The sequence below is a fragment of the Capnocytophaga sp. oral taxon 863 str. F0517 genome, from assembly GCF_000466425.1.
Lineage (GTDB): Bacteria > Bacteroidota > Bacteroidia > Flavobacteriales > Flavobacteriaceae > Capnocytophaga.
This window is the reverse complement of the sequence record NZ_KE992094.1, coordinates 1-57,671: the sequence shown is the minus strand read 5'-3', so window position 1 is coordinate 57,671 and position 57,671 is coordinate 1. Positions and strand designations below refer to the sequence as shown.

54 protein-coding genes and 1 tRNA gene (1 of these 55 running past the window's edge) are annotated in these 57,671 nt (G+C 39.6%); 29 read left to right on the top strand and 26 right to left on the bottom strand.

Annotated features, from left to right (window positions below):
- From HMPREF1551_RS02670 to HMPREF1551_RS02655, 4 genes are all read left to right on the top strand, one after another.
- Window positions 1–671, top strand: partial view of an alpha/beta fold hydrolase gene (locus tag HMPREF1551_RS02670; protein ID WP_021627484.1) — the 3' portion only. The gene continues 94 nt to the left of window position 1, outside the view; 671 of the gene's 765 nt are visible here — the last part of the coding sequence; its start codon lies off the left edge, out of view; the stop codon is at window positions 669–671.
- Window positions 672–674: 3 nt separating this feature from the next.
- The gene (gene yihA, locus HMPREF1551_RS02665; protein ID WP_021627483.1) at window positions 675–1,274 is read left to right on the top strand and encodes a ribosome biogenesis GTP-binding protein YihA/YsxC; all 600 of its coding nucleotides are present in this window, start codon (window positions 675–677) and stop codon (window positions 1,272–1,274) included.
- A gap of 63 nt (window positions 1,275–1,337) precedes the next feature.
- Window positions 1,338–1,622 (top strand): hypothetical protein, encoded by a 285-nt coding sequence (locus tag HMPREF1551_RS02660; RefSeq protein ID WP_196800704.1) that lies wholly within the window; start codon window positions 1,338–1,340, stop codon window positions 1,620–1,622.
- Entirely contained in the window at window positions 1,609–1,995 is a 387-nt protein-coding gene (locus tag HMPREF1551_RS02655) for a type II toxin-antitoxin system VapC family toxin (RefSeq protein WP_021627481.1), read from the top strand. The genes HMPREF1551_RS02660 and HMPREF1551_RS02655 overlap by 14 nt, the downstream gene beginning before the upstream one ends.
- A gap of 118 nt (window positions 1,996–2,113) precedes the next feature.
- Here HMPREF1551_RS02655 and HMPREF1551_RS13095 read toward each other — a convergent pair whose 3' ends face one another.
- From HMPREF1551_RS13095 to prfB, 6 genes are all read right to left on the bottom strand, one after another.
- On the bottom strand, window positions 2,114–2,698 hold the full coding sequence (locus HMPREF1551_RS13095) for a PD-(D/E)XK nuclease family protein (protein WP_021627480.1): 585 nt from the start codon (window positions 2,696–2,698) through the stop codon (window positions 2,114–2,116).
- Between the two features lie 28 nt (window positions 2,699–2,726).
- The gene (locus HMPREF1551_RS02645; protein ID WP_021627479.1) at window positions 2,727–3,737 is read right to left on the bottom strand and encodes a hypothetical protein; all 1,011 of its coding nucleotides are present in this window, start codon (window positions 3,735–3,737) and stop codon (window positions 2,727–2,729) included.
- 31 nt (window positions 3,738–3,768) lie between these two features.
- Window positions 3,769–4,695: an RHS repeat domain-containing protein gene (locus HMPREF1551_RS02640; RefSeq protein ID WP_021627478.1), complete on the bottom strand. Its 927-nt coding sequence runs from the start codon at window positions 4,693–4,695 to the stop codon at window positions 3,769–3,771.
- 80 nt (window positions 4,696–4,775) lie between these two features.
- Window positions 4,776–5,102, bottom strand: a complete 327-nt coding sequence (locus HMPREF1551_RS02635) for a DUF805 domain-containing protein (RefSeq protein WP_021627477.1) — start codon at window positions 5,100–5,102, stop codon at window positions 4,776–4,778.
- Between the two features lie 391 nt (window positions 5,103–5,493).
- Entirely contained in the window at window positions 5,494–8,034 is a 2,541-nt protein-coding gene (topA, locus tag HMPREF1551_RS02630; RefSeq protein ID WP_021627476.1) for a type I DNA topoisomerase, read from the bottom strand.
- Window positions 8,035–8,206: 172 nt separating this feature from the next.
- A complete protein-coding gene (gene prfB / locus HMPREF1551_RS02625) occupies window positions 8,207–9,304 on the bottom strand; it encodes a peptide chain release factor 2 (protein ID WP_021627475.1) in 1,098 nt (365 codons plus the stop codon).
- 236 nt (window positions 9,305–9,540) lie between these two features.
- Between prfB and HMPREF1551_RS02620 the strand changes: the two genes are divergently transcribed.
- From HMPREF1551_RS02620 to dnaG, 4 genes are read left to right on the top strand one after another with little or no spacing between them, the layout of a single operon-like run.
- Window positions 9,541–10,164 (top strand): L-threonylcarbamoyladenylate synthase, encoded by a 624-nt coding sequence (locus HMPREF1551_RS02620; RefSeq protein WP_021627474.1) that lies wholly within the window; start codon window positions 9,541–9,543, stop codon window positions 10,162–10,164.
- 19 nt (window positions 10,165–10,183) lie between these two features.
- Window positions 10,184–10,912 carry a tRNA pseudouridine(38-40) synthase TruA gene (gene truA / locus HMPREF1551_RS02615; RefSeq protein WP_021627473.1) on the top strand — a complete coding sequence of 243 codons (729 nt, stop codon included), beginning with the start codon at window positions 10,184–10,186 and terminating at the stop codon, window positions 10,910–10,912.
- A gap of 46 nt (window positions 10,913–10,958) precedes the next feature.
- Window positions 10,959–11,345, top strand: coding sequence for a VOC family protein (locus HMPREF1551_RS02610; protein ID WP_021627472.1), 387 nt, complete (start codon window positions 10,959–10,961; stop codon window positions 11,343–11,345).
- Between the two features lie 12 nt (window positions 11,346–11,357).
- Window positions 11,358–13,322 carry a DNA primase gene (gene dnaG, locus HMPREF1551_RS02605; protein ID WP_021627471.1) on the top strand — a complete coding sequence of 655 codons (1,965 nt, stop codon included), beginning with the start codon at window positions 11,358–11,360 and terminating at the stop codon, window positions 13,320–13,322.
- On the opposite strand, the gene HMPREF1551_RS02600 is transcribed toward dnaG, so the two are convergent.
- The 4 genes from HMPREF1551_RS02600 to HMPREF1551_RS02585 all read right to left on the bottom strand — a co-directional run bounded on the left by HMPREF1551_RS02600 (window position 13,323) and on the right by HMPREF1551_RS02585 (window position 18,345).
- The gene (locus HMPREF1551_RS02600) at window positions 13,323–14,504 is read right to left on the bottom strand and encodes an aspartate aminotransferase family protein (RefSeq protein WP_021627470.1); all 1,182 of its coding nucleotides are present in this window, start codon (window positions 14,502–14,504) and stop codon (window positions 13,323–13,325) included.
- Window position 14,505: 1 nt separating this feature from the next.
- On the bottom strand, window positions 14,506–15,186 hold the full coding sequence (gene aat / locus HMPREF1551_RS02595) for a leucyl/phenylalanyl-tRNA--protein transferase (protein WP_021627469.1): 681 nt from the start codon (window positions 15,184–15,186) through the stop codon (window positions 14,506–14,508).
- 48 nt (window positions 15,187–15,234) lie between these two features.
- Entirely contained in the window at window positions 15,235–17,166 is a 1,932-nt protein-coding gene (locus HMPREF1551_RS02590; RefSeq protein ID WP_021627468.1) for a putative porin, read from the bottom strand.
- A 75-nt stretch (window positions 17,167–17,241) separates the two neighbouring features.
- Entirely contained in the window at window positions 17,242–18,345 is a 1,104-nt protein-coding gene (locus tag HMPREF1551_RS02585; protein ID WP_021627467.1) for a formimidoylglutamase, read from the bottom strand.
- A 256-nt stretch (window positions 18,346–18,601) separates the two neighbouring features.
- Between HMPREF1551_RS02585 and HMPREF1551_RS02575 the strand changes: the two genes are divergently transcribed.
- The 4 genes from HMPREF1551_RS02575 (at window position 18,602) to HMPREF1551_RS02560 (ending at window position 23,228) form a co-directional block, all read left to right on the top strand.
- Complete coding sequence (locus HMPREF1551_RS02575) at window positions 18,602–19,423, top strand: universal stress protein (protein ID WP_021627465.1); 822 nt, start codon at window positions 18,602–18,604, stop codon at window positions 19,421–19,423.
- A gap of 230 nt (window positions 19,424–19,653) precedes the next feature.
- Complete coding sequence (locus tag HMPREF1551_RS02570) at window positions 19,654–20,826, top strand: porin (protein WP_021627464.1); 1,173 nt, start codon at window positions 19,654–19,656, stop codon at window positions 20,824–20,826.
- A 36-nt stretch (window positions 20,827–20,862) separates the two neighbouring features.
- A complete protein-coding gene (locus HMPREF1551_RS02565; protein ID WP_021627463.1) occupies window positions 20,863–22,023 on the top strand; it encodes a porin in 1,161 nt (386 codons plus the stop codon).
- A 32-nt stretch (window positions 22,024–22,055) separates the two neighbouring features.
- Entirely contained in the window at window positions 22,056–23,228 is a 1,173-nt protein-coding gene (locus HMPREF1551_RS02560) for a class I SAM-dependent RNA methyltransferase (protein WP_021627462.1), read from the top strand.
- Window position 23,229: 1 nt separating this feature from the next.
- Here HMPREF1551_RS02560 and HMPREF1551_RS02555 read toward each other — a convergent pair whose 3' ends face one another.
- From HMPREF1551_RS02555 to HMPREF1551_RS02545, 3 genes are read right to left on the bottom strand one after another with little or no spacing between them, the layout of a single operon-like run.
- Window positions 23,230–23,940 (bottom strand): class I SAM-dependent methyltransferase, encoded by a 711-nt coding sequence (locus HMPREF1551_RS02555; protein ID WP_021627461.1) that lies wholly within the window; start codon window positions 23,938–23,940, stop codon window positions 23,230–23,232.
- A 19-nt stretch (window positions 23,941–23,959) separates the two neighbouring features.
- Window positions 23,960–25,390, bottom strand: a complete 1,431-nt coding sequence (locus HMPREF1551_RS02550; RefSeq protein WP_021627460.1) for an LptF/LptG family permease — start codon at window positions 25,388–25,390, stop codon at window positions 23,960–23,962.
- Window positions 25,391–25,415: 25 nt separating this feature from the next.
- Complete coding sequence (locus tag HMPREF1551_RS02545) at window positions 25,416–26,057, bottom strand: LolA family protein (protein ID WP_021627459.1); 642 nt, start codon at window positions 26,055–26,057, stop codon at window positions 25,416–25,418.
- A 168-nt stretch (window positions 26,058–26,225) separates the two neighbouring features.
- On the opposite strand from HMPREF1551_RS02545, the gene HMPREF1551_RS02540 reads away from it, so the two are divergent.
- From HMPREF1551_RS02540 to HMPREF1551_RS02515, 6 genes are all read left to right on the top strand, one after another.
- Entirely contained in the window at window positions 26,226–26,945 is a 720-nt protein-coding gene (locus HMPREF1551_RS02540; protein ID WP_021627457.1) for an ABC transporter permease subunit, read from the top strand.
- On the top strand, window positions 26,942–28,603 hold the full coding sequence (gene gldG, locus HMPREF1551_RS02535) for a gliding motility-associated ABC transporter substrate-binding protein GldG (RefSeq protein WP_021627456.1): 1,662 nt from the start codon (window positions 26,942–26,944) through the stop codon (window positions 28,601–28,603). Before HMPREF1551_RS02540 ends, gldG begins: the two co-directional genes overlap by 4 nt.
- Window positions 28,604–28,678: 75 nt before the next feature.
- A complete protein-coding gene (dnaN, locus tag HMPREF1551_RS02530) occupies window positions 28,679–29,809 on the top strand; it encodes a DNA polymerase III subunit beta (protein ID WP_021627455.1) in 1,131 nt (376 codons plus the stop codon).
- Between the two features lie 76 nt (window positions 29,810–29,885).
- Window positions 29,886–31,142 carry an aspartate kinase gene (locus HMPREF1551_RS02525; RefSeq protein ID WP_021627454.1) on the top strand — a complete coding sequence of 419 codons (1,257 nt, stop codon included), beginning with the start codon at window positions 29,886–29,888 and terminating at the stop codon, window positions 31,140–31,142.
- A 157-nt stretch (window positions 31,143–31,299) separates the two neighbouring features.
- The gene (gene gyrA, locus HMPREF1551_RS02520) at window positions 31,300–33,816 is read left to right on the top strand and encodes a DNA gyrase subunit A (protein WP_021627453.1); all 2,517 of its coding nucleotides are present in this window, start codon (window positions 31,300–31,302) and stop codon (window positions 33,814–33,816) included.
- A 34-nt stretch (window positions 33,817–33,850) separates the two neighbouring features.
- A complete protein-coding gene (locus HMPREF1551_RS02515) occupies window positions 33,851–35,110 on the top strand; it encodes a tetratricopeptide repeat protein (RefSeq protein ID WP_021627452.1) in 1,260 nt (419 codons plus the stop codon).
- 144 nt (window positions 35,111–35,254) lie between these two features.
- Here HMPREF1551_RS02515 and HMPREF1551_RS02510 read toward each other — a convergent pair.
- Window positions 35,255–35,339 (bottom strand) — tRNA-Ser (locus HMPREF1551_RS02510).
- Between the two features lie 224 nt (window positions 35,340–35,563).
- On the opposite strand from HMPREF1551_RS02510, the gene pncB reads away from it, so the two are divergent.
- The 6 genes from pncB (at window position 35,564) to HMPREF1551_RS02480 (ending at window position 41,132) form a co-directional block, all read left to right on the top strand.
- A complete protein-coding gene (gene pncB, locus HMPREF1551_RS02505) occupies window positions 35,564–36,751 on the top strand; it encodes a nicotinate phosphoribosyltransferase (RefSeq protein WP_021627451.1) in 1,188 nt (395 codons plus the stop codon).
- A 4-nt stretch (window positions 36,752–36,755) separates the two neighbouring features.
- Entirely contained in the window at window positions 36,756–36,947 is a 192-nt protein-coding gene (locus tag HMPREF1551_RS02500) for a hypothetical protein (RefSeq protein WP_021627450.1), read from the top strand.
- A gap of 36 nt (window positions 36,948–36,983) precedes the next feature.
- A complete protein-coding gene (gene gap, locus HMPREF1551_RS02495; RefSeq protein ID WP_021627449.1) occupies window positions 36,984–37,985 on the top strand; it encodes a type I glyceraldehyde-3-phosphate dehydrogenase in 1,002 nt (333 codons plus the stop codon).
- A gap of 84 nt (window positions 37,986–38,069) precedes the next feature.
- Window positions 38,070–38,930, top strand: coding sequence for a hypothetical protein (locus HMPREF1551_RS02490; RefSeq protein ID WP_021627448.1), 861 nt, complete (start codon window positions 38,070–38,072; stop codon window positions 38,928–38,930).
- 22 nt (window positions 38,931–38,952) lie between these two features.
- The gene (locus HMPREF1551_RS02485) at window positions 38,953–40,002 is read left to right on the top strand and encodes an NAD(P)/FAD-dependent oxidoreductase (protein WP_021627447.1); all 1,050 of its coding nucleotides are present in this window, start codon (window positions 38,953–38,955) and stop codon (window positions 40,000–40,002) included.
- Window positions 40,003–40,082: 80 nt separating this feature from the next.
- Window positions 40,083–41,132 carry a CapA family protein gene (locus HMPREF1551_RS02480; RefSeq protein ID WP_021627446.1) on the top strand — a complete coding sequence of 350 codons (1,050 nt, stop codon included), beginning with the start codon at window positions 40,083–40,085 and terminating at the stop codon, window positions 41,130–41,132.
- A 22-nt stretch (window positions 41,133–41,154) separates the two neighbouring features.
- On the opposite strand, the gene HMPREF1551_RS02475 is transcribed toward HMPREF1551_RS02480, so the two are convergent.
- From HMPREF1551_RS02475 to HMPREF1551_RS02465, 3 genes are read right to left on the bottom strand one after another with little or no spacing between them, the layout of a single operon-like run.
- Window positions 41,155–42,294, bottom strand: a complete 1,140-nt coding sequence (locus HMPREF1551_RS02475) for an aminotransferase class I/II-fold pyridoxal phosphate-dependent enzyme (RefSeq protein ID WP_021627445.1) — start codon at window positions 42,292–42,294, stop codon at window positions 41,155–41,157.
- Window positions 42,278–43,591: a branched-chain amino acid transport system II carrier protein gene (gene brnQ, locus HMPREF1551_RS02470; protein ID WP_021627444.1), complete on the bottom strand. Its 1,314-nt coding sequence runs from the start codon at window positions 43,589–43,591 to the stop codon at window positions 42,278–42,280. Before brnQ ends, HMPREF1551_RS02475 begins: the two co-directional genes overlap by 17 nt.
- Window positions 43,592–43,618: 27 nt before the next feature.
- Window positions 43,619–44,302 (bottom strand): DUF2461 domain-containing protein, encoded by a 684-nt coding sequence (locus HMPREF1551_RS02465; protein ID WP_021627443.1) that lies wholly within the window; start codon window positions 44,300–44,302, stop codon window positions 43,619–43,621.
- Window positions 44,303–44,421: 119 nt separating this feature from the next.
- Between HMPREF1551_RS02465 and rbfA the strand changes: the two genes are divergently transcribed.
- The 4 genes from rbfA (at window position 44,422) to menD (ending at window position 48,596) form a co-directional block, all read left to right on the top strand.
- Window positions 44,422–44,814, top strand: a complete 393-nt coding sequence (gene rbfA / locus HMPREF1551_RS02460; protein WP_021627442.1) for a 30S ribosome-binding factor RbfA — start codon at window positions 44,422–44,424, stop codon at window positions 44,812–44,814.
- A gap of 4 nt (window positions 44,815–44,818) precedes the next feature.
- Entirely contained in the window at window positions 44,819–46,030 is a 1,212-nt protein-coding gene (locus tag HMPREF1551_RS02455) for an ABC transporter permease (RefSeq protein ID WP_034544167.1), read from the top strand.
- An 80-nt stretch (window positions 46,031–46,110) separates the two neighbouring features.
- Entirely contained in the window at window positions 46,111–46,821 is a 711-nt protein-coding gene (locus tag HMPREF1551_RS02450) for a DUF4197 domain-containing protein (RefSeq protein WP_021627439.1), read from the top strand.
- Between the two features lie 110 nt (window positions 46,822–46,931).
- A complete protein-coding gene (gene menD, locus HMPREF1551_RS02445; RefSeq protein WP_021627438.1) occupies window positions 46,932–48,596 on the top strand; it encodes a 2-succinyl-5-enolpyruvyl-6-hydroxy-3-cyclohexene-1-carboxylic-acid synthase in 1,665 nt (554 codons plus the stop codon).
- Here the strand turns inward: menD and HMPREF1551_RS02440 are convergent.
- From HMPREF1551_RS02440 to HMPREF1551_RS02400, 8 genes are all read right to left on the bottom strand, one after another.
- Entirely contained in the window at window positions 48,575–49,333 is a 759-nt protein-coding gene (locus tag HMPREF1551_RS02440) for an NYN domain-containing protein (RefSeq protein WP_021627437.1), read from the bottom strand. The two genes, menD and HMPREF1551_RS02440, sit on opposite strands and share 22 nt — an antisense overlap.
- A gap of 15 nt (window positions 49,334–49,348) precedes the next feature.
- Window positions 49,349–49,873: a hypothetical protein gene (locus HMPREF1551_RS02435; protein WP_021627436.1), complete on the bottom strand. Its 525-nt coding sequence runs from the start codon at window positions 49,871–49,873 to the stop codon at window positions 49,349–49,351.
- A 2-nt stretch (window positions 49,874–49,875) separates the two neighbouring features.
- A complete protein-coding gene (locus HMPREF1551_RS02430) occupies window positions 49,876–50,259 on the bottom strand; it encodes a hypothetical protein (RefSeq protein WP_021627435.1) in 384 nt (127 codons plus the stop codon).
- On the bottom strand, window positions 50,256–50,627 hold the full coding sequence (locus HMPREF1551_RS02425; RefSeq protein WP_021627434.1) for a DUF6331 family protein: 372 nt from the start codon (window positions 50,625–50,627) through the stop codon (window positions 50,256–50,258). The genes HMPREF1551_RS02430 and HMPREF1551_RS02425 overlap by 4 nt, the downstream gene beginning before the upstream one ends.
- Before the next feature lie 8 nt (window positions 50,628–50,635).
- Window positions 50,636–51,799, bottom strand: a complete 1,164-nt coding sequence (locus HMPREF1551_RS13090) for an FRG domain-containing protein (protein ID WP_021627433.1) — start codon at window positions 51,797–51,799, stop codon at window positions 50,636–50,638.
- Between the two features lie 48 nt (window positions 51,800–51,847).
- Complete coding sequence (locus HMPREF1551_RS02410) at window positions 51,848–52,714, bottom strand: phospholipase D-like domain-containing protein (protein ID WP_021627432.1); 867 nt, start codon at window positions 52,712–52,714, stop codon at window positions 51,848–51,850.
- A gap of 31 nt (window positions 52,715–52,745) precedes the next feature.
- Window positions 52,746–54,542: a translation elongation factor 4 gene (gene lepA, locus HMPREF1551_RS02405; RefSeq protein ID WP_021627431.1), complete on the bottom strand. Its 1,797-nt coding sequence runs from the start codon at window positions 54,540–54,542 to the stop codon at window positions 52,746–52,748.
- A 166-nt stretch (window positions 54,543–54,708) separates the two neighbouring features.
- Window positions 54,709–55,152, bottom strand: a complete 444-nt coding sequence (locus tag HMPREF1551_RS02400) for a hypothetical protein (RefSeq protein ID WP_021627430.1) — start codon at window positions 55,150–55,152, stop codon at window positions 54,709–54,711.
- 105 nt (window positions 55,153–55,257) lie between these two features.
- On the opposite strand from HMPREF1551_RS02400, the gene HMPREF1551_RS02395 reads away from it, so the two are divergent.
- Window positions 55,258–55,620, top strand: a complete 363-nt coding sequence (locus tag HMPREF1551_RS02395; RefSeq protein ID WP_021627429.1) for a DUF488 domain-containing protein — start codon at window positions 55,258–55,260, stop codon at window positions 55,618–55,620.
- A gap of 68 nt (window positions 55,621–55,688) precedes the next feature.
- Here the strand turns inward: HMPREF1551_RS02395 and pckA are convergent, their stop codons facing one another.
- Window positions 55,689–57,263 carry a phosphoenolpyruvate carboxykinase (ATP) gene (gene pckA, locus HMPREF1551_RS02390; RefSeq protein WP_021627428.1) on the bottom strand — a complete coding sequence of 525 codons (1,575 nt, stop codon included), beginning with the start codon at window positions 57,261–57,263 and terminating at the stop codon, window positions 55,689–55,691.
- Window positions 57,264–57,671: the final 408 nt, after the last annotated feature.

The following is a 57,671-nucleotide window of genomic DNA, read 5'->3' as shown; positions in this document are numbered from 1 at the left end:
GGCTTAGTAACTTTGATAGTACTATTGAGTTCTTTTCAGAAAAATATAAAGTAATCGCCCCCGAATTACCTATCTATGACCTGCCCTTGCTCTCCAGTACAGTAAAAAGCCTTACCAATTGGCTTAGTCGCTTTATTACTTACAAAGAGTTAGAGCAAGTGATCCTATTGGGTAATTCCTTGGGTGGACATATTGCGCTGCTCTATACCAAGCTACACCCTAAAAAGGTCAAGGGACTCATCCTTACTGGAAGCTCTGGCCTTTATGAGAGTGCCATGGGAGATAGCTACCCCAAGCGTGGAAGCTATGAGTTTATCAAGAAGAAATGCGAGGACGTCTTCTACGATCCTAAAACAGCTACCAAGGAGCTGGTAGATGAGGTCTTTGCTATTGTCAATGACCGCACGAAGGTGATCAAAACACTTTCCATCGCCAAAAGTGCTATCCGCCACAATATGGCCAAGGATTTGCCCAATATGAAAACTCCTACTTGCCTTATTTGGGGAGCAAACGACCCTGTAACACCTCCCAAAGTAGCCGAAGAGTTCCTTGAGCTCCTACCCAATGCATCCCTCCATTGGATAGAGAAGTGTGGCCATGCCCCTATGATGGAACACCCTGATACCTTTAACGAATTGCTAAACAATTGGCTCATTGCCAATAAGTTATAACTTATGGAGATCAAGCAAGCCTCCTTTGTAATCAGTAATACTCAAGTAGCTAAGTGTCCCACACATAAGCTACCTGAATATGCTTTTATTGGGCGATCCAATGTAGGGAAATCCTCCCTAATCAATATGCTTACCAACCACAAAGGATTGGCTAAGACCTCTTCCAAACCGGGGAAAACACAGCTGATCAACCATTTTCTTATCAATAAACAGTGGTATTTGGTGGATTTGCCCGGATATGGCTATGCGCAGGTTTCCAAACAATCCAAGAAAACCTTCCAACAGTTCATTACCGACTACTTCAAGAAACGAAAAGAGCTGGTTAGTGCTTTTGTCTTGGTAGATATACGCCATGAACCTCAAAAAATAGACTTAGAATTCATGCAATGGCTGGGGGAAAATGCCATCCCCTTTGCCATTATCTTTACCAAGGCCGATAAACTCTCTCCGTCACAAATAGAACAACACGTAGCTACTTACCAACGTATCCTCTTAGAAACCTGGGAAGAGATGCCTCCTTACTTTATTACTTCTTCTGAAAGCAAATTAGGCAAAGAAGAAGTACTTAATTATATTGAACAAATCAATCAGTCTATCCAATAGATCAAGGAAGGTTACTTTATTCCTTACTATCTATATTTGTTTTTTGGTATAATTTTTGTGGCTTTGCAACTGAAAGAAACTATATTAGATAAACATATTATGCCAGTAGTATTAACCAAACCCAAGAAAAAAGCAGTCATAGAAAACATTCCTACAGAAGAGATTGAAGAAATAACCGCTAAAGTAATTATCCCACAAGAAAGTGACAATTACAGAATAGAAACTGAAAGAAAGAGAAAAGAGGAACTAGAAAAATTAGGAGCTGAATTACAGGAAATAACCGTAAAATTAATAGCTGAGGGAAAGCTAAAACCCTTTAATAGAAAAGATATTTATGGTAATTTGTGATAGCAATATAATAAGTGCTTATTTACAGAAAGATGAGGTAATAGTAGAAAATATTCTTTATCATATAGGAATAGATAAGGTGGCTATTACTCCTATTATTTTTATAGAATTGTATCGTTGGTTGAGCCTTTATAAGGGAATAGACAAAAATCAAAGATTGAAATACAAAAAATTTATCAATAGCCTAAATATCCTCTATCTCAATGAGGATATATCACGTTTGGCAATGGATGTTGTTATTCAACATGATAGCCTTGAGCCAGCAGATATACTTATAGGAACAACAGGTGTATATTATGATGTTCCTATCTATACAAGGAATCTAAAACACTTTAAACTTATAAAAGGTATTTCCTTGTTTCAAGAACAATAATGAGGCAAATCATAGTTAAATCTACTATTAACTCGTTTTTATAGTATAAAAGCACCCCTACAAAGGTTATAACAAAAATCGCCAATGCTTTGTAGGGGTTATGGTTATTTAGGATTTTTTATCCCCAAGTGCTAAGCCAAAACTCATCAAATAAGGCATTTCCTGTAAAATCCCAAGTTTGATTGCCCTGTGCTAAGTCAAGAACCTCATCCATAGTATAAGCTCTATAACCAGCAGTAGCACATTGTTCTTTTTCCCAATCACTTAGAGTATCCTTACAAGAGAAGTATACATATTCTAAGAAAGTATCTTCTCCCTCGTAATCTTGTTGAAAAAGCTGCTTATAGTTTTCCAATTGATTGTCGTGTATAGAAGTATATACCTTATTTTCCAAAAGGAGTGCATACTTTTCCTCCTTTTGAGTTTCTCTGTTGAGCAAGTAAAATTCCGCACAGAGGTCTACTCGCTTCCATTGGAGCCACGTTTTCACTTGTTGGACTTCATACTGATTAAGTTTCTCTACATCTCCAAAAAGTAATAGAGAGGTTATGCGCTTGCAATAAGCCTCCAACTTAGGATTGTGGTAATCCCTTTCCTTGTTGGTAATACAGCGAAGTGTCCAAGAGAGAAAGAAATCCACTAAACTTTCCTTTTTAGAGGTTCCATTCTCATCATACATAAAGAATGATTTTTTGATATCCATTTAATAAATGTTTAAGGATTTTAATTGATTAATAATATTCAATAATTCGTTCTACAATACCATCTCCTGTTTTTTGTTTTTTCCCAGAAGCCCAATTAAAAAAATATTCTTCTCTTCTTTCTACCCAATTTCCTTTCGCATCATATTTATAGTTTGCATAATTAATATAGGATACACTAGTAGGATCTCCTAAAAAATATTCCTTAACACAAGAATAACTAATATTATTTTCCTGATTATAACTATATTCTGCTATTCCCTCTATAAGTTTTGGTCCTGTTCCTCTTTGTTGATATTCTATTTTCTCTATAATATTACCATTTTTTTCATATTTATAAGTATAATAACTAGTAAGAGATAGATAATCACTTTGATTTTCTCTATCATATTGTTCTTCTTTTATAATATCTCCTTTATTATTATATTCATATTTACGACCTTGAAGAAAAATACCATCTTCAGCTCTATAATTATTTGCTGATATTAACAAATTTTTATTATTGTATTTTCTTTTTATCTTTGAGTTTTTATATTTATTTTCATAGAATCTATTTATCTCTATATTATTTTTTTTATCATCATATAAATAATTTTCTTTATATTTAGTATATTTTGCTTCTATAAGATTATTCATATCATCATATTGAAATGATGCGTATATATTATTATATCTATTTTCTAGAAATGCTTCAATAGATATATAATGATGATTAATATCAAGTGATATAGTATCTGCCTTTGTTATATATCCATTCTCATTAAAGAACAGATTATATCTATCTTGTATTTTTACTTTTTGAAGTTCCCCAAATCTATCCTCTAATATATAATTTATTAATTCTAAATGTTTTACTTTACCTTTCAAACCTAACTTTTCCAAATCATTTTTTTTATGAAAGACATATTCTTCTTCATTTTTCTTTTCAAAATTATTTAATTCTTTTTCTTTATTAGCAGATTCAGTCAACATACCTTCCTTAGCACTATTTGCATTTCTACACATTACAAGTGTTAATAATAATAAAAATATTTTTCTCATCGTTTTTGATATTTTAATTTTATTTATAATTTTAATAATATTCTATAGTTCTTAGAGTGATAGATATAGGATCTGTATCTTGAAATTTAATACTTTTTATCCAATTCCCTTTATCATCCGATTCATATCGTATGTATCCTGAATCTATCCATTTCATTTCTCTTTTTGTAGTAGTATATCGTTCTCCAATAAGATTTCCTTTGCTATCGTATTCATAATAAGATATATTTTCTCCTACTTTTACATCAGGAATGGGATCTCCACTATATTCATCACTTATAATAGGTCCTCTAAGTTCTATTAACTGATTCCTATCATTATATTTAAGATATACATTAGCTATATTTCTATACCCATCGTATCCTATAACTATAATATTACCTCCTGCATCATATTCATAATTTTCTTCCGAGAAAATAGCATCTTCTCCACCTATATTTTTTTCTATTCGAATTAATTGTCCCTTAGAATTGTATTTATAAATAATTTCATCTCTTATTTTCCCATTGGGTAAAACTATTTTTTTCTTAGTTTTATATCCTTTATCATCATATTCATAAATGAAAGATTTTCTTTTTACAGTTGATTCATCATTTGTATAATATTCCTCGTACTCTTCTTTTATAAGCTTTTTTCCATCATATATATAGATAGTTTTAGTGTTAAACTCTCTTCCAGGGAGTGGTTCAGAGGTAGCTATTTCTATCATATTTCTATTTTTGTCAAATAGAATTTTTCCTTTATAACTAAATTTTCTAGTAGCACAGAATTTTCCTTCATTAGCTACAATTTCTCCTGATTTATCTATGGCTTCATAGGTAGCATATTCAAGAGACTTTACATTCCCTTTTAGTTCATATTCTCGCAAATCTTCTGTTTGTTTTCCATTTCCTTGTTGAGAAGATTGTCCACAAGCTATTTGTAATAATAAGCTTGTAAGTAATATTATTTTTTTCATTTTTTTAATATTTTAAGTAAAGTGGAGTATATTAATTTATACTCCACATATATAAACTAATTTTCAATATCTCAATCTGATTAATCTAAGTATTCACCATATTTATTATCTGCTTTCTCACTAGGAATAAACAGAATAATAAAATTATTCAAAGGGAGAAGGATGAACCATCCTGAATTTCCTATATCGTGATTCCTTTTTGCTCCTTGTGTGAGAGCAAAATATATAGCAGGAATTAAGCTTAATGAAAGTACTAAGAAAATGGTTCCTACATCTTCAAAAGATTGAAAGAGATAATCAATTAAATAGTTCTTAATCAGTAGAAGATAGACAATATAGATTAAAACACTGATAAAATATTCTAACATACCTATACGTCCTTTAAATGAAAAAGGTGCTTTAAACATAATTAAATTTTTAATTTCCCCTACTCTATTACAGGCTTTTCGGGATTCGCCTTATATAAACTCAGCTCTTCGGATAGCTGTTTTTATTCCTGAGTGCAAAATTACAGTGCGTGTTAGACAAACTGTGACCATTTCGATTAATTTAACAAACAAAAAAAGCAAACCTACTCACGAAAAAATTCGTAAGCAGGCTTGCTTTTCTCAAATATTTTTATATGCGAATTGCTTAAGCTAAGACATAATAAGGGCTGGCGTTGCGTTGCGTTGCGTTGCGTTGGACTCTTAAAGTATTCATAATTCTTAGCCTTATTAGTATCTTATTGACTGGGCAAAGATAGTAATAATTATTGAAATAGAAATACTTTTGTATGTTAATTTTTAAAACTATTCTCTATTTCTTAGCAGTCTTTTTAGCTGCGGTTTTAGTAGCTGTTTTTGCTGGGGATTTTTTGGCGGTCGTTTTCTTGGTTGCGGCTGCCTTTTGGGGCTTTTCCTTGGGGGCTAAAAGCGCCTGGGCATCGGCTAAGGCAAAGGCTTCTATATCTGTGTCTTTGCTGAGCTCTACTTTGGTTTTCCCTTTGATAAGGTGATAGCGTCCCCAGCGGGCTTTCTCTATATGGATGCCTTCTTCTGGCCATTCCTTGACTACTTTCTCGGATTCTTTCTTGAGTTTTTCCTCTATAAGAGCGGCTATATCTTCCTGAGAAAGGCTGTCAAAGTTGTACTTTTTGGTAACACTGATAAAGATGTTGTTCCACTTGATAAAGGGGCCAAAACGACCTACTCCCTTAGTAACTTCCTTGCCTTCATATTCAGCTATTGGAGCATCGGCTTTTTGCTTCTGTGCTATGACGTCCTTAGCTTCTTCAAAGCTTACTGAAAAGACATCCAAGGACTTATCCAAGGAAATAAAACTGTCTCCAAAGCGGATATAAGGGCCAAAACGCCCTATGTTGGCTTCTACTTCCTTCCCTTGGAATACTCCCAACTTACGGGGTAGTTCAAAGAGCTTCATGGCTTCTTCAAAGGTAATCGTGTCTATGGACTGGTGAGGCAAAAGGCTGGCAAAGCGGGGTTTTTCCTCATCTTCTACGGTACCTATTTGTACCATAGCACCATAGCGACCCAAGCGCACACTTACAGGCTTACCTGTGGCAGGGTCGGTACCCAAAAGGCGTTCACCGGTCTCTCTATCGGCATTTTGTTCTACATCGGTTACGGTAGGATGGAAGGTATCATAAAAACGCCCTACCATCTTTGACCAATCTTCCTTGCCGGAGGCGATGTCGTCAAACTCTTCCTCTACTTTGGCTGTGAAGTTGTAATCCACAATATTGTCAAAGTGGTTGATAAGAAAGTCATTAACGATCATTCCTATGTCGGTGGGAATGAGTTTGCCCTTATCTGCTCCTACATTCTCAGAAAGTCTCTTTTCTTTGATCTCTCCCTTGACCAAGGAGAGTTGTAGATAAGGACGGGGCTCCCCTTCTATATTACTGCGCTCTACATAGCCACGGTTCTGTATGGTGGAGATAGTGGCTGCATAGGTAGAAGGGCGACCGATGCCCAGTTCCTCTAACTTCTTAACCAAAGAGGCTTCTGTATAGCGGAAAGGAGGACGAGTGAAGCGCTGAGTAGCTGTTATATGTTTGCTCGTAAGGGACTCCCCTACTTTCATTGCGGGTAGCATGCTTTCGTCTTCCTCTTCTTCGTCGTCCTTGCCTTCGAGATAGACCTTGAGGAAGCCATCAAAGGTAATTACCTCACCACTGGCCAAGAAGGGTTCTAAGTGGGTGTTGGCATTGATTTTCACTTGGGTTCGTTCCAAGAGGGCATCACTCATCTGGGAGGCTATGGTACGCTTCCAAATGAGTTCGTATAGGCGTACTTGGTCTGCTTCTGCCCTTACAGTATGGGCAGCCATATCGGTAGGGCGGATGGCCTCGTGGGCTTCTTGGGCTCCCTTGGAGTGGGAGGTATATTGTCGGGTCTTGCTATATTGAGCTCCGTAGGCATGGGTAATCTCCTGCTGAGCTGCGGCCAGTGCCTCTGGGGAGAGGTTCACACTATCGGTACGCATATAGGTGATAAGTCCTGATTCATAAAGGCGTTGTGCCAATTGCATCGTCTTGGATACGGAGAAGTGGAGCTTACGAGAGGCTTCCTGCTGAAGGGTGGAGGTGGTAAAGGGAGGAGCGGGGGATTTTTTAGTAGGTTTGGTTTCCAAGTTGCCTACGGTGAAGGTCGCTCCTATATGCTGCTTTAGGAAGGCATAAGCGGCCTCTTGAGTAGGGAAAGACTTGTTGGTATGTGCCTTGATGAGCTTGCCTTCTTGGGTGAGGAATTCGGCAGTAACCTTGTAGGAGACTTCTGTTTTGAAATCCTGTATCTCGCGTTCACGCTCTACGATCAGGCGTACCGATACGGACTGTACACGCCCCGCCGAGAGGCCTTTGCGTATCTTCTTCCACAGCACAGGGGAAAGCTCATACCCAACCAAGCGATCCAGTACACGGCGTGCCTGCTGGGCATTGACTAAGTTATAGTCTATCCCTCTTGGGTTTTTAATAGCATGATCTATGGCTGATTTAGTAATGGAGTTGAACACAATACGCTTAGTTTTCTCCTGTGGCAATTTGAGTTCTTCAGCTAAGTGCCAGGCTATGGCCTCCCCCTCACGGTCTTCATCGGAAGCCAACCATACCGTATCCACTTTCTTTACTTCTTCCTTCAGGCTTTTTACAAGAGTTCGCTTATCGGCAGAGACTATGTACTGTGGCTTAAAACCATGCTGTACATCCACCCCTAATTCCTTATCAGGGAGGTCAGCAATGTGCCCATAACTGGACATCACCTTATAATCACTGCCCAAAAACTTCTCAATTGTCTTTGCCTTGGCAGGAGACTCTACAATTACTAAATTTTTTGCCATCTCTATTAATTGTTAATTATCAATTATTAATTGTTAATTTTTCGAGTTACTTATGTTTTATATTATTGATATTCAGTATCTCTAGTTAATTGATTTTTTGTTTTTATAGCATGATGAAACTCTTTCTTCTAAAGAGCTCAAAAGACAAAGATTAACCATTAACAATTAACCATTAATCATTATGTTGTTGTCCCATAAGCATAAGGTATGCCTTTAGGAAATCATCTAATTCACCATTCATAACCGCATCTACATTGGTAGTTTCGTAACCTGAGCGGACGTCCTTGACCAGCTTATAGGGGTGCATCACATAGTTGCGGATTTGGCTACCCCATTCTATCTTCATCTTGTTGGCCTCTATCTCGTCGCGCTTGGCTTGGCGTTTTTTGAGTTCTATCTCATAGAGCTGTGATTTAAGCAATTGGAGCGCTTTGTTCTTGTTATCCAACTGGCTGCGTGTCTCGGAGTTCTCTATGATAATGCCTGTAGGATGGTGGCGAAGACGTACAGCCGTCTCTACTTTATTGACATTCTGTCCTCCTGCCCCACTGGAGCGCATGGTTTCAAAGGAAATATCCGCAGGGTTGATCTCTATCTCTATGGTATCGTCGGCCAATGGGTATACATAGACCGAGGCAAAGGAGGTGTGTCGCTTGGCATTGCTATCAAAAGGCGAGATACGCACCAAGCGGTGTACCCCATTTTCCCCTTTGAGGTAGCCAAAGGCAAATTCGCCATCTATCTCTAGGGTCACGGTCTTCACTCCTGCCACATCACCCTCTTGGTAGTTAAGTTCCTTGACTGAAAAGCCCTGCTTGTTTGCCCACATCATATACATACGCATGAGCATAGAAGCCCAATCACAGCTTTCGGTACCTCCTGCTCCAGCGGTAATTTGCAAGACAGCACTCAGGGCATCACCTTCGTCGGAGAGCATATTGCGAAACTCAATATTTTCTATATGATAGAGTGCTTGTGCATAGAAATCCTCCACTTCCTGGGCTGAAATAGCATCCTCCTTGTAGAACTCTAACATGATTTGGAGTTCTTCCACCATTTCTACCGCTTTTTCATAATCGGTAACCCACTTCTTTTGAGATTGGATCTTTTGGACTAATAGCTGCGCCTCCTTTGGATTGTCCCAAAAGTCAGGGGCTAAGGTTTTCTCTTCTTCATTGGCAATTTCTATCTTCTTTTTGTCAATCTGGAGATACCCTTCTAAGCGGTCTACCCGCTGGCTAAGTTCCTTAAGTTGGTCTATGGTTACCATTTCCGAAAATTTCGGCAAAAGTACAATTTTTTATTTATTATTCTGTGAGATAGTGCTCTTTTTTTTCCAAAATACATCTTAATAATTGAAAATATCAAATATAACAAATTGATTTTCAATTTTTTATAATAGAAAATTTTAACATTTTACACGAAATAGTTTTAATTATTTATTGTAATTTTGTCCTTTACAGATACAGGGGCGAATGACAATTCGCCTATAATATATTGAAAGATATGGCGAAATTCATCAAGATATATCCAGAGAATCCCAATGAGCGGGAGATACAGAAGGTGGTGGAGTGCCTTCGCGAAGGTGGGGTTATCATCTACCCTACCGATACGGTGTATGGATTGGGCTGCGACATCACTCACAGCAAGGCCTTGGAGCGCATCGCTCAGCTTAAGGGGGTGAAGTTGGACAAAGCTAACTTCTCCTTCGTATGTGCAGACCTTAGCCACCTTTCGGACTATGTAAAACAGATAGATACGGCTACCTTCAAGCTCCTCAAGCGTGCCTTACCGGGTGCTTATACCTTTATATTGCCTGGGAATAACAACCTGCCTAAGGAGTTCAAAAAGAAAAAAACAGTAGGGATTCGCGTACCTGATAATACCATTGCCCGTACTTTGGTAGAGAAATTGGGCAATCCAATTGTCTCTTCCTCTATCTATGACGAAGACGAAGTGGTGGAATACACCACCGATCCTGAACTCATTTTCGAGAAATGGCAGGACAAGGTAGATATTGTCATAGATGGCGGCTATGGGGACAATGTGGCCTCCACCATTATAGACCTTTCCTCTGGGGTACCCGAGCTTGTCCGAGAGGGAAAGGGTAGCATAGAAGGACTTTTTTAACCAGCTGAAAACAAGCATTGTGCGCTATTTTATACAACTCTCCTATAATGGAAAAGATTACCATGGTTGGCAGCGACAGCCCAAGGCTCCTTCTGTACAGGAGGAGATAGAGCGTGCCCTGTCCTTATTGCTCCGCACTGAAATTGCCATCGTGGGGGCGGGCCGTACCGATACAGGCGTACATGCCAGGGACTATTATGCTCACTTTGACTATGAGACTCCCCTACCTGAAAACTTGGTGAGCAAACTCAATTCTTTTCTCCCTAAGACCATTGCTATTAAGGCCATCTTCCCAGTCAAGGACGATGCCCATGCTCGCTTTGATGCCCGCTCTCGTACCTATCAGTATTTCATTTGTACAGAGAAAGATCCCTTTGGGTATGAACAACATTATTATATTCATTATCCCCTCGACCTTGACCTAATGAACAAGGCTTGTGAGGTACTTTTGAGACATACTGATTTTCAATGTTTTTCAAAAGTCAATACCGATGTCAAGACCTATATCTGTCATCTTACAGAGGCCTATTGGCGCAAGGAAGGAGGACTGCTTATTTTTAGAATCACTGCCGACCGCTTCTTGCGCAATATGGTACGTGCCATTGTGGGCACCCTCTTAGAGGTAGGCACAGGAAAGATGACCCTGGAGGGATTGGAGCAGGTTTTGCTAAGCAAAAACCGTTCTCAGGCGGGCTACTCCGTTCCTGGGCATGCATTGTTCTTGGAAAATGTACTTTATAGTGACTAATGACCAGTGACCAGTAATTAATGACAACTAACCACGCTAACTGAATATGGAAATAGAAAAAATACACCACATTGCCATTATTTGTAGCAATTACGAGCTGTCAAAGCATTTCTATACTGAGATCTTGCCTTTTACGATACAGGCGGAGCATTATAGGGCTGAAAGAAAATCCTTTAAGTTAGATTTGTGTCTCAATGGATCATATGTCTTGGAATTGTTTTCCTTTCCCTCTCCTGCTAAGCGACCAAGCCGGCCTGAGGCTTGTGGAGGTAGGCATTTGGCTTTGGCAGTGAAAGACTTAGAGGCTTCCATCTCTTACTTAGAAAGCCAAAAGGTAGCTTGTGAAGCCATACGCCAAGATGAATATACAGGAAAGCGATTCACCTTCTTGGAAGACCCCGACGGCTTCCCTATTGAATTATACGAAATATAACCCTTTGATAACGTGATTACTAAAGAAAGTATAGACAAGGTATATGATGCTATTCGGGTGGAGGAAGTCATAGGCGACTTTATCCAACTGAAGCGTTCTGGCGCTGGCTATAAGGGGCTGAGTCCCTTTACCAATGAGCGTACGCCGAGTTTTTCCGTATCTCCTTCCAAGCAAATATGGAAGGACTTCAGTAGTGGGAAAGGAGGCAATGCCATTGCTTTCCTTATGGAACACGAACATTTTACTTATATAGAGGCTATTCGCTATCTGGCTAAAAAATATAACATAGAGCTGGAGGAAACCCAGCAGAATGAACAAGAAAAAGAAAAAGCCAATGAGCGAGAAGGGTTATACTTAGTCAGCGAGTTTGCCCGTGATTATTTTCAACAAGTCCTTTCAAACTCCGAAGAGGGCAAGGCCTTAGGACTTACTTATTTCAAGGAACGCGGCTTTACAGACGAGACGATCAAGACCTTCCAATTGGGGTACTCTCTTGACAGTTGGAGTGCCCTGACCGACGAGGCTTTGGCTAAGGGAATGAATGGTGCTTACTTAGAGAAAACAGGGCTTACTATCGTCACCGAAAAGGGGCGTAGAATAGACCGCTTCAAAGGGCGCGTGATGTTCCCTATTCTCTCCATGAGCGGACGAGTATTAGGGTTTGGCGGACGTATCCTCTCCAAGGAAAAGCAAAAGGAAGCCAAATACCTCAACTCTCCCGAAAGTGACATCTATCACAAAAGCCATATATTATACGGTATCTTTCAGGCCAAACCTTTTATTGCCAAGGAAGATAACTGTTACCTTGTTGAAGGCTATACCGATGTGATACAGCTCCACCAAAGGGGAATCAAGAATGTGGTCGCCTCCAGTGGTACAGCCCTCACCCAAGAACAGATTCGCCTGATACGTCGCCTTACGCCCAATGTCACCATCCTCTACGATGGGGATTCAGCAGGGCTAAGGGCTGCTATCCGTGGGGTAGATATGATCCTTGCCGAAGGGATGAATGTACGCATCTGTACCTTCCCCGACGGAGAAGATCCTGATAGCTTCGCCAAAGCCAATTCCTTAGAGGAAATCCAAGCTTATTTCGATGAACATACTCAGGATTTTATCCGCTTTAAGGCTTCTTTGCTGATGAAAGAAACCAAAGACGACCCTCTCAAGCGAGCCGATACTATTCGGGATATGATTGAGAGTATTTCTAAGATTTCTGACCCTATCAAAAGGGAAATCTATGTGAGGGAGTGTGCCAAGATTATGGAAATATCAGAGGAAGTACTCTTTGCCTCTCTTGCCCAAATGAATCAGCAACAAGTCCTCAAGGCACAGCAAGAACTCAAAAAAGCCCAGAAGGAAACTCCTATGGCGGCCGTAAAAACGCCCGATAGGATCCCTCCTATCGTTTATTTAGAAAAAGACCTGATCAAGTACCTAATCCTATATGGGGCGAAAGAATGTACTTTCGAAGACAAATACCTTTATTATGATCCTGAAACAGGCGAGGAAAAAACTCAAGAAGTCTCCCAAAGGGTAAAGGTATTCGAGAAATTATTCCTTGAACTCCAAGCCGATGAGATAGAACTCTCTACCTTAGAGTTCAAGGAAATATATACTTTTTTCATAGACAAATACCAAGCTGGATTGGAAGATATTTCTCTTATTATCAACGAGCTACCTGTCTCCATGGCAGCCATTATTGCTTCCTTTCAAGCTCAAGAGGAGCAAATCCGCCTACATAATTGGAGCAAAAAAGGCGTAGAGGTCAAGCCTAAAGAAGAAGATCTTCCTTACGCGATCAATGGTATTATCCTTAACCTACGCAAATTGCTTATAGACAAAAAGATAGAAGAACTTCGCCAGGAAATAACCACCCTAGAGGATGAAGGGGAGGATTCCTCTTGGGCTTTCCAAGAGGTAATGGACTACAATGTATTGAAAAGCACCATCTCTCGCCGCTTGGGTGCTACTTAGTTATCCCTTATAGTGCGCTATGGCTTCTAAGATCATCTCACAAGCCTTTTCGATTTCTTCCTTGCTAATGGTCAGTGGTGGAGAGATTCTTACTGCTCTAAGTTCAAAAAGCAACCAAAAAAAGATATATCCTCTTTGGTGAGCATAGAGAATCACATGGTTGGCCAAGTCCTCGCTTTCCATGATAGCTGCTAGCATGAGTCCTTTCCCATTGACTGATTTTATCTTAGGGTGCTTTAGGAGTTTGCGGAAAAGCTGTTCTTTCTCAAGGGTCTCCTGCATAAGCGAAGTGGTAAGTAGCTCATCGAGAGTTGCCAATGAAGCGGCTGCCACCACTGGGTTTCCTCCAAAGGTAGTGATATGGGACATTTTAGGCTTATCAGCCAAAAGATGCATCAGCTCATAGGAAGCCACAAAGGCACCACAGGGCAGTCCGCTAGCCATTCCTTTGCCAATGGCGATAATATCGGGTACTACATGATAGTTCTGAAAGCCAAAGAGCTTTCCGGTACGGCCAAATCCTGGTTGTATCTCATCCAAGATAAGTAGGGCACCCACCTCTTGGCAGCGTTGTTTTACCTTTGCCAAATAATCATTCTCTGGGGTGATGAAGCCTGCACCTCCCTGAATCGTTTCCAAAACCACTCCAGCAGTTCGGGTAGTGATTTTCTCCAACTCTGCCTCATTGTTGAATTCGATCCAAGCCACATCGGGTAGTAATGGACGAAATGGTTGCTTGCGCAGCTCATAGTCCATGATACTAAGCGAACCTTGGGTATTGCCATGGTAGGCCTTGCGAGCTGCAATTATCTGGGAGCGGCCTGTAGCACGCTTAGCCAGCTTGATACTTCCCTCTATGGCCTCCGTACCCGAATTGACTAAATAAGTGGTTTGCAAAGGTGCAGGTAGGTTCTCTGCCAGTCGCTTACAATAGGCTACCGCAGGCGATTGGGCATATTCTCCGTATACCATTACGTGCATATACTTTGCAGCTTGCTCTTGTATGGCTTTGACTACTTTAGGATGGCAATGCCCTAAGGTACAAGCCGATACCCCAGCTACCAAATCCAAATAGGCTTTCCCTTGTATATCATAGATATAAGACCCTTCTGCACGAGCCACCTCCAAGCCTAAAGGATATAAAGAGGTTGGGGCCTGATACTGTAAAAAATCTTCTTTCATTTTATAAGGTTCCTTTCATTTTTTTAATTCTAAGGAGAATATTCCCTTGTAAGAGGTATTTCATATATTCGGATCGGAGAATTTCATAAGCTCCCAAGCTTTCCAAATGTTCGTTATATACTTGGCAGTCCAGCAGCAAATACTTTTTCTGCTTGAGGTCTTCCAAAAGAGTGTAAAAGGCCACTTTGCTCGCATTTGATACTTTAGAAAACATACTCTCCCCACAGAAAATGCCATTACCTATGTCCACACCATAGAGGCCTCCTACCAATTTTTTATTTTGCCAAACTTCTACCGAGTGTGCCAAACCCATTTCATACAATTGCGTATATGCCTGTACAATCTCATCACTAATCCAAGTGCCTAATTGGTCTTTTCGGTAAATATCTTTACAGGTGGTTATTACCTGATGGAAATCTTTGTCAAATGTTACTGTAAATAGCTTTCTATTGAAGATATTGCGCATACTCTTATGCATCTTATAGTGTTGTGGGATTACTACCATACGCTTCTTAGGTGCCCACCAAAGTATAGGTTCATCCTCATTATACCAAGGAAAGATGCCACTTTTGTAGGCCAGTATAAGTCGGGGTATGGAGAGGTCTCCTCCTATGGCTAGAATTCCGGTTTTGTCGGCCTGCTCTACAGGAGGAAAATAGAGATTTTTGGTCAATATGTACATTGATTATAAGAGATTTTGAGGTGTAAAAGTCTTTGTAAAGAAATATTTCTACTTAAAGAAATACCATATGATACCTAAGCGAATTTTCCAGTCGCGATAAGGTTGGGATGGAGCTGCATAGTAATTATACTTACCGAGTAAGGCCTCAAGGTGCTCTACTGTAAAGAAGATACGCATGGTTCTTACTTTGGCATTGACAAAGAAGTCTGTTACTGAATAGTTCCCTATCTTTTCATCTGTTTGTACTTGAAAATCTGCCAACAGCGGATTGTACTCATTGGCATAATAGTTGGTAAAGTACTTAAAGGTAAGTCCTGTCTGCAAATACATTGCCTTTTGGAACATATGAGAGCTGAAATAGAGTGTATTTCGAGTAGTAAAGGCGGGTACACTGAAGATATGTTGCCCTTCTTGAAGTACTTGCTGATACATCAGGGTGTTATCCAGCCCCCAGTTACCTATTCGGAATTCCTTCTCTGCTATGAGTTTCAGGTATTGTATATTCCCGCCGTACTGATGGGGTTTGGGTTGTTTTTTGGTTCCATTAATATTGGTTTTAAGTTCAAAATAGGTATAATTGTTAATATTCGTAATATCCAATGATAAGTTCCCCCATTGGGTATAGAGCCCTCCGTAGATAGTTTGTATATTTTCCTTAGAAAAATCATCAAAGTGATACCAATTATAATTCTTATAATCACTTTGATAGAGCAAAAAGTTAAAGTTTGGCAACTTGGAGGTGATATTAATCCCTGCAAAGAGCTTATTTTGTTCATCGAAGTTATAGGAAAGATCTCCCTGGAGCTTGGTGCCTAATATCTTTCCTAATAGCATCTGTTCTCCTTCGGCTTTGATGAGGAATCCTCTATAGTCTTTCTTCCATTGTAGTCCTAAGCCATAGTCGGTTCCTTTGATCTGATGTGGAATAAAATTCCCTTGTTCGTCCACGAAAATCCCTTTAGCAAAATAGTTATAGAAATAACTCTTCCCGTATACAAAAGTCTTTCCTAAGTAAGGCAAGGTAAGCGCTGCCCCCAGCTTATTGGTAAGCGCCCGCAAAGAGAGCCTATCATGGAGATTACTTTGGGTAAAGCTCTCTCCTAAAAAGCTATTTGGGGCTACTGCCTTTTGATTATAATAGTAATTTTCACTTTGGTACGTTAGCTGATGCTTCAGCATTATTTCTGTATCTCCACCTTGCGAGGGGCTAAGGAAATTATATTGTTGTTGAATGAAATAACGCTTTAGGTTTTCTTCAGACGTAACATCCGAAAGGACTATGTCCAGTCGCGCTCGATTGCTGAACTGTTTATCTCCTCCATAGAACTGGTCTGGGTACAGAAGTCCCCCATTCTCTTGCCGTTCTATCTCCTCATTTGCGTAATGCCCCATTGCCAAATACTTACCATTCTTTGACAAATAAGAAAACCCTGCAAAGAAGTTTCCTATAGAAGAGAGTATATTCTTATAATCTCCCAAGGAACGTAAGGCATTATAGCGTATAAAAAAGTTAAATTCATTCGAGAGGTTGGCCGAAAAGAAAGACTGCAATAGCTGTCCTTGAGAGAGTCCAGACTTGAATGAGAACTCCGTCATAGGGGTAGGTACCCTATAATAAAGAATGTCCTCTGCTGCGGAGAAATAGAAACTATTTCCTCGCATCCCTAGCCCTGGGGAAGGTATCGTATGTCTAAAATCATAAGCCAACGTAGTATAGGTTTGTCCCATATTTTGGAAAGGTACGTAGGCAAACATATCTTTTCTTACAGGATTTTGCCTGTACATAGCCTTTAGGGTAAGGGTCGTATCTATCGCTATAGTATCGCGAGCTATGGAAATATATTTGTAATCCCGTGAAGAAAGTGTGATACTATCTTTCTTCTTAGGTTGAGGTCTTACCGATTTGAAACGAATACTATCCTGTGCCATTGCCACTATGGATAGAGATAGGGCTATAAAGAAAAGTAGTTTTTTGAGCATACTTTTTTATTAGTTGTTAGCGGTTAGTGATAGTTACTATAGCAACTTTTTCACACTTCATTTTTCACTATTCACTTAGTTTAAAGATCTTTGGTGAAGATTCCACCATCGCAAAGGAATAATCCCTTCAAGCGCCTTTTGATAATCGCGTTCCGTACAGGGGAGCATAAAGGCGCCTTGGGAGGTTTCACTCGGGAGTATCCACCAGCGACCTGTACGGTTACTTTTATAGAACTCTATGGTAAAATCATCCAAAAGAACAATATGCTTGGTATAATTCTTATCCTCTATGGTGGGAAACTCCTTGATACGATAATTGATACCTTCTATGAAGTACCAAAGGACTTCCCCTACCAACATCTTACCTCTCTCTGAGGTGGGTGGATTGAATACCCCCAGCACCGAAGTCTGTGAGCTAAGCCCTGCATAGCGGCTTATGGTACAGATCTCCCGAGCGGTAAATCCATTAACAAAGCCCTTAGGCATATCCGTATCGGCCGCCTGTACGGAGGTCATATCTATACTCACCAGATCCGTATTGCGCAAGATAGGCTCTACCTGTTCCATATAGCTGGTGACCTCTCCCAATCGATAGCTTTCAAAAAACATTTTCTGAAGCAAATCTATTGACTCTTGAGGATTGTAATAAGTTTGATAACCTATATTAGTAAAATGGTTTAACAAGGCAGGTGCCTCCAATAGAATACGGCTCATATAGCTATCTTCAGCAAAAATCTCATGATCATCTGCAAAGCCAAAAAGGGCATTGACACAAGCGAGATTGACCATCTGTTCCATAGTATCAAAAGCTCGATAGAGCGCATAGGTATATTCCACCCCATCGGCCAAAAGGATAGGTATAATACCTTTTTTGAGCAGGTGAAGGCTCACCTCTTTGATAGCAATAAAGGTATCTTCTTGGGTTGTTCCCTCCGGAATATTCCCCAAATCGGCTATTTCAATATCCCAATTACCATAATACAGACTATAAAACCCCTCTCTGAAAGAATTTTTAAGTATATTCTCACTATTAGAGATTGAAAATAGAGCCACTTTTACTCCTTCAAGCTCCGGTAAGCCCTCCTGACGGGTGTGTTTGCGTATTTTGGCACCAATGGTCTGGGAGATATATCTCTTTTGTACAAAAAAATCTTCTATTGGATATAAAAAGTCTAACACTATTCTAAAAAATTAGGTGTCTCAAGGAAAAAACTCCTCTGATTAAATCTTGTGCAAAAATACATATTAAAAATCGTACTATAACAAAATTAGGAGAGTTTGTGAATAAGTACCCTCATTTTTATTTATATTAAAATTTATTTTTATATTTTTAAAATAAAAATTCACCTGCGAAATTTGTTTTTTATCCTGAAAAAACGTATTTTTACAGCGTAAAAACAAAGTATAATTGTCTAACATATAAACTTCAAAAACCATGAAAAACATTCTTGTACCTATTGATTTCTCTGAACATTCTAACTATGCCGTAGAAGTAGCTGTGGACTTGGCTAAGAAAAAAGCGGCTACCATTGTACTATTACATTGTGTAGAATTGCCAAGGCGATTCATTACCGAGTCTACCTCTGCCCTACCTGAAGAGCTCTTCTTTATGAAAGAAGCAAGTACTAATGTTAAGAAAATCTCAGAGGAGATCGAAAGCAAAGGGATTAGTGTAAAAACCGTAGTGGAAACGACCGCTCTTACCTATGCCGTAAAGAACTTACTCGAAGAGCAAGCCATTGACTTTATCGTTATGGGCTCCACAGGAGCTACAGGATCAAAAGAACTTTTCTTAGGCTCCAATGCAGAAAAAATAGTGCGCACTTCCTCCGTACCTGTTTTAGTTATCAAAGACAAAACGGATATTTCTCAGGTGAAAAAACTAATCTTCGCTTGCGATTTCTCACAAAAGTATATCAATGCTTTCAAGAAAGCGGTTGATTTTGCCAATAGCTTAGATGCTAAGATTGATTTCGTGTATATCAATACACCTTATCATTTTAACTCCAGTAGAGAGATTAAGGTGTTAATTGATAATTTCTCTAAGGAACATAAGGAAATACTCGCTCACAATATCCATATGTATAGTGACTTCTCTATAGAAGAAGGTATTATCCACTTTGCAGAAGACCATCAGAGTGATCTTATCTGTATGTTCCCAGCCAAGCAAAGTGCACTTATGCACATCTTCAACGGTAGTATTAGTGAGGATATTGTAAATCATTCTGAAAAACCAGTACTTACCATCAAGTTATAGTTTTCGATTTCATTTTTTTAATTTTAAGGAAATGCTTCTATGCAGTGTAGGTAACTAGCCTACACTGCATAGAACATTTTGTATTTTTATGTTTAATTTTAATATCATGTAATACTTATATGGTTAAAAAAATCTATTCTTATCACAATTAAATCATATTACAAAAAAATTATTATTATTATCCCTTGATTATTAAAAATAAATTATTATTTTTGCAAAAAAAATTATATATGAAAAAACTTACATTTCTTTTGTTTTCCGTTCTCACCACAGGGAACGCATTGGCAGAGACTCATTTCTCTGTAGAGAAGGACAGCCTTTCAGTACCTGAATCGGCACAGACGACTAATGTTGATCTATATTTCAATGGTAGCTTTGCTGCTAATAAGAGTAATACGGCTCCAGGAGCTGCTGGCTTCCGTTTGGAAGATGCACGCATCAATATTTATGGGAATTATAATGAAGATCTATCTTATCGAGTTCGTTTTCGTCTGAATCGCCCTTATACACCCAATTCGCAGGACAATGCTTCAGCAGCCTTGGACTTTGCCTATCTTACTTACCATTTTGGTAAAGATCGCAAATGGGACTTGCGATTAGGAAAGGCTTATGCGATGGTAGGTTCCTATGAACAGGATATTCATCCCTTGTACGAATATATCTATGGGGATTATCTTAGCTATATCGTGAATCCTTTCTTGGCAACTATACAGCTAGGGTATCAGCTCAATGAGCATCACAAGGTAGGACTACAAGGCCATAATACACTCAATTCCAAATTTGGTGACCACCTCTCTAATAATGGCTTATCTACAGAAGGTTATTTGTCTTCTAAAGCTCCCATAGGAGGATATGTATATTGGATTGCTTCCTACTTTGATGGGAAGCTACAGACCAACTATTCCTATGATATAGCTCAATTTGCCCAAGACTACTATACCCACACCATTTCTTTAGGACATAAGCTCAAGATAGGAAGGCATTGGGCATACTTAGACCTTATGTACTCCCATATGGGGGCGGACTATGCGACTGTGGCCTCTAAGGTACTTAACAAATATGAGAATAGAGCGCAAAACAAATACATTATGTACAAGAATATTGTCTATAAAGGAGCTATCGCTCGTTATGAATACCAAGTAAATGATGCCTGGAGTGCTTCTGCCAAATTGGCTTTCGAGCTAGCCGGAAGTCAAAACCTATTGAGTGAGCATTTTAGGCAAAACTATAGCTATTTTGTTGCGCTACAATATGCCCCTTTCAAGACACAAGATTTCCGTTTTTATGGAGCTTATATAGGTAACACTATTAATTATAGCAAAGAACTCAATAGGCCTTATGAGCAGTACAACAGAGTTGCCATAGGTGCTTACTATACTTTGCCTGTATTTAAGAAAAAATAGACTTTATCTCTCAAAGAAAACTAAAACAACTTAATCATGCTAAATATAAAATTAGGCATTGCTTTGTGTATTTTAGGGCAAATCCCTATCTTTGCCCAACAAGATACCCTTACTGAACCTATTTCAGCAGAAAAGTTAAAAGTGGAATTTTATTTTAGAGGAGGCTTCCTCTCGGATACACATAGCCGAGAGGAAAACTCCTCTTCTCATTTCCAAATAGACAATGCTCGGCTGAATATTCAGGGAGACTATAACAAATCGCTTGGATATCGAGTGCGTTTCCGATTTAACAAACCTTTTGCCACCACCTCTATGGATAATGGCTCTGCTGCCTTGGACTATGCTTATATTACCTATCGCTTTGGTCATAAGCGAACCTGGGAGGCTACCTTGGGGAAACAACTTTCTGTAATGGGCTCCTTCGAAAAGGATATCAACCCCTTATACGAATACATCTTCACCGATTACCTCAATGGGGTATATGCTAATGTCTTTTTGGCAGGAGCACAGCTCTCTTACAAAATCAATCCTAAACATAGCTTTGGAATACAGATACACAATACCCTCAACCAGACTTTTGATAACCATCTAAAGGGCAATCAATTCTCTACCTCTGGATATCAAAGCTCTGATCTCCCGATAGGAGGCTATGCTTATTGGAATGGTAGCTTTTGGGATGGTAGGTTCAAAACTAAATATTCCTATAACATGGCTCAGTTCGCCCATAGTTATTATACTCATTCCATCTCTTTAGGAAACAAACTGCAAATAGGCCAACATACGGCCTATCTGGACTTGGTTTATTCCCATATGGGAGCGGACTTTGGCCTTACTTCCTCAAGGCTGCTAAGTATTCATGATGGACTTGGGGAAGGTGCCTTTACGATGCGTAAGAATATAGTATATAAATGTGCGGTCTCCCGTTATGATTACCAGCTCAATGACCATTGGAGCCTTACCGGTAAGGGGGGTATAGAAATCACAGGAAGCAAGAATACTATAAGTGAGCAACTTAGAACTAACTACATTTATTTTGTTGCGGCACAATATGCCCCTTTCAAGACACAGGATTTGCGTTTCTATGCGGCCTATGTTGGCAATACCATTACCTATCATGATGCCTTAAGAAAGCCGGATGAACAGCTACACCGCTTCACTATTGGGGCGTATTATACCTTACCTATACTGAAACGATAACTAATATAAAACTTTATTATTTGCCCAACCTTATGGAAAATTTTCCCATGGTAGCCAAAACCTTCTTTGGTTTTGAAGATATCTTAGAAAAAGAATTGCGTACCTTAGGTGCTATGAATGTAAAAAAAGGCGTAAGAAGTGTCTCTTTCTCGGGAGATAAAGGCTTCATGTACAAGGCCAACCTATCCTTACGGACTGCCTTGAAAATACTCAAGCCTATTTATTCTTTCCAAGTTCGTAACGAGAAGGATTATTACCAAAAGCTATACCAGTATGACTGGGGAACTTTATTTGCTCCTTCTCAGACTTTTGCAGTGGAGGTAACACTCGCTACTGACCTTTTCAATCATACCCAATACATGACCCTAAGAGCAAAAGATGCCATCGTGGATAAGTTCCGCGCTCAGTATGGGAAACGACCTAATATAGACACACTACACCCTGATATTCCATTGTTTATACACATTCAAAAGGATAACCAAGTGATTGTCTCCTTGGATACTTCGGGGGCATCGCTACACCACCGGGGCTATCGTACACAGACCAATATAGCTCCCATCAATGAGGTACTTGCCGCTGGTATCCTTGCCCTCAGTGGGTGGGAAGGGCAAAGTGATTTCTTAGACCCTATGTGTGGAAGTGGTACCTTCTTAGTGGAGGCTGCCATGATGGCTTGTAATATTCCTGCTTCTCTACATCGCAAAGAGTTTGCCTTTGAGAAATGGCCTGACTATGAGGTGGATCTGTTCGAAACTATCTTCGATAGTGCGCTAAGTAAGGCTAAAGAATTCCCTTATCAGATCTATGGCTATGACAAAGCACCTTCTGCGGTGATGAAAGCCAAAGAAAATGTCAAGAATGCACGTCTCTCGGAATATATAACTATCCGACAACAGGATTTTTTCAAGTCTAAAAAAGAGCATGAACGCCCTCTTTTTATGGCTTTTAATCCTCCCTATGGGGAACGTTTGGAAATCAATCCTACCCTCTTCTATCAGCAAATAGGCGACACCCTCAAGCAAGGGTATCCTAATACACAAGCCTGGCTGATTACCTCCAACCTCGAAGCCCTCAAGTCGGTAGGCCTGCGCCCTTCTAAAAAGATAAAACTTTTCAACGGAAAATTAGAAAGTCGCTTGGTCTGCTATACTATCTATGAGGGAAGTAAAAAGGCTAAATTCCAAGAATATAATAAGGGGAGCTAACTCACTCCCCTATTTGCATCTTTGCCAAATAATTGTAGGCATCTCCTTCTGCTACCAACTTACAGCTAAGTCCATTGTGAAAAGCGGCATTCTGCAAAGTGTTATAATCCAAAAAAAGCCAAGGAAAGGATTCTTGTTCTCCTTTGTAGCTGACAGTGTAGATAAGTTCTCCATAATAATCCGCCCCCTCCGCTATTGGAACGATATATCCTCCATCCTCATCTTGGTCAAACATATAGATAATATCCGTAGAAGTTGCCAAGATCTGCCCCTTAGCAGTGAGTAAGGATTTCAATTTTTGTAAGTATAGGTCTATTTTAGAAAGCCTTTGGCTAATACCTATTCCGTTCATCAGCATCAGAATCGTGTCAAACTTACCTGTATAGTCTAAGACATCAGCACATACACACTGCTTTACCCCTCTTAGCCGACAAACTTCTATCGCTGATGGCGAGCTATCAAGGGCTACAACTTCAAAGCCCTTTTCTTGCAGATAGAGGACATGAGAACCTGTCCCCGCTCCTACATCCAATACCTTCCCCTGAGCCATAGCAAGGGCTTGCTGCTCCAAGGGAATCATCTGAGAAAAAGAGCGAAAAAAATGAGAGCGAAAAAGATACTCTTGCTCTGAGATATTCGTCTCTACATACATATCCTCCGAGCGATCTCCTTTCTGATAATCTAAGAGAGAACGGCCTAACAAATCTGACATTTGAATTGATTTTTAAAAGTTATGCTCCCTTGCTAAAAAACTTCCTTACTCTGTAGAATAACTCTCCAAAATTACCTATTGGCTTGTCTTCATTGACCAATAGCGTAAGATATATCCCTAAGGGCAATAGGAAAAAAGTAGGAATCCAAGGGGCTATATAAGGATTTATATTTCCATTGGTAGCCATATTCTTGGTAAGTAAGCCTGAAAAATAGTAAGCTAAGAATAATCCTATAGCCACTACCAAGGGAAGACCTACCCCTCCTTTGCGGATAATGGCTCCCAAAGGAGCTGCTACAAAGAAAAGAACAAAGCAAGTAATAGCCAAAGCTATTTTGTCACTCAGGGTAAGCCGATATACATTGATGAGTTTCTGCTGATAAGTTGTATTCTCTTCATTATTCTCTATATTATTGATCAAGGAGGCTATATTATCTTTGGCTAAGCTATATATTTGAGTTAGCTGCCCCTCTTTTTTATACTTATCTACCACCTCTTCTATTGTTTTAATCTGAGATGTCACAAGTGTATCTCTAAGATGCCCCTCACTAATATAATTTATACCTGTACGCCTATAGAAATTCTCTCCAAAATCCCTTGTCTCTTGTCGGTAACCCTGAACGAGAGAGTCCAAGGTATAGGATAGTTGAGAGATATTCATAGTTCTATAGTAATCTTTCTCTGCATTTTCATTATAATTGATATCTGCGTTAAGCGAACTAATATCTATATTGAGAACGTGAGTTTGGAACTTAGCCTTTACAAAGGGAAAGGTAGATTCATCTTTGCTTTCCACATCTTCATAATAGGAGCCATCCTTTAGGATAAGTTGTAGCACATCGGAACCCTTCTTATGTCCAGAGAGTGTGCCGTTTTTTGCTTTTATAACCGTACGGCTCTGTTCGCTGGCATTTATTTTATGAATTACTATATCGTGAAGATATTCTCCATTTTCTCCTGTTTTCTTACCTACTTTGATTGAAAAATTCTGTACATTATTGAAAATTCCTTGGCTTATGGCCAGCGAAGGTTGCTTGTTCTTAATACTTTCACGTAGAGCTACCACTTTTCTATTAGACCAAGGTTGGAGGTTGTTAAAAGTAAAGAATACCCCTATACTGAGCAGTAACATAAAGATGATAAGCGTACGCGACGCCCTTAGCAAAGACACGCCTGAGGCCTTCATCGCTGCCAGCTCATAGCTCTCTCCCAAAGCGCCCAAAGTCATGATGGAGGAAAGTACCACCGTAAGGGGCAAGATAAGTGGAATAAGGTTCGGAAGCATCAATGCAATAAATTTTATTACCACAAAGATACTGAGCCCCTTACCAACCAACTCATCTATATACAACCAAATGGTTTGGAAAACAAAGATAAGCGTAATAATCAGTAAAGATGCTATAAAATTATAGATAAAGCGAGATAGTAGGTAGCGATCCAGTACTTTCATAGGTGAATTCCTTGCCTCTGATGACTTATTTATTAATATAATAGCCTAATTTCTTGTATTTAGCCTCATTGAAAGTAAAGTCATTCCCACTAAGGGGCTGATTGGTTTTGAACTCATTGATGGTGATAGTTGTTTTGGCTTCATTTTTACCTACTTGTATCAGGTTATAGATATGTTTGGTAGTGGTATCGATCCCTAGTAGAATGAGTTTTATATCCGATGATATTTTGGTCGGTTTCAGTTCTATATATTGTATTTTACGCCCCTTCACTTGCTGAACAATATCCCACTTATAGGAGAAATCTTTTTTGTAAAAAGTGAGCATCTCAGAGGGCTTAATCATCTGATCGTCCTTGTTTTCTGTATCCTCTATAGTTACTTCCTCATTCTCTGGAACGATTGTATATATTTTTTTCCCATCAAAGATTTTAGTAACTCCCATATAGTTAAGCAAATATTTCTGTCCGCTTAGGGTGACATCGCCTCGGGTATCCTGCTTGATACGCTCTTTAGCATTCTCAAAAGAATAGCGAAAATCAATATAAATATTATCATAAGAAGTTACTTTCTTATATACTTCATCCAAGAGTGCCTTAGCCTTATTGGCATTTTGAGCATGCGAAAAGGTGGCTACAAAAGCAAAAACTAATACAAATATTCTTTTCATTTTTAGGAATTGTAAATGGCCTTATATATAGCAATAATTGTGCCAAATTTTCTAATAGGTTGCCTTTTGCTCTTAGAGGGGAATCACTCAAAATTCAAAACTATTTTTTTGGTTAGTCAAAAAAATAATTGTAATTTTGACCCCAATTTACAAGATTTCTAATCAAAAATGAAGGCTTTATTCAAAAAAGAAATTCGTTACTTCTTCACCTCTGCGATAGGCTATGTAGTCATAGGAGCTTTCATGCTTTTCTGTAGCCTATTCTTATGGGTTTTATCCGGAGATTATAATATTTGGGAAAGTGGCTTTGCCTCTTTGCATCCTTTCTTTCTTTTAGCGGCCTGGATATTGGTATTCCTTGTCCCCGCTCTTACGATGCGTATTATTTCCGAGGAAAAACGCAGTGGTATGCTCCCATTGCTTTTTACATATCCTATTAGTATTTGGAAGATCGTATGGGCGAAGTATCTTTCATTGATTTTTATCTTACTTATCCTTATTACCTTTTCAGCTGTATATGTATATATGGTGTGGAACTTAGGGGCTCCTAAGGGAAATATGGATATAGCCAGTACCACAGGCTCTTACATTGCCTTATTACTCTTAGGGGCTACCTTTGCAGCTGTAGGTATGTTCGCCTCTGCGATGAGTCAGAACCAAATTATAGCCTTTGTGGTGGCTACTTTTTTGAATTTTTTCTTGTTCTTTGGGCTGGACGAACTCTTAGGTTTCTTCACCGAGGGAACTCTTTTTTCCTTTGGCTTCAAAATTCATTTTGAAGACATGAGCCGCGGGGTGATTGATACGAGAAATATAGTCTACTTCGCCTCTATTACCTTCTTTTTCTTATACTTAACCCAACTATCCTTACAGAGAGAAAAAAAATGAAATCTATAAAAAAAATACTTCTATCCATTTCTCTATTAGTGCTTATCTTAGGGATCATCATCGGAGCAAGTCAAGTGGTATATAAGCGATTCGACCTCACCTCCGACAAGCGCTATACCCTATCCCCTACTACCTTACAACTGCTCAAGCGCATCAAAACTCCTATAGGTATTAAGGTCTTGCTCAAGGGAAATATACCCACCGAATACAAGCGATTGCAGACCGAAACCCTCCAATTATTGGAGGAGTATAGAGCTGCCAATAGAAACATCCATTTTGATTTTATCAACCCCTTGGAGGGAAAGGAGGACAATAGCCAATTACAGGCGCTTAGTATGCAGGGATTCACCCCACTTATGATTACTTCTTCTCAAGGGGGAAGAACCTCCGAGGAATACATCCTCCCTTGGGCAATCCTCACCATGGGGGATAGGCAGGAGCGTGTTTCCCTATTGCGTAACAAATTAGGGGCTTCTACCCAAGAAAAAATACAGTTCTCCGTACAAAATTTAGAATATGCCTTCTCCGATGCGCTCTACAAGCTACTCTTGGAGAAGCAAAAGAGTATTGCCGTCATCAGAAGCAATGGTACCCTACCCGATGTGGAGATAGCGGACTTTTTACGCTTGGAGCAGAATTACTATCACTTAGCTCCTTTTGTTTTAGACTCTGTAGCCACTGCCCCTCAAAAGACTCTCAAGCAGCTCTCTACCTTCCAGCTTTGTATTATTGCCAAGCCTACAGTTGCCTTTACCGATGAGCAAAAACAGGTTCTTGATCAGTATATCATGAACGGAGGGCGTGTTCTTTGGCTCTTAGATCCTGTTGCGGCATCTATGGATGAGCTTTTCCGACAGAAAGGACGTACTATGGCTATGCCTCAAGACCTTAACTTGGTCGATATGCTCTTCAAGTATGGAGTACGCCTGAATTATGACCTGATTAACGATTGGTATTTTACCCAGATTGTTGTTGCGCAAGGTAGCGGTAGCCAGACCCAGTATACACCCATCCCTTGGGTATACTCCCCTATGATTCTTTCGGCCAATAATCACATGATTAATAAGAATTTGGATGGTATTCGCCTCCAGTTTGTCAGCAGTATCGATACCCTTAGCAATGGCATCAAAAAATCCGTGCTACTTTCCTCCTCTCCCCTATCCAAACTCGAGGGTACTCCTAAGGAGATTGTCCTTGATTTTCCTGAAAAAACAACCGAAGGATATGACAAAGGGAATTTCCCTGTGGCAGTCCTCTTAGAAGGGAGCTTTACTTCGGCTTTCAAAAATAGGGTGAAGCCTATTGAGCAGCTCGAAAACAAAGACCAAAGCCCTCCTAACAAAATGATTGTCATCTCCGATGGAGACATTATCCGAAATGACCTTCAGCAGGGAGAGCCTTTAGAATTGGGGTATGACAAATGGACTAACCAATATTTTGATAACAAGGCCTTCCTACAGAATTGTGTCAATTACCTTCTGGACGATACCGATTTCCTAAGCTTGCGCAACAAAAAGGTTTCCCTACCTTTCTTAGATAAAAAAACAATAGAAAAGGACACAACTTACTGGAAATCAATATCCTTTATCATACCTCTGACTACACTTATCCTATTGGGATTAGTGGTGAGAGGATGGTACAGAAGACAATATTCTTAATGTTTAGTCAAAAATTTTATAGTTCCCTTTTTTTGGAATATCTTTGCACTTATTTTTTAACGCATACAAAGCATCATGAGATTCATCGTATCTAGTTCGTATCTATTAAAGAAACTCCAAATCATAGGTGGTGTGATTAATAGTAATAACACCATGTCTATCTTAGAGAATTTCTTATTCGAATTATCTGAAAACAAACTAACTGTATCAGCTTCTGACTTAGAAACTACTATCAAAGGGGTTATAGAGGTAGAAAGTACTGATACAGCCAGTATCGTGGTTCCTTATAAGATCTTGATCGATACCCTCAAGACCTTTACTGCCGAACAGGCGCTTACCTTTACCATCAATGACAACAATACTATAGATATTGTCTCCAATAATGGAAAATATACCCTCGCTTACTTAGATAGTCAAGAGTTCCCTACTGTAGTGGAAATAGAAAATGCCAATCGTGTAACATTAAGAGGGGATATCTTAGCTACAGCGATACAAAGTACTTTCTTCGCTACTGGAAATGATGATTTGCGCCCTATTATGAATGGGGTCTTTTTCAATTTTACAGAAGAAGCACTTATCTTCGCCGCTACCGATGCACACAAGTTGGTAAAATATGAACGCCAAGATATAAAATCCGAACAACCTGCTGCCTTCGTTATTCCTAAAAAACCGCTAAACCTTCTCAAGGGGATCCTCTCCCAAAGCGAAACTCAAGTAACTATCGAATACAACGAAAGTAATGCTAAGTTCTCTTTCGACCAATTGGACTATGTTTGTCGTCTGATAGATGGTACTTACCCTAACTATGAGGCGGTAATTCCAAAGGAAAACCCCAATAAGCTGATTGTTAACCGTACCTTATTGCTCAACTCTACCAAGCGTATCTCTAACTTTGCTAGCAAAGCCACTCACCAAATGCGCGTGAAGATTACCGGTAACTCTTTACAAATCTTCGCCGAAGATATAGAGTATAACAATCGTGCCAACGAGACCATCCCTTGCAACTATGAGGGTGATGATATGGAAATAGGGTTCAATTCTAAATTCTTTATGGAAATGCTCAGCAACCTTTCCTCTGAAGATATCCTCCTTGAGATGTCCTATTCCAATCGACCAGGTATCCTAACTCCTGCCGATGGCTTGGACGAAGGTGAGAAAATATATATGCTCGTAATGCCTACGATGCTTTCTAATGAAAATGTCTAATATCAATTCCCTATCGAATCGAAAAGCTATCTCCTGAAGATGGCTTTTTTACATCTCTAACCTAACCTTTTCTCTTATGCAAATTTACAAATTCGGAGGTGCTTCCGTTAAGGACGCACAAAGTGTACGCAATGTAGCCTCCATCCTTGAGAATACAACCGATAAGAATATCCTCATTGTCATCTCCGCTATGGGCAAAACAACCAATGCCTTGGAGGAGGTCGTAACTCATTATTTTGAAGAAGATAAAAATGCCTTGAACGAAAGTTTACAAAAGGTAAAAGACTTTCATTATCAGATTATTAATGAGTTATTTGACAACAAAAATCACCCTATCTATTGGAAAATAGACGGACTCTTCGGGGAGATTGTTTCCTTCTTAGAAAGAAACAGATCTCCAAAGCATAGCTTTGTATATGATCAGATTGTGAGCTTCGGTGAGCTAATCTCTACCCATATCATTAGCCATTATCTCAATGATAAAGGCATCCGAAATACCTGGCTCGACGCTCGTAACCTGGTCAAGACCAATAGCAACTATCGAGAAGGTGAGGTGGATTGGGAAGAAACCAAGCGTAATATTACCGAGAATATCAATCCTTCCCTTATGTATATCACCCAAGGGTTTATAGGGAGTGACCCCAATTACTTTACCACTACACTTGGCCGAGAAGGATCCGATTATTCTGCGGCTATCTTCGCCTATTGCTTAGAGGCCAAAAATGTTACTATTTGGAAAGATGTTGCCGGTGTGCTCAATGCCGACCCTCGATTCTTTTCCAATACCCAACTGCTTGAGAAAATTCCGTATCAAGAGGCTATCGAGCTGGCTTTCTATGGAGCTTCTGTCATTCACCCCAAGACCCTACAGCCTCTTCAGAAGATGAACATTCCTCTGAATGTCCGTTCTTTTCTACATCCTGAACAGCCAGGTAGCTCCGTGTGCGATGTGAAAGAACTAACCCCAAAAGTACCCTGCTACATACGTAAGCAAAACCAACACTTATTATCGCTCTCCTCACTGGATTTTTCTTTCATTGCAGAGGAAAATATCAGCTTTATTTTCAACCTCTTAGCCACTTATCAGATAAAGGTGAGCCTGCTGCAGAACTCTGCTATTAGCTTCAACCTATGTATAGAGGACAAATATAAAAACCTTCCACTTCTATTGGAAGACCTTAGCAAGCGCTTTAAGGTCAGTTGTATAGAAGGGGTAACTCTATATACAGTACGCCATGCGCTCCCCGATAGCTTCAACTTCCTTAGCGACGACATAGAAGTCCTCTTAGAGCAATATGCCCTCCATACCCAACAGAAAATCGTTAGGCAATGATTAGTGGTTAGTTTTTAGTGATTAGATACTAACCACTAAAAACTAATCATTAACAAAACGTTAAAAACGTATTTTAAGCCTAATTTTTTTGATTTTATTTTCTTATCTCAAAAAAAGGTTGTAAATTAGCACCTTGAAATAAAAAGTAACTTTTACAATGGTTGAAGGAGAAAAACTCATTCCTATTAACATAGAAGACCAGATGAAGACAGCCTACATTGACTATTCAATGTCGGTAATTGTCTCTAGGGCCTTGCCTGATGTGCGTGATGGACTGAAGCCTGTGCATCGTCGTGTACTCTTTGGAATGCTTGAATTGGGCGTACGTAGCAATACCACTCATAAGAAATCGGCTCGTATCGTCGGGGAAGTACTCGGTAAGTACCACCCTCATGGGGATTCTTCCGTATATGATACCATGGTACGTATGGCACAGTGGTGGAATATGCGCTATATGCTCGTAGATGGGCAAGGTAACTTCGGTTCTATAGATGGGGATCCTCCTGCTGCTATGCGTTATACCGAGGCTAGAATGCGCAAAATAGCCGAAGATATGCTCATCGATATCGACAAAGAAACAGTGGATCACTCCCTGAACTTTGACGATACTCTTGAGGAGCCTACCGTCTTGCCTACTCGTATCCCCAACCTATTAGTCAATGGGGCTGCCGGTATCGCAGTAGGGATGGCTACCAATATGCCTCCTCACAACCTTGCGGAAGTGGTCGATGGTACCATCGCTTATCTTGACAATCAAGATATTACCATTGATGAACTCATGGAGTATATCAAGGCACCGGACTTCCCTACCGGAGGGATTATCTACGGCTATGATGGCGTACGTGAGGCTTTTAAAACAGGCCGTGGCCGCGTGGTTATCCGCGCCAAAGCGCACTTCGAGGAAATCAATAACCGTGACTATATCGTTGTCACCGAAGTTCCTTATCAGGTGAATCCTGAAACCATGCGTGAGCAAACTTCCAACTTGGTCAAGGAGGGTAAGCTCGAAGGCTTGGCCGATATTGTAGACCAAACCGGTAAGGGTGGGATGCGTATCGTATATGAACTTAAGAAAGATGCGATTCCTAATGTAGTGCTTAACAACCTCTTCAAGCACACTGCGCTGCAATCTTCCTTTAGTGTTAATAATATTGCCTTAGTCAATGGACGTCCTGAACAGCTAAACCTTAAAGACTTGATATACCACTTTGTAGAACACCGCTATGATGTAGTCTACAGGCGTACCCAGTATGAGCTTAAGAAAGCAAAAGAGCGTATCCATATCTTGGAAGGGCTTATGAAAATCATGGCCACCGAGGATACCCTTGACCGAGCGATTGCTATTATCCGCCATTCCAAACCTCCAAAACCTGATTTGATGGCCGAATTTGAGCTTACTGATATGCAGGCTACTGCTATCCTAAACCTTAGATTACAGAGTATCAATGAATTGGATATTATCGGATATAAAGAGGAATACGAAAAAAAATTAGCTGAAATTATTGATTTAGAAGATATTTTAGCTCACAAGGAACGCCGTACCCAGATTATCAAAGACGAACTTTTAGAAATAAAAGCCAAATATGGGGACGAACGCAAATCTGTCATAGAATATGCCGGTGGCGATATCTCCATTGAGGATATTATCCCCAACGAACAGGTCGTTATTACCATTTCCAATGCGGGATATATCAAGCGTACCCCTGTCAATGAATACAAAACCCAAGCTCGTGGTGGTGTAGGGCAAAAGGCCTCGGCTACCCGAGATAAGGACTTTATCGAACACCTCTTTGTGGGAACCAACCACCAATATATGCTCTTCTTTACCGAAAAAGGAAAGTGTTTTTGGCTCAGGGTATATGAAATTCCTGAAGGGGGAAAGAATACCAAGGGACGTGCCATCCAAAACCTTATCAATATTGCCTCCGATGACTTAGTCAAAGCCGTCATCTGTACCCATGATCTCAAGGAACAGGATTATATCAATAGCCATTATGTAATTATGGCTACCAAAAAAGGGGTTATCAAAAAGACCTGCTTGGAGCAATATTCTCGCCCTCGCCAAAATGGTATTGTAGCCATCACTATCAAAGAAGATGATGAACTATTAGAAGCGCGTCTTACCTCTGGCAATAGCCAAGTAATGCTTGCCGTAAAATCAGGTAAGGCTATTCGTTTCCCTGAAGAAAAAGTACGTGCGGTAGGCCGTAGTGGCTCTGGAGTGAGAGGTATCTCCCTGGAAAGTGACAAAGATGAAGTCATCGGTATGATCGCCATCGAGAACCCTAAGGAGGAAACCGTATTGGTTGTCTCCGAAAATGGCTATGGAAAACGTACCTTTATTGATGATCCTGAAACAGGCGAAGCCGTTTATCGTATCACCAACCGTGGCGGTAAGGGGGTAAAAACGATTTCTGTAACTGATAAAACAGGAAACTTGGTGGCTATCAAGTCTGTCTTAGAGGAGGATGACCTGATGATTATCAATAAGTCCGGTATGGCCATCCGCCTTCCTGTAAGCGACCTCCGTGTGATGGGACGTGCTACCCAAGGGGTGCGCCTGATCAATATCAAAGGAAATGACTCTATCGCAGCCGTAGCCAAGGTGATGAAGGAGGACGAAGAAGAACTCCCCGAAGGTGAAAATACCCAGGAACCTACCCCAACCGAATAAATAATTATAAGTCAAATATAAACAGATAGTTACCATGAAAAAAAGTATGCTACTAATAACAGCTTTGGCCTTTTCAGCTGTTTCTTTTGCTCAAAAGAAAGAACTTAAGGAAGTAAAAAAGGCAATTGATAAGAACGAACTCTCTCAGGCACAATTGCTTTTAGAGAGTCTCAAAAGCAGTGCCTTGAACGATAGAAAATCCTCTGCCGAATATTACCTCCTAAAAGGTGAAATTGCTCTAAAAAAAGCAATTGCAGCCAACGATATCAACGCTTTATCCGAAGCAACCAACGCTTTCAATGAAGCTAAAAAAGTAGGTGGAAAAACCCCTACAGAATTGGATGTACTTAAGGGTAAAGGTGCCGAGTTTGCTGTAGAAAAAGGGCAATCTGCTTACGAAAATAATGACTTTAAGCAGGCTGCCATCGCTTTCGAACAGGTATATCGTCTCAGCCCTAAGGATACACTTTTCCTATACAACGCTGCTGTATCTGCCTCTCAAGGTAAAGAAAAAGACATGGCTTTGAACTATTTCTTAGAACTTAGGGATCTTAAGTACGATGGATCCGAAACCCTCTATGCGGCTAAAAACAAAGAAACCGGACAGATAGAGAAATCTGCTGATAAGAATATCCGTGACATGAAAATGAAAACGGGGAACTATACCAACCCTACTCAGGAGAAAACGCCTTCCAAAAAACGTGAAATTATCAGCAATATTGCTTATATTTATGTAGATCAAGGAAAAAAAGAAGAGGCTATCAAGGCTTTTGAATTTGCAAGAAAGAACTACCCTAAGGATGCCGAACTTCTCACTCAGGAGGCAAATGTATATTACCAATTGGGTAATATAGACAAATATGTAGCCCTGACCAAAGAAGTAACAGAACTACAACCCGACAATGTCAATGCCCTATACAATATTGGGGTAATAAACCTCCAAAAGGGAAATAATGACCAAGCAAGGATATATTTCCAAAAAGTGCTCAAGGTAGATCCTAAAAATGCCGACGCAGCTATGAACTGCGCCACTACCTTTGCCAAAGAAGGAGATGCCTTAGTAGACCCTATGAATGCCTTAGGAAATACAGCCAGTGACATCAAAAAATTCAACGAGCTAAAGACTAAAAAAGATAATCTTTACAGACAAGCCGCTGAAGTGCTCAATGAATATGTCAATAATGATGCCAAAGAACCTAACAAAGTAGTATTGGAATACTTGTCCAACATCTATTTATCTTTAGATGATGTAACCAACTATAAAAGAATTAGAGCTATTGCTGAGAAAAAATAAAATGCACATCATTTTTATAGAAAATACTTTCCCCAATAAGGGAAAGTATTTTTTTGTATCCTATTGATTCACTTAAGCACAAAACAAAAGGCTTAAGAATATATTCCTAAGCCTTTTTACTAAACCTTAAAAATCAATGTATTGCGGAGAAAGAGGGATTCGAACCCCCGGAGGTGTTACCCTCAACGGTTTTCAAGACCGCCGCATTCGACCGCTCTGCCATTTCTCCAGTGAATAAAACACTGTTTTAATTCGGGTGCAAAGGTATAACTTTTTTTTTATTCTACAAAGAAAAAATGATTTTTTTTCTATTTTTTCATCAAAAATTTTTCTTCGCTCTGTATTTCAATTAGTTATAGATTTTTTATAATAAATTTGAAAAATAGCTTTGTTTTCTTATTTTTTTTTCTTACCTTTGTGTGGTTTTAAAAGATACCCTTATTCTTAGTAATTATGTCAATAGCTACACCTCCCATATTTACTTCTATCTTAGATAATGATTTCTACAAATTCACTATGCAGTGCGCTGTTGTAAAGCTATTTCCTGCGGTGAAAGGTCGTTATGAGTTCATCAATCGTGGAAAGCATGAATTTCCGGAAGGCTTCGCCAAAGCAATGCAAGAAGCTGTTAATCAAATGGCGCAACTTAAGCTATCAAAGGAGGAAAAAGAATTCTTAAAAGCTTCCTGTCCTTATCTGAATCCTGTTTATATTGATTTCTTAGAAGGTTATCGGTATGATCCTTCTGAAGTACATATCTCCCAACAAGGAACAGAACTTAAAGTAAGTGTGGAAGGCTATTGGTACCGAACTATTCTATGGGAAGTACCGCTTTTGGCTACCATCAGTGAATTATATTACAAGCTCACAGGAGCGGTGGCTTGGAATGACGAACAAATCATCGCTAAGACTTCTCACAAGATCCATGATTATGAGGCTTTGGATGTAATCTTTGCCGAATTTGGCACTCGTAGGCGACATTCTTACCGCACTCATGACTTAGTAATGCAGACACTTATACAGTCCCATCGCCATAACTTCTCCGGAACAAGCAATGTGCATTTTGCTATGAAGTACAAGGTAAAACCCATCGGTACTCATGCACATGAATGGTTCATGTTCCATGCTGCTGAATATGGATTTAAGATGTCCAATGCCATGTCTCTTGAACATTGGGTGGATGTCTATAGAGGCGACTTAGGAGTAGCTCTTTCTGATACTTATACTACGGATGTCTTTTTCAAGCAGTTCGATACCAAGTTTGCCAAACTTTTTGATGGTGTACGCCACGATAGTGGTGACCCTATCGAATTTGCAAACAAAACCATAGAACATTATAAAAAATTCGGTATCAATCCCCTTTCCAAATATATCATCTTCTCCGACGGACTTACTCCTGAAAAAGTAGAAGCTATTACCAAATACTGCCGCGGTAAAATAGGCTTCTCTTTTGGAATTGGAACCAATCTTACCAACGATGTAGGTCTAAAGCCCATGAATATTGTAATGAAACTCACCGAAGTGCTTACCTCTGACCGCGAATGGATCAAAACCGTCAAGCTCTCCGATGAACCTCTCAAGCATACCGGAGATCCCCGAATGATAGAATTGGCAAAGGAATTGTTACGTATCCATTCTTAAAAATATGAGTATTCTAAAGAAGACCAATATAGTTGCCTATACCCTAATGATATTGGGAACACTACTGCTCTACCTACAATCCAAAAAGGAATATAGGCTCTTTCAGGAGCAATATATCCTAATGGCTGGGTTGGTATTGATGGTCGTAGGTATCTATATGCTTTCTAAAAAAATACCTCCAAAAGAACCTAAATAAGTTAAATATTATACAAATAATTAAAAACAAAATTTTATGTCAGTATTAAAAATTGGAATCAATGGATTCGGACGTATTGGCCGCTTGGCTTTTAGAGCTATTTCAAAACGTGCCAATGTAGAAGTTGTAGGTATTAATGACTTACAAGATGTGGAGTACATCGCTTATTTACTAAAATACGATTCTGTACACGGTACTTTCCCGTTGGATGTAAAAGCAGAAAACGGAAACCTTGTAGTGGATGGAAAAACCATTCGCATCACTGCTGAAAAAGATCCTAATAACCTCAAATGGAATGAAGTTGGGGCTGATGTAGTACTCGAATGTACTGGTATCTTTACTACTTTAGAAAAAGCACAAGCACACCTTAATGCAGGTGCTAAGAAAGTGGTAATCTCTGCACCTTCTGCGGATGCTCCTATGTTTGTAATGGGGGTAAACCACAAGAGCGTAAAACCTACCGATACAATCGTATCCAACGCTTCTTGTACTACCAACTGTTTGGCTCCTATCGCCAAGGTTATCAACGATAACTTCGGTATTGACGAGGCGCTTATGACCACCGTACATGCTACCACCGCTACTCAGCTTACAGTAGATGGCCCTTCTAAAAAGGACTGGAGAGGAGGACGTTCTGCCCTTATCAACATCATTCCTTCTTCTACAGGGGCTGCTAAGGCAGTAGGTAAAGTAATCCCTGAACTTAATGGAAAACTTACCGGTATGGCCTTCCGCGTGCCTACAGCCGACGTTTCTGTAGTGGACTTAACTGTAAAAACAAAGAAAGCTACTTCTCTTAAAGAAATCAACGAAGCTATGAAAAAAGCCTCCGAAGGAGAACTTAAAAATATCTTAGCTTATACCGATGAGCTCGTTGTTTCTCAAGACTTTGTAGGTTGTACCAATACTTCTATCTATGATGCCAAAGCTGGTATCGAACTCAACGACCACTTCTTCAAAGTTGTTTCTTGGTATGATAACGAAGCAGGTTACTCCAACAAATTAGTGGATCTCGCTCAGCATGTAGCTTCCCTTTAATCTGTAAAAGATGAAAAAAAAGACGTGTGATTTCTAAAACATACGTCTTTTTTTCAAATATGTTCACCTAATACCTCAAAAATTATGATTTTTATAGTAGATAGTGGAGCAACCAAAGCCGACTGGACTGCTCTGAACGAAAAAGGAATGAAAGAATTCGGCACCCAGACCCTTGGCCTTAATCCTGAAGTCCTTACCGAGGAAATCGCCATGGAACGACTTACAACCAACGAACAACTCAACGATAACCGCAAACGTGCCCGACACGTATATTTCTACGGAGCTGGATGTGGAACAGAACGACTTAGAGTATTCCTTCAGGCAATCTTACAACGTTTCTTCACCAATGCTACTATTGTGGTAAAAGAAGATACTTATGCTGCCGTACATGCCACTACCGCCGATGGCGAAAAAGCCATTGTAGGTATTCTCGGTACAGGGGCTAACTGCTCCTATTGGGATGGAAAAAAGCTACACCAAGCCGTGGATTCCTTAGGGTATTCCCTCATGGACGAATGTAGTGGAAACTTCTTCGGGAAAAGACTTATTGTGGATTACTACTTCAAAATCATGCCGGAACATCTAAGAAATAAGTTCGAACACGAATACGAGCTTAACTCGGATGTGATTAAGTCTCACTTGTACAAATTGCCTAACCCTAATAGTTACCTAGCTACTTTTGCTCGCTTTTTGGTGGAAAATAAAAATGATGCTTATTGCCAGCGCATCATCCGAGAAGGTGTACAGCTCTTCATCGATCACTGGGTGGTACAATACGAAGCCCGCAATGAGGTGCCTATCAACTTTGTAGGTAGTATCGCTTTCTACCTGCAGGATTTGGTAAAAGAAGTATTTGCTGAAAACAAACTAAAAGTAGGTAAGGTTATCCGCAAGCCTATTGATGGCTTAGTAGAGTATCATCTATTACATAAAAATAAAAAATAAACCCATAGCCCAAAATCAAATAATGAAAGATTATATTTTGGTCGGTTTTGGATTTGCTGGCTGTAGCTTGGTGTATCTGTTGGAGAAGCACCAAAAGTCCTTCGTGGTCTTCAGTGAGGATCCTTCCCCTGTGACTACGGTGGCGGGTGCTATGTTCAACCCCATTATTCTCAAGCGTTTTACCCCTGTATGGCGAGTGGAAGAACAGATGTCACTACTTCCTACCTTCTTCTCAGAAATAGAGCGTAAGTTAGCCACCTCTTTCATCTATAAGTTACGGGTATTCCGAAAGTTTACCTCTATTGAGGAGAAGAACAACTGGTTTGTAGCCTCCGATAAGCCTATCCTATCCCAATATCTCTCCACAGAGGTGCTCAGTGGGCTTTCTCCTTATGTGGATACGCCTTTTGGAGTAGGTGAAGTGCTACATACAGGGCTTATCAATACCAGGGTACTTATTCCTGCTTATCAAGAAAAACTACAGAAAGAAGGCGTATATTTCCAAGAAAAATTGGATTATAATGCCTTGGAGATAAAGGAAGATAGCGTTTGTTATAAGGGAATCTCAGCCAAGCGAATTGTCTTCTGCGAGGGCTATGGCATGGTGCACAATCCTTTCTTCAATTACCTTCCTATGGTAGGAAGCAAGGGAGAACTCCTTAGTTTTGAGGCTGATGACCTACAGCTGGACGGGGTACTCAAGTCCGATGGCTTTATTGCTCCTTTAGGAGGGAATACTTTCAAGATAGGTACCACCTATGACAATGATGACAAAGACCCCTCCCCTACTTCTCATGGTAGGCAGGCGCTTATAGAGAAGCTCGAGCGACTCATCAGTTGCCCCTATCGTATCACAGGACAAATGGCAGGTATCCGCCCTACTGTAAAGGATCGTCGTCCCTTAGTAGGCTCCCATCCTAAATACAATAATCTATTCATTCTCAATGGTTTGGGAACTCACGGAGCTCTTTTAGCCCCCTATACGGCTACCGCGCTCTACGATTTTATAGAAAATGGAAAAACAATAGACAAGGAAATGAATATCTCTCGTCATGAACGATTTTTCCTGTAAAAACAGACTATTATTCACACTATAAGAGGTAAATCGGATAAATTTACCTCTTTTTGCATGAAAACAAAGAATTATAATTTATGAAGATATCATATATTTTTCTAACGAGTATCTCATTCGTTTTCAGTAGTTTTATTTATGGACAGGCTACTCCTTCCAAAGACACCCTCTCCATAGTAGCTGTAGGCGATGTAATGATCGGTTCGGGCTTTCCTGCTGGAAATCTTCCCAAGGACGATGCCAAAGGAAGCTTTAAGGCTGTCAAGCCTTATCTAAAAGGGGATATTGTTTTTGGAAACTTAGAAGGAGCTATCTTAGATTCTGGTAATTCAGAAAAGTGTCGAAACTCCAAAGAGGGTACCTGCTATGCTTTCCGTATGCCTGACCGCTATGGAAAAATCCTCAAGGATACGGGCTTCAACCTTATGAGTACGGCCAACAACCATGCTAATGATTTTGGTGAAAAAGGAAGGCGCAATACTGCCCGCATACTCAGTGAGGTAGGGATCTATCATGCTGGCCCTGTCGAAAATAAGTCGGTAGTCTTCGAAAAGGAGGGTATCAAGTATGGCTTTTGTGCCTTTTCACCCAATAGTAACATGCTATCCGTGAACGATTTAGATCAGGCTATTGACTTAGTTAAACAGTTACGTGCTAAAGCCGATATTGTAATTGTATCCTTTCACGCAGGAGCTGAGGGAGCCAAGTATACCCATGTTCCTCGTCAAAACGAATTCTTCTTCGGCGAAAATCGTGGAAATGTATATAAATTTGCCCATGCTGTTATAGATGCAGGTGCCGATATTGTCTTAGGACATGGCCCTCATGTAACTCGTGCTGTGGAGGTCTATAAGAAAAAGTTTATCGCCTATAGTATGGGAAATTTCAATACCTATGGCACCTTCAATCTCAATGGGCCTAATGGAATGGCACCCTTATTGGATATCAAGCTCGACGGTAAAGGTAATTTCCTCTATGCCAAAGTGATTTCTACCCAACAGAGCAAAGCCAATGGCTTAGAATTAGATCCCAACCATAAGGTCTTTGAGGAGATAAAGCGCCTCACCAAGACGGATTTCCCTGAAACTCCTTTGGTTTTCAAAGATAATCACATATGGTTAAGTGAATAAAAAAAGTGATTAGTGAAGCTTATCACGCTTCGCTAATCACTTGAAATAGGAGTTCTATTTCCTCCTTGGTATTATAACTATGCAGACATATCCTCAGGCGTTCCTCTCCCTTAGGTACCGTAGGCGATAGGATGGGTTTTACCCCCATTCCCCTCTGCTGTAGCCGTGCGGCCATTTCCTTGACTCTTTGGCTATCTGGGATAATAAGCCCTTGTATCGCAGAGGTTGAATCTATAAAGTGAAGTCCTTTTTCTTGAGATAATACCTTGGCTTTCTCTCGAAAAAAAGCAATATTCTCATGCAGATAGCCTCGCTCCTTAAGTTCCGGTAAGAGCACATAGGAGGCCATAAGAGTCGCTATACTCTCTGGAGCCGCAGCAGTAGTATAGATGAACGAACGAGCAAAATTGACCAAATAATCTATCACTTCCGCTTGTGCAAGCACAATCGCTCCATGGGCTCCTATCCCTTTGCCAAAGGTAATTAAGCGTAAGAAGATGTCCTGCGCTATCCCTAAGGCTTGACAAAGTCCTGCGCCTTTTTCCCCAAATACCCCCACCGAATGGGCTTCGTCTATAATGATATAAGCTCCATATTGCTGGGCAAGGGCTACCATAGCAGGCAGGTCGGGGGTATCTCCATCCATAGAAAAAACGGCTTCTGTAGCTATATAAAGGGTAGTGGCAGAGGGAGAAAACCGCTTTAGTTTTGCCTGCAAATCTTCTAAGGAATTATGTTTGAACTTAAAGTGCTGTGCCCTATTGAGTTGCAATCCATCTCGGATAGAGGCATGTATATATTGGTCATAGAGTACCACATCTCCCCTTTGAGGAATCGCTGAGAAGATTCCCACATTGGCATCATAACCTGAATTGAAGATAAGTCCTCTTTCGCCAGCATGGAAGCTCGCCAAATAGGTTTCAGCCTCTCTAATCAAAGGATAATTACCCGATAGCAAACGGGAACCGGTACTGCCATTCTGTGGGGAATACTGTTCCAGTATAGCTTGTGCCTTAGTGCGCACCGTTGTATTTTTAGCCAACCCTATATAGTCATTAGAATAGAAATCAATAGCATAACGCTCCATCGATAACTGACGGAGCGTATGGGCTGCTTTTCGCTCTTCAAGCGCCTTTAGTAAGGGATTAGGAATGGGATTCACTTTTATCTTTTGTAAGTATAGATGGTTTTATAATGAATTTTTCTATTAACAAGGTCGTTACCCATGCCCAAAGGGCAGGACATACCCATGAAAGTCCATATTGGTGCAAGGGCAAAGGTACTTCAAAGAATTTATATCCCAATTCTTCTAAGAAAAGAGGTATCGTAGTGATAAAAGTAACTGCTGCAACTGCCTTGAATACATTTTTGGAAGCCAATTTGGCCGGAAGTAAGTGCAAAAATACCAAAGCAATCACGGTTGAATAGAAAAGTACCAACACAGGATAGGCTATCTTGATGATAAAATCTACTCCAAAAGGTGCTACTATAAGGCAATAGATACAAAGAATGGTTACAAATGTTTTATAGGTACGTTCATTGCCTTTAACCAAATCTTTAAAAAATTCAGCTCCTCCGGTGATGATACCCACTGCTGTGGTAAAGCAGGAGATACTTACAGCTATACTAAGTAATACTCCCCCAAAGCCTCCTAATACATGTCTGGTTATGGCCGCCAAAAGAGGAACACGTTGGGTTATTTCAGGAAAATAACCTCCTTGAGAAGCTCCTGTATAGATAAAGCCGGCATAGGTGATAGAGAGCAAAATACCACTGCCTATACCTGCATAGATGGTAAGCTTCTTGACTTGTGTCTTATCAAAAGAATTATCCATGGCCAAGGAAGCTACAATCACCCCTCCTATAATGATTGAGGACATCGCATCATAGGTTTGGTATCCCTCCAAAAGTCCTTTTGAGATAGGATTTTCAAACGATGAGGCTACCACATCTCCTTGGTTAAATATAGCAACTATAATGAGCAAAAGAATAATCCCTACCATAAGGGGAGTAAGATATTTTCCTAACACGTCCAGTATCTTATTGCGCTGAAAACATAAATAACCTACCAATAGAAAATAGACTACATAGAAAACATACATCGCCCAATCTGGCAAATTAGGGGCAAAGGTAGAGGTAATCATCTCATAACTTACCGAAGCGGTACGAGGCATTGGAAAAGCCAAACACATGCCATAGAGCAAGCACCCTAAAATAACCGCTACTATAGGGCTGACCTTCTTGCCAAAATCCAATACAGACCCCTGTAGGCGTGCTTGTACTACAATTCCTAAAATAGGAATTAACACCGCTGAAAGACAGAAAGCTATAGAGACGATGAGCCAATGCGTTCCTGCTTCCTTACCCAAGAGAGGAGGTAGTATAAAATTTCCAGCTCCAAAGAAGATGGAAAACATCGCAAAGGATGTTACAATAATACGTGAAAGTGTGATTTTCATTCTATAAAGATTTAAAAATTAGTACTCTTAATATAGGGGTTCTCCATTGAGATCGGTGGTCAAAGCTCCTGTCATAAAGTCATAAAAGGGGCGCATAGCTAAAAAAGTGGCTACCACTTCCTCTAAGAAATCTGCCTCCAATACTGCCGAGATCGGAAAATCTCGCTTAAGCAAAAATTGCTTCTTGCGTAGGTATTCGATCATCGGATCATCCTTACTGAATCCCTTAGGAGCTGTCTTTACCGCTTCCCCAAAGAGTTGGCCTCCAAAATATTTTTTTATAGGAGCCGAACTCATTATCTGAGAAAAAACAGCTCCCTCAGCGGCTATCTCTTGGCGAATGCGTAAGAGATCTTTGGCTTCAGGATTAAAAAAACCGCCTCCTGCAAAACTTCCCTCAGGACTCAAGTGTAAGTAATACCCCCCGCGATAATGGGGTTGTAGGCGAGGAAAATAAAGCCCAAAATGGGTCTTATAAGGGGGCTTATCCTTTGCAAAACGCAAATCATTATAGATACGATATATCTTGATAGCTCCTAAGTGATCTTTTTCTTTGATACGTTCGTATACTTCTTGAAAAAAGCGACTTGCCTCTCCCTTAGCCACTTCATAGTCCTTTTTATTAGCAGCAAACCATTCTCGATTATTATTTACTGCTAATACAGAGAGGAAAGAAAATATATTGTCTGTTAATTTGGTTAATTTAGTCATTATTATTGAGCGTATAAATCAATTTACTTATGAAAGTGCAAAGATACAATTTTTTAAATATAAACCTACCATTATTTGAAAAAATATTTCTACCTTTGCAACGTTTATAAATTTACCCTATGGAAACCAATCGTCAGAAAAAAATAGCAGGCCTCTTGCAAGAAGATTTAGGGGATATCTTAGGCAGAGCCGTCCAGTCTGGTGGCCTGACCAATCTTATTATATCTGTAACTAAGGTCTCTATTACTGTAGATCTCACCCAAGCAAAGGTATATATCAGCGTATTCCCCAGCGAACAAGGCAAGGAAATCCTCTCGGCTATACAGTCCAACACGGCTCAGATAAAGCATGAGGTAGCACAGCGAGTGCGCTACCAGCTTAGAAAAATGCCTGACCTTAGCTTTTTCTTAGATGACTCCTTGGAATACCTCTCCCAGATAGAACATTCTCTCAAGGGAGAAGAAAACCCTATTGAAAACCCTGAATTGCTGATCAAACGCAAAAAATCTTAGTCTGTTGAAAGCTATTCTCTTCATAGCCTGGCGTTATGTACGCTCCAAAAGCTCACAGAATGTCATCAATATCATCAATCGCATGTCCATCTTTGTCCTAATCATAGGTGGCGCCTCTTTGATGATTGTCTTAGCGGGCTTTTCGGGCTTGAGAACTTTTAGCATGTCCTTTTCCAACTTCTTTGACCCTGACCTGAAGATATTCCCCAAGATTGGAAAAACGTTTGTACTCACCCCTGAGCTACAGCAGCTACTCGATCAGGATCCTACAGTGGCTCACTATAGCAAAGTATTGGAAGAGCGGGTTTTCCTCAATAGTCGAGGGAAGAACTATATCGCCTATATCAAGGGAGTAGATGAGCAATATCCTAAGGTAAATGCCGTAGATAGTATCTTGGTGATCAGCCCCAAGGATTGGCTCCTTTCGGAAGATTATGTGGTGGTGGGCAATAGCATCGCCGAGACACTGAACTTAGGACTTTTCACCAGCACCACTCCCCTACAGATTATTGTACCTAAAGCTGGCAAGGGTAGTATTACTAACACAACAACCCCTTATAGGGAAGAAACGGTCTTACTCTCTGACTATTACCAGGTAACTGAAGATTTAGATAGTAAATATGTCTTCGCTACCTTGCCCTTAGCACAACGCCTTAACGGCCTATCAGAGAATGAGGTCTCTGCTATTGAACTCAAACTATCCAAGGGGATTTCCACCAAAAAAGCGAAGGAACAGCTCCAAGCGCTCTTAGGAAACTCTTTTGTGGTAAAAGACCGTATGGAACTCAATGAAGACCTTTATAAGATGTTCCAAACAGAGAACTTAGCAACTTATCTGATCTTTACCTTGGTGCTTATCGTAGCTTTGTTCAACTTGGTAGGAGCCATTATCATGATGATTTTGGACAAGCGAAAGAACCTATATACGCTTTTTGCCTTGGGCATGACCCAGAAGCAGCTGCGCAGTATTTTCTTCCTACAAGGTACCATTGTGACCCTTTTGGGAGCCGTTGGAGGAGTTGCCTTAGGCCTTGGTATCGCTTGGCTACAGAAGATCTATCCCATGCTATATATCAATCCTAATGCCTCTGTTCCTATCGCCTATCCTATGGATATTCGCCTTCCGGAAATTGTGGTGGTCTTCTTTACCATCCTTATATTAGGAATTGGAGCCTCTGCCATAGGAGCCAGTAGAACTAAAATTAAAGGTCTATAATCAAAGGTTAATTGTTACTTATCAGAGACTTAACACCCTATTCAAAAGTTGAAATTTTTAAATAATTTAATAGATTAGAAATGAAGAAAATCGTTTTATTAGTAAGCAGTATCTTTTGCTTAAGTAGTTGTGCTGATTTGCAAACTATTATGAACAATACCCAACAGAGCAGTGGAAACAGTGCCTTGTCTTCTTTGGATATTTCCAATGGACTCAAACAGGCCTTAGAATTGGGGATTGCCCAAGGAGTGGATCTACTCAGCCAAAAAGATGGCTATTATGGCAATTCATTAGTTAAAATCCTTTTCCCTGAACCGCTCCAAAAAGTAGATAATACGCTAAGAAGTATTGGCTTAGGAAGCCTTGCTGATGAAGGGGTAAAATTACTTAATCGTGCGGCCGAAGATGCAGTAACCGAAGCCAAACCCATCTTTATCAATGCCGTAAAGAACCTTTCTTTCTCAGATGCTACAGCTATTCTCACCGGTGGTAAAGATGCAGCTACCCAATATCTAAAGAAAACAACTACCCAATCCTTAGTAGAGGCTTTTTCTCCTAAAATACAAAGTTCTTTGGGTAAGGTAGGAGCCGATAAAGTATGGTCAAATATCATCGGAAAGTATAACGCAGTCCCCTTAGTGACCAAAGTAAACCCTGACCTCACTGGCTATGTGACTGAAAAGGCTATAGATGGACTTTTTACCCAAATAGCTCAAAAAGAAGAAGATATCCGTACCAATATCGGTTCAAGAACAACCCCGCTCTTACAGAAAGTTTTCGCTAAACAATAAATATAATGATTAATGCCTACAATGATTAATGATTAATATTTTTTAGATGAAAATGTTGATCATTAATCATTGATCATTAATTATTGATTATTAATCATTGATTATTTGCTTTGTTTCCTCAAATTCCTTTAGCCCAACAAATACTTCTTGCCTGCAAGGCAAAGGGTATCCAGCATATCGTCCTTTCTCCTGGTTCGCGTAATGCACCGCTAACCATTGGCTTTGCCAGTGATCCTTTTTTCACTGCTTATAGTATCGTAGATGAGCGTTGTGCGGCCTTTTTTGCCCTTGGCTTAGCCCAGCAGCTTAGAGCGCCGGTTGTAGTGGTCTGCACCTCTGGATCAGCCTTACTGAACTATTATCCTGCGGTCAGTGAGGCGTATTATAGTCATATCCCCTTAGTGGTCATTAGTGCCGATCGCCCTGCTTCCAAGATTGATATAGGCGACGGACAGACGATCCATCAGCGGCATGCACTCGCCTTGCATACTGGTTATAATGCCAACCTTTCCGAGGAGGATAAGGCACTCTCATACAATGCGTATTTGCTTAATGAGGCGCTCAATACAGCAGCCTTACAGCGCTTGCCTGTACATATCAATGCCCCTTTTGAGGAACCGCTGTATCAGACACTCCCCGCGCCAACTGTCCGTTTCCATAACGAGCCGAAAGTCAGCAAACAACCAGCTCTTGATCCTGACAAGCTTCTTCAATTTATCAACGAAGGAAGCTATCCTAAGAAAATGGTACTCATAGGAGTATTGCCCCCTGGTGCTATTGAACAAAAATGGATTGCTTGGCTTGAGAAAGATCCTTCTATTTTAGTACTTACCGAGAACACCGCCAATGTAGTAGCTGATTCTTTTATCGGCATGATTGACACCTTTCTCACCCCTATTGAAAAGGAAAATCTACAGGAACTCCTACGCCCCGATATTCTAATCTCCGTCGGAGGTATGGTGGTATCCAAGAAGATAAAGGAGTTTCTTCGTAAATACCCACCCAAAGCCCACTATTGTATAGATGAACAGGTAGGCTATGACACTTTTTTTGTCCTTACCCATCATTTTAAGACCAATATCAATACTTTTTTAGAGGCTATTGCCCCCAAGCTATCACCTGTGGCTTCTTCCTACAAAGATACTTGGCTGTCTCTCTATAGAAAAACGCTTCAAAAAAGGGAAATGTTCTTAGATACTATTCCTTTCTCGGATATGGCCTCTTATAAGGCTATTTTTGAACATATTCCTACTGCTTACCATATCCAAATCAGCAATAGTGCGCCCATTCGCTATGCTCAACTCTTTTATAGCAAAGCAGATTGGCAGGTGTATTGCAATCGCGGTACTAGTGGAATCGATGGCAGTACTTCTACAGCCATTGGAGCCAGTGTACTAAGCCCATTGCCCACCTTACTTATTACAGGGGACTTAAGCTTTTTCTATAATAGCAATGCCTTATGGTGTAATTACATACCCAAAAACTTTAAAATTATAGTGATAAACAATGCAGGAGGTGGTATTTTCAGGATTTTACCTACGGACAAGGAGACATCCTTCTTCGAAACTTTCCAGGAGACTACCCATTCCCTTACTGCTGAACATCTTTGCAAGATGTATGGCCTTAGCTACCTCCAAGCACAATGTAAAGAGGAGGTACTCAAGGCTTTAGAAGTGTTTTTTAAGGAAAAGGAAAGGCCTATGCTCTTGGAGATTTTCACCCCTAAGGAAGTAAATGCTGGTGTATTGAAAGACTATTTTACCAACTTAATATGATAATTATTTTCGCCTTTAATCAGTTGAAAATAAGAGGGTAAGGATTTGAATATGCTTACATAGTTTTCTTTTCCATAGCTTTTAGGCGTAAAGTCAGGATTTAATCTTTTTAATTCACAGACCACACTATTGAAGGGAGCACCCCGTTCACCTTCCATTTGGTTTTCTACCGCTTGTATCAATATATCTAACTTAGAATTTTTAGTAATCGGTTCAGGCTTAAGAGTCTCTACTTTAGGAGTAGCGGGTGCAACCTCTGGCTTGGGTTCCTCTACAGGAGATACATTTGGAATAAGGTAGGCAAAATCATCTATGTATTTGAATACATGACAGGCATTGACAAAGGGAGTCGGCGTTTGTTTTCTACCTATTCCCATGACAAACTTATTATTCTCTATAAGTTTCATAGCCAGTTGCATAAAATCACTATCACTGGAGACGATGCAAAAGCCCGTAATATGAGACTGGGTATAGAGAAGCTCCATCGCACTGATTACCAAGGAAATATCTGTTGTATTCTTACCCCTCACATGGGTAGGGCTTTGTATAAGCCTAAAGGTAAGATGGGACAGAGGCACATTCCACGAACTGAATTGGGGCGTTGTCCAGTCACCAAAAGCCCACTTGATAATCGGATTTCCATATTGCCTTACTTCCTCTATAATCAAAGGGAGATACTCCAGTTGCGTATTATCTGTATCCAACAGAATCGCAATATTTTTCTCTTTTGTTTCCATAACTATATAGATTTCTTATTTTACGATGGTTTGAAATAATTGGCAGCCTATATGTTTCTTAAAATCGGGGTATGTATTTCTATAGAAAAGATCCCAATAACTGGCAATACGGCTCTCTATACGCTTTTGGTAGAGAGGATTTGCACGAAAGAAATCCCTTAATTTATCACGAGTATCATTAGGAAGTTCGTGGTGAAGCACTTTTACTATTTCTATCACATAATCCCCAAAAAGTTTGGAGATAAAGAGCAAAGCAAAATCTTCTTTTAATGCCAATAATTCCCTTAGATAATGTTCTCTTAAATGACCATTGTAATGACACAAATACAAGCAATTAAGCATTTGCTCCTGAACTAAAGTCAGACTTTGGGTATTGTATTCCCCAAAATAAACTCTTTGAGGCAGCTCCAAGGCTTTCCCATTGAGGCAAACAACCTCTGTCCCTACAGTCCTAAAGTCCTTAGGGTCATTTTGCTGTAGGAAATCTGCTATTTTAGTAGCTTCTCTATGCAAATAAGAGGGAAAAGCACTTTGTATCATTCTTATTTTTGCAAGGGAGTGATATCATATCCTAATGACTGTAAGAAAAGTAAGCCATTTAAGGCAGCTATTTTTTGAGTACCTGTCCAACCTTGTATTTCTGCCCAATCTATAAGTTTGGGGATATATTTAGGTTCATTAAGATTGATGAGATCCTCGGTTTGTGTAGTTTTATTGAGTAATTTGATATTTCCATTGAGGGGTTGCCCCATAAACTCATCTTCAAAAGTGATAAAATCAATACACAAGGGCGTATTCTTCTCACCACTTAAGAAAATATGCACCGAAAGTAGTGAGTTATGATCCCCTTTCCTATTATAAGCGGTATCTACCCTATACAAATATTCCTTGTCTTTATGAACTAACTTTCGGAGTTTCTGTTTCATAGTGAGGGATTTGTAGAAATGGTTTTTATAATATGCCCCAATAGTTGTAAAAATACTTTCCTATCAAAATTATTGTTTAGAATAGTGCTACCAACGGTCTTGTACCACCATTGTTCTTCTATAGCAGTTTGCATAGCTTTGAGTTGTGTTATCACAGTTTCAGCAGAGAGTCCTGCAAGCGCCTTGTGGATATCCTCAGGCATAAACGAAAACGCCTCAATACCACAACACTCCCTTACACATTCTACCTCCAACTTATCAAAAAAAGCATTTAGCAGTGCAATATAAGGATCAAGATCTAACAGCTTCCCATTGTAATCTACTGGGAGTTCTTCGATAAATAGGTTATTGCCAATAAGGATGGGCATAAGGGTGTTTAATTTTTAGCAGTATACTTTTCTTTAATATAATCAGCTACTTTATCTATTTCAGGGAATAAAGTGCTTTTGTTTATTCCTAAATTGCTTAATTCGTCTTTAATATCTTTCTTATTTGAACTTTTAATTATCAACCTTTCTTTTGATGTAGACTTTTTTCCTCTTATTATCCAGTTGTTTTCTACTTTAGGCATTTCTTTATTTTTTTCTTTAACACCAAATATTAAGAAAGCTCCATATTGTCTTACAATACGAGGATTATCTAATTTTGGTTTGATAGCAAAAACACTTCTTATATCATTAGGATTTATAATAGGTTTGAAATAGGACTTGTCTTCTCTAATATAATGTAATAAATTGGAAAAATAGTAATTATTTAAAGCAGGAATAATAACTTCCTTTACTCTATAGTTATATGCACTACTAATTTCTACTAATAATTTATTATATAAACAATCTAAATCTGATAAATTTGGTAAATCTAATAATTTTGTTCCCTTATATTCAATAATTAGTTTCTCTATTATAGTTTCAACATTCTTTTCTAAATCTTCCTTTTTTAATTGTTCTGTTTTTTTTGCAATAATATCCCTTTTACTTTCTAAAAAAGAAATAATACTTTCCTTATTAGTGTTAGAGCATTTTTCTATATCCTTTTTAAATAAATTCTTTATTCTTTCTTTATTCTCTTCTAAATCTAAAAAAATTTTTTTCTTGTACCTGAAATTATTCTTACATTTAGCAAGATTAGCTAAAATAGTAACCTTATCACTATCAAAATAACAAGTAGTTTCTTCAGGTATATCAAAAACTATAACTTCTCCATCTTTATCTTCATCTCCAACACAAGCAAAATAAAGAGCTACTAAAGGATTGGTTGTTAAATCTAATATCCGTGTAGGAACTCCATAATGTTGCATTAGTACTAATGATTCTATGGTATTTTTCCCTTTAAAATCATAAGGTATTTTAGCAATAGTCTCTCTATAGATTTTATCTTCATTCTCTATATAAAGAAAGACTCTTTTTTCATTCTTTCTATAAATAGAAGGCTCTAATTCATAAGCTTCATTAGAATGTCCTCTATAGAATAAAGAATTTCCTTCTTTACTTTCTATTTTTTTTAATTGTTCTAAAAAATCACCTATATTCTCTATAATCATTAAATTCAATTTAAAAACATTGTAAAATTGTAAATTAATACATTATAATCATATGTTTTCTAGTATACAATCATAACATAGAGGAGTGGATTTACTTATATTTGTTTTTTTCTTCCCACAACAATGACAATAGCTCTCTATATAATCTGGATTTTTGTATTCATTCCATTGATAAAAACATCTTTTGCAAAGAGGTATATTTTTATTAAAAGGTATTTCTGTATTACATCGAATACAATGCCCTTTTTCCTTTTTGCTTATTATTTCTATCTCATTTGACTTATTTACATAATTTTCTTTTGGAAAGGAGGTATAATTAATCTTTTTCAAATCTTTTAAACCCTTTCCATTCCATATTTCTTCAAATAAGTTTAAATGAATTGTAAATCCTACAAGATCCTTTAGAAGACCAAAATATTTTTTACGATAATTAGGTCTTTTTACAAATATTGTTTTCCCTTCCTTTTCTATTATATTCAATATATCCTTTTTAGAAGAATTGAAAAAATTATTTTTATAAACAATATTTTTAAGGAAATTTCTTTTTGAAAGGACTCCAAATTCTATATTATTTTTTAAGGAATACTCTATCAAATTCATTGATGTAGAAATTGATTGTTTCCCATTATAATAGTATTTACCATGCAATTCTGGAATATAAACAATAGTGATATTAGGGAATTTTAAAAAGAATTCTATATCTTCTTTTTTAAAACTTTTCTCCATATCATTTTCATTTTTACCAAATACTATTATAATATGTAGGCTTGAATTATTAGGGTGTACCTTAAAAATTTTTTCTTTCAGGTCTTTGCTTAATTGAATATAAGGGGAAACTATTATTAGTTCTTTTTCAGCCATAGATATTGTATTATATATGGCTTTTTGTAATTTTTCTCCAACTAAATGTTTCATACTAAATTAGATTTATTTGTTTACATAACCCTCAGTCATTCAGCTTGAGCACCGCCATAAAGGCACTTTGTGGAATCTCTACGTTGCCGACTTGGCGCATACGTTTCTTACCGGCTTTCTGTTTCTCTAAGAGCTTGCGTTTACGCGAGATGTCCCCTCCGTAACATTTGGCAGTAACGTCCTTACGCAAGGCTTTGATAGTCTCACGGGAGATGATTTTAGCCCCAATAGCCGCCTGTATCGGGATATCAAACTGCTGACGTGGGATTAGCTCACGGAGCTTCTCACACATCTTCTTGCCAATGTTATAAGCATTATCAGCATGGATAAGGGCCGAAAGTGCATCTACCGACTGAGAGTTGATAAGAATATCTACCTTTACCAGATTAGAAGCGCGCATGCCTATAGGCGAATAGTCAAAGGAGGCATACCCCTTGCTGACGGTCTTCAGGCGGTCGTAGAAGTCAAATACGATTTCGGCCAAGGGCATATCAAAGTTCAGCTCTACACGCTCAGGGGTGAGGTAGTGCTGGTGGGTGATGATCCCACGCTTTTCTATACAGAGCGACATGACCTGACCGATAAAATCGGCCTTAGTGATAATACTTGCCTTGATATAGGGCTCCTCTACACGGTCTATTTTGGAAGGATCGGGAAGGTCGGAAGGGTTATTGACAATAATAGGTTTTTCAGGCTCTTTCTTGGTGAAGGCATGATAACTTACGTTGGGCACGGTAGTAATCACGGTCATGCCAAACTCACGCTCCAAACGCTCTTGTACGATTTCCAAATGCAACATTCCTAAGAAACCACAGCGGAAACCAAAGCCCAAAGCAGCCGAACTCTCGGGGGTAAAGACAAGCGAAGCATCATTGAGCTGGAGCTTTTCCATAGAGGCGCGTAGCTCTTCGTAGTCTTCCGTATCTACGGGGTAAATACCTGCAAAGACCATCGGTTTCACGTTCTCAAAGCCGTCAATAGCCTCCTTACAGCCATCGACTGCCGAGGTAATGGTGTCCCCCACTTTCACCTCGCGCGCATCCTTGATACCAGTGATAAGGTAGCCCACATCGCCGGTAGAGATCACAGGCTTAGGTACTTGGTTGAGCTTGAGGGTACCTACCTCATCAGCATCGTAAGTCTTGCCATTGGACATGAACTTGATTTTCTGCCCCTTGCGTATCTCACCATTCATCACTCGGAAGTAAGTCTCCACCCCACGGAAAGAGTTGTACACCGAGTCGAAGATAAGCGCTTGTAGCGGTGCTTTAGGGTCACCCTTAGGGGCAGGGATACGCTCTATAATGGCCTCCAAAATAGCCTCTACCCCTAAGCCTGTTTTTCCACTGGCTGGGATAATATCCTCTGGGGAGCAACCGAGAAGGTCTACGATGTCATCTTTCACCTCCTCTGGGTTGGCACTCGGTAGGTCTATTTTGTTAAGGACAGGAATGATTTCCAAGTTGTTTTCCAAGGCCAAGTAAAGGTTGGAAATGGTCTGTGCCTGAATACTTTGAGCAGCATCTACGATAAGGAGCGCCCCCTCACAGGCAGCAATAGAGCGGGACACCTCATAGGAGAAATCCACATGGCCTGGGGTATCAATAAGGTTGAGGATATATTTCTCGCCTTTATACACATATTCCATTTGGATGGCGTGGCTTTTGATGGTAATACCACGTTCGCGCTCCAAATCCATGTTGTCAAGCAATTGGTCTTGCTTTTCACGTTCGGTTACGGTTTGGGTAAAGTCAAGCAGACGGTCGGCTAAGGTACTCTTGCCGTGATCGATATGTGCAATGATGCAGAAATTACGGATATTTTTCATTCGTTCCTTTTAGTTATTAATCATTAGTTGTTAGTTGTTCGTATCCAATAACTAATCACTAACAACTAATAACTGTTCAAGGGGCAAAGATACATTATTTTTTTGGATTATAAAAGAAAAAAGCTACCCCATAGGATAGCTCTTTGTTCCTTTGTAAAAAATACGATTAAGCGGCTTTTTTGGAAGCACAGCAAGATTTTTTACCGTCTTTCTTGCAATCTTCTTTTTTGTCGGAAGCTACACCGCTTTGGTCTTTTCCACAAGACTTGCCGTCTTTACCTTTGCCGTCTTTGCAGCAAGATTTGCCTTCTTTACCATCTTTGCAGCAGGCTTTACCTTCCTTGCAGCAAGATTTTTCATCTTTGCTATTTTTACAACAATTTTTGCTGTCTTTGCAGCATTTTTTGTTGTTTTCATCGCAAGATGGTTTCTCATCTTTGTGACAAGCTACTTTCTCTGCGCCTTCTTTATGGCATGAAGCTCCTTCTTTTTTGTCTTTGCAGCAAGCTTTAGTAGTAGCTTTCTCTGGTTGTACTTGTTGGCTATTGTCCTGTGCACTCATGGCAAGAGGTGCCATAGCCATCACGAATAACATGAACAAACGTTTCATAGGATGTTGTATTAAATTCGCTGCAAAGGTATAAAAAAATAATGATATAGGAGTAGTTTTTTTGGGAAAATTGTAGTACTTTTGTGTTTTAAAACAGCTTAACTTATGAAAATCAACTTAAAACGTATTTATCAGGCCAAAGAGAATTCGGATGGTTTTCGTATTTTGGTGGATAAAATCTACCCTCGTGGTATCAAAAAGGAGAACTTGGATGTGGATCTGTGGGACAAAGAGATAGCCCCCTCCGATACGCTGCGCAAGGCTTTCCATGCAAGTGATGACTTTGAAACTTTCAAGACTTCCTACTGGGAGGAGCTCTCTGGCAATCCACATACTGCTGATTTCCTACAACTCCTTCAGGGGAAAGAGGTCATTACGCTCCTTACCGCAAGCAAGGACGTCAATCACTGCCAACTCCCTATTCTTCAAGAATTTATAGAGGCTTCCATTTCCAAAGAGCCTTCGTAAATAAGGAGAGAACCTACCGAAGATTTCGATAGGTTCTTTCTTTTGTAAAACTTAAATCATAATTATTCCTATAATTTAGGTGCTCCTTTGAGTACTTCTGCATCAGCACCAGCTTCGAATTTCTTGAAGTTTTCTACAAAGGCTTCGGCCAATTCTCTAGATTTGGCAGCGAATTGTGCTTTGTCATCCCAAGTATTTTCAGGGTTGAGGATGCTTTGGTCAGATACTGTAGCGCAAGATTGAGGTACTTGGAATCCGAAGATAGGAAGTTCCTTGAACTCTACTTGGTTGAGCGCTCCTGTAAGGGCAGCTGTGATAAGGGCACGTGTATCTTTGAGGCTGCAACGTTTCATCTTACCGTTGTATCCGGTATTGACAAGCCATACATTTACTCCTGATTCTTTGATTTTTGCAGCCAACATTTTTCCATATTCAGCTGGGTGCAATGGCATGAAGGCCGCACCGAAACAAGCAGAGAATGTTTTTTGAGGAGTGGTGATACCTACTTCTGTACCTGCTACCTTAGAGGTATATCCAGAGATGAATTGGTAAGCAGCTTGATTAGGAGTAAGCTTAGAGATAGGAGGCAATACGCCGTAAGCATCGAAAGTAAGGAAGAAGATGTTTTTAGGATTATGTCCTATAGAGCCTGGTTGAATATTGGCAATGTGATAAATAGGGTAAGAAACACGAGTGTTTTCAGTGATATCAGTACGAGAGAAGTCCACCACACCCTTATCATCCATAATTACGTTTTCAAGGATCGCTCCTTTTTTGATAGCTCCGAAGATTTCAGGCTCTTTTTCAGCAGTAAGGTCAATTACCTTAGCATAGCAACCCCCTTCGAAGTTGAATACGGTGTTTTCAGGAGTCCAACCATGTTCGTCATCACCGATGAGGTGGCGGTTAGGGTCAGCTGAAAGAGTGGTTTTACCAGTACCTGAAAGACCGAAGAAGATAGCGGTATCCCCATCTTTACCTACGTTAGCAGAACAGTGCATTGGCATTGTATTGCGGAATACAGGTAGTTCAAAATTCATGGCAGAGAAGATACCTTTTTTGATCTCTCCGGTGTATCCTGTACCACCGATAAGGGCAATCTTACGAGTGAAGTTCAAGATAGCGAAGTTACCTTGGCGAGTGCCATCTACTGCTGGATCAGCCAAGAAGCTAGGAGCATTGATCACCAACCAATCTTCTTTGAATCCAGCCAGTTCGCTGTCCTCTATACGAAGGAACATATTGTTGGCAAAGAGGTTACTCCAAGGAAGCTCTGTAATCGTACGTACATTGGTGCGATATTTAGGATCCGCACATACATAGCCATCATGTACATACACTTCTTTGTTAGATAAGAAAGCTACTACTTTTTCATAAAGAGCATCGAACTTCTCAGGAGCAAATGGAATGTTGATTTTTCCCCACCATACACGGTCTTTGGTAATAGCATCTTCCACAATAAAGCGGTCTTGAGGAGAACGTCCTGTGAATTTTCCTGTATTCACTGCCAAAGCTCCAGAGGAGGCTTCTTTTCCTAATCCCTTAGATAGTGTTTCTGCATGTAACTCATCTGCGGAAAGTTGGTAACGCACATTAGCGCCTTTGATTCCATATTTGTCTATGGAAAGAGTTTTTGTACTCATAGAAAAAACTTTTAATTATAATATAATCAGTTAAAAAGCAATCCATTTGAAGGATTTTGTGTAGGACAAAGGTACAACTTTTTTTCGCAATATCAAAGCATTTTCCTATATTTTTTTTGTTAAGTATCATAGTGAGTTAAGGGCTATTGGATTATAGAATTAAAGAGGGTCAGAGTCGAAGAATTTAAGCCAACTAAAACTTTTATCACTCCTTATTTCTACAATTTTTAACAAATCTTTTTATTGTGCAAATTCTTACTTCTCCCTCCTGCTTTCCTTGACTTCACCCCCTCAAATGTTGTAATTTTGCAGAGTCAGTTATTAGTGGTTAGTGGTTAGTGGTTAGTGGTTAGTTTTTAGGGGTCACCATTAACAATTGACCATTAATTTTTCACTTTTCACTATTCA

What these genes read in the sequence shown, in the direction of transcription:
- HMPREF1551_RS02590 (WP_021627468.1), bottom strand. Translation starts at nt 17,166, where the DNA reads ATGCTCAAAAAACTACTTTTCTTTATAGCCCTATCTCTATCCATAGTG.
- gap (WP_021627449.1), top strand. Translation starts at nt 36,984, where the DNA reads ATGTCAGTATTAAAAATTGGAATCAATGGATTCGGACGTATTGGCCGC.
- HMPREF1551_RS02540 (WP_021627457.1), top strand. Translation starts at nt 26,226, where the DNA reads ATGAAGGCTTTATTCAAAAAAGAAATTCGTTACTTCTTCACCTCTGCG.
- aat (WP_021627469.1), bottom strand. Translation starts at nt 15,186, where the DNA reads ATGTACATATTGACCAAAAATCTCTATTTTCCTCCTGTAGAGCAGGCC.
- HMPREF1551_RS13090 (WP_021627433.1), bottom strand. Translation starts at nt 51,799, where the DNA reads ATGATTATAGAGAATATAGGTGATTTTTTAGAACAATTAAAAAAAATA.
- pckA (WP_021627428.1), bottom strand. Translation starts at nt 57,263, where the DNA reads ATGAGTACAAAAACTCTTTCCATAGACAAATATGGAATCAAAGGCGCT.
- yihA (WP_021627483.1), top strand. Translation starts at nt 675, where the DNA reads ATGGAGATCAAGCAAGCCTCCTTTGTAATCAGTAATACTCAAGTAGCT.
- HMPREF1551_RS02430 (WP_021627435.1), bottom strand. Translation starts at nt 50,259, where the DNA reads ATGAAACAGAAACTCCGAAAGTTAGTTCATAAAGACAAGGAATATTTG.
- topA (WP_021627476.1), bottom strand. Translation starts at nt 8,034, where the DNA reads ATGGCAAAAAATTTAGTAATTGTAGAGTCTCCTGCCAAGGCAAAGACA.
- gyrA (WP_021627453.1), top strand. Translation starts at nt 31,300, where the DNA reads ATGGTTGAAGGAGAAAAACTCATTCCTATTAACATAGAAGACCAGATG.
- HMPREF1551_RS02435 (WP_021627436.1), bottom strand. Translation starts at nt 49,873, where the DNA reads ATGATACAAAGTGCTTTTCCCTCTTATTTGCATAGAGAAGCTACTAAA.
- HMPREF1551_RS02465 (WP_021627443.1), bottom strand. Translation starts at nt 44,302, where the DNA reads ATGACTAAATTAACCAAATTAACAGACAATATATTTTCTTTCCTCTCT.
- HMPREF1551_RS02400 (WP_021627430.1), bottom strand. Translation starts at nt 55,152, where the DNA reads ATGAAACGTTTGTTCATGTTATTCGTGATGGCTATGGCACCTCTTGCC.
- HMPREF1551_RS02490 (WP_021627448.1), top strand. Translation starts at nt 38,070, where the DNA reads ATGATTTTTATAGTAGATAGTGGAGCAACCAAAGCCGACTGGACTGCT.
- HMPREF1551_RS02645 (WP_021627479.1), bottom strand. Translation starts at nt 3,737, where the DNA reads ATGAGAAAAATATTTTTATTATTATTAACACTTGTAATGTGTAGAAAT.
- HMPREF1551_RS02525 (WP_021627454.1), top strand. Translation starts at nt 29,886, where the DNA reads ATGCAAATTTACAAATTCGGAGGTGCTTCCGTTAAGGACGCACAAAGT.
- HMPREF1551_RS02395 (WP_021627429.1), top strand. Translation starts at nt 55,258, where the DNA reads ATGAAAATCAACTTAAAACGTATTTATCAGGCCAAAGAGAATTCGGAT.
- HMPREF1551_RS02560 (WP_021627462.1), top strand. Translation starts at nt 22,056, where the DNA reads ATGGAAAATTTTCCCATGGTAGCCAAAACCTTCTTTGGTTTTGAAGAT.
- HMPREF1551_RS02480 (WP_021627446.1), top strand. Translation starts at nt 40,083, where the DNA reads ATGAAGATATCATATATTTTTCTAACGAGTATCTCATTCGTTTTCAGT.
- HMPREF1551_RS13095 (WP_021627480.1), bottom strand. Translation starts at nt 2,698, where the DNA reads ATGGATATCAAAAAATCATTCTTTATGTATGATGAGAATGGAACCTCT.
- HMPREF1551_RS02440 (WP_021627437.1), bottom strand. Translation starts at nt 49,333, where the DNA reads ATGGAAACAAAAGAGAAAAATATTGCGATTCTGTTGGATACAGATAAT.
- HMPREF1551_RS02545 (WP_021627459.1), bottom strand. Translation starts at nt 26,057, where the DNA reads ATGAAAAGAATATTTGTATTAGTTTTTGCTTTTGTAGCCACCTTTTCG.
- HMPREF1551_RS02565 (WP_021627463.1), top strand. Translation starts at nt 20,863, where the DNA reads ATGCTAAATATAAAATTAGGCATTGCTTTGTGTATTTTAGGGCAAATC.
- HMPREF1551_RS02425 (WP_021627434.1), bottom strand. Translation starts at nt 50,627, where the DNA reads ATGCCCATCCTTATTGGCAATAACCTATTTATCGAAGAACTCCCAGTA.
- prfB (WP_021627475.1), bottom strand. Translation starts at nt 9,304, where the DNA reads ATGGTAACCATAGACCAACTTAAGGAACTTAGCCAGCGGGTAGACCGC.
- HMPREF1551_RS02410 (WP_021627432.1), bottom strand. Translation starts at nt 52,714, where the DNA reads ATGAAACATTTAGTTGGAGAAAAATTACAAAAAGCCATATATAATACA.
- lepA (WP_021627431.1), bottom strand. Translation starts at nt 54,542, where the DNA reads ATGAAAAATATCCGTAATTTCTGCATCATTGCACATATCGATCACGGC.
- HMPREF1551_RS02485 (WP_021627447.1), top strand. Translation starts at nt 38,953, where the DNA reads ATGAAAGATTATATTTTGGTCGGTTTTGGATTTGCTGGCTGTAGCTTG.
- HMPREF1551_RS02640 (WP_021627478.1), bottom strand. Translation starts at nt 4,695, where the DNA reads ATGAAAAAAATAATATTACTTACAAGCTTATTATTACAAATAGCTTGT.
- HMPREF1551_RS02555 (WP_021627461.1), bottom strand. Translation starts at nt 23,940, where the DNA reads ATGTCAGATTTGTTAGGCCGTTCTCTCTTAGATTATCAGAAAGGAGAT.
- HMPREF1551_RS02550 (WP_021627460.1), bottom strand. Translation starts at nt 25,390, where the DNA reads ATGAAAGTACTGGATCGCTACCTACTATCTCGCTTTATCTATAATTTT.
- HMPREF1551_RS02635 (WP_021627477.1), bottom strand. Translation starts at nt 5,102, where the DNA reads ATGTTTAAAGCACCTTTTTCATTTAAAGGACGTATAGGTATGTTAGAA.
- rbfA (WP_021627442.1), top strand. Translation starts at nt 44,422, where the DNA reads ATGGAAACCAATCGTCAGAAAAAAATAGCAGGCCTCTTGCAAGAAGAT.
- HMPREF1551_RS02600 (WP_021627470.1), bottom strand. Translation starts at nt 14,504, where the DNA reads ATGAAAGAAGATTTTTTACAGTATCAGGCCCCAACCTCTTTATATCCT.
- HMPREF1551_RS02655 (WP_021627481.1), top strand. Translation starts at nt 1,609, where the DNA reads ATGGTAATTTGTGATAGCAATATAATAAGTGCTTATTTACAGAAAGAT.
- pncB (WP_021627451.1), top strand. Translation starts at nt 35,564, where the DNA reads ATGTCAATAGCTACACCTCCCATATTTACTTCTATCTTAGATAATGAT.
- HMPREF1551_RS02570 (WP_021627464.1), top strand. Translation starts at nt 19,654, where the DNA reads ATGAAAAAACTTACATTTCTTTTGTTTTCCGTTCTCACCACAGGGAAC.
- HMPREF1551_RS02515 (WP_021627452.1), top strand. Translation starts at nt 33,851, where the DNA reads ATGAAAAAAAGTATGCTACTAATAACAGCTTTGGCCTTTTCAGCTGTT.
- brnQ (WP_021627444.1), bottom strand. Translation starts at nt 43,591, where the DNA reads ATGAAAATCACACTTTCACGTATTATTGTAACATCCTTTGCGATGTTT.
- dnaN (WP_021627455.1), top strand. Translation starts at nt 28,679, where the DNA reads ATGAGATTCATCGTATCTAGTTCGTATCTATTAAAGAAACTCCAAATC.
- HMPREF1551_RS02575 (WP_021627465.1), top strand. Translation starts at nt 18,602, where the DNA reads ATGAAAAACATTCTTGTACCTATTGATTTCTCTGAACATTCTAACTAT.
- gldG (WP_021627456.1), top strand. Translation starts at nt 26,942, where the DNA reads ATGAAATCTATAAAAAAAATACTTCTATCCATTTCTCTATTAGTGCTT.
- HMPREF1551_RS02620 (WP_021627474.1), top strand. Translation starts at nt 9,541, where the DNA reads ATGGCGAAATTCATCAAGATATATCCAGAGAATCCCAATGAGCGGGAG.
- HMPREF1551_RS02500 (WP_021627450.1), top strand. Translation starts at nt 36,756, where the DNA reads ATGAGTATTCTAAAGAAGACCAATATAGTTGCCTATACCCTAATGATA.
- HMPREF1551_RS02450 (WP_021627439.1), top strand. Translation starts at nt 46,111, where the DNA reads ATGAAGAAAATCGTTTTATTAGTAAGCAGTATCTTTTGCTTAAGTAGT.
- HMPREF1551_RS02610 (WP_021627472.1), top strand. Translation starts at nt 10,959, where the DNA reads ATGGAAATAGAAAAAATACACCACATTGCCATTATTTGTAGCAATTAC.